We start from the raw sequence: 55,250 nt of genomic DNA, 5'->3' as shown, positions 1-55,250 counted from the left end.
CCCCCCCCCCCCCTAAGAAGAAGAACAGAGTCACCTTATTCATTAAAATATGGGTAAACTCATATTTTTAAGATCATTTTTAAATTAAAACCACCACAAGCCAATATTTTGCCTATGCTTAAAAATACTGTTCTACAGTTATTTAAATTCAAACAAAAAAAATATTTAGGTGAGTACTATGAATAAAGGTAATTTAAATGTCTCCATTACTAATTTAACCGGAGAGACTATATATAACGTCAGTTTTTTACATAATTATAAAGCTGATGCTTATAATGCAGGAAAAACATTACATATAGAACCTGGTGAAACTATTGGTATTGGTGAGGTGACATTTTGGACCCATGAACCTGACGACAAAGCAAATTATTGGTGGGTTCAGTTTGAGCATTTTGAAACATATTATGCCAGTTTATTGGGCGACTTTAATTGTGAACTAGGGAGCCATGATATAGAAAGTGGTGGCGCAGTAAGTGTTAAAGTCACTTTAGATACCATGACAGTTATTCCACCAGCTTCTGAGCCCTGCGCTACAAAAATAATGGCGACTAAACGCTAAATTAAGAGTAAGGCTATTAACTTTGTTAAAAAATAAAAAGCCAATAACATTACTGTTAATGGCTTTTTTAAACTATTATTTTCTGCCCATTACAACCTTAATCAAGATACAAAACCGCTCTATTAGTGATCTTCGTTTACTATATTTAAATTGTATTTTGGTATTTCAACAATTAAGTCTTCATCTGCGATAATTGCCTGACAACCTAAACGTGACTCAGGCTCTAAGCCCCAAGCTTTATCTAGCATATCATCTTCAAGTTCATCGCTTTCCTCCAGCGAATCAAAGCCTTCACGAATCACTAAATGACAAGTAGTACAAGCACATGATTTTTCACATGCATGTGGAATTGATATACCATTTTTGAGTGCTATATTAAGTAATGTTTCACCCGTTTGAGCTTCAATTGCAGCACCTTCAGGGCATAGTTCTTCGTGTGGTAAAAAAACAATTTGTGGCATTTTATTATTAACCTCGTCGATGTAAATCGGCTTTAATACTTTCTAAAATAAATATCGTTAAACTTGATCAACAGATTGGCCTGTCAGGGCCTTTTTAATTGAATCATCCATTCTACGTGCGGCAAAGTCAGAACTTGCATTATCAAGTTCAGTGATAGCTGTTTTAAGTTGCTCTGGTGTTGTCGCTGTTTCACGTAATTGAATTAACTTGTCAATTTCAACTTCAAGGGTTGTCAGCTCAGATTCTGTTAATAAGTTTTTAGCTTCAACTAAAGATGCATTAATCGCTTCTATTACACGTAATGCTTCTACTTGTTGTTCTTTAAGCATACGCGCTTGCATATCTTCTTTGGCAAAGTTCATGGAGTCTTTAAGCATTTGTGAAACTTGATCATCTGATAAACCAAAAGAAGGTTTTACTTGGATTTCAGCTTGAACGCCTGATGATTTTTCCATTGCTGATACACTTAAGAGTCCATCAGCATCGACTTTAAAAGTAACCAATATATGCGCTGCACCTGCTGCCATCGGTGGAATACCTTTTAAACTAAACTTAGCAAGTGCACGACAATCATCAACTAACTCTCGCTCACCTTGTAATACAGAAAGCACCATACCCGTTTGGCCATCTTTAAACGTCGTAAATTCTTGTGCCCGTGCAACTGGAATTGTAGTATTTCGAGGGATAATTTTTTCAACTAAGCCACCCATAGTCTCTAAACCCAAAGATAATGGCAGCACATCAAGTAGCAACATATCTGAATCTGGCTTATTACCCACTAATATATTAGCTTGAATTGCGGCACCGATAGCTACAACTTGGTCAGGATCTATAGATGTTAATGGTCGTTTTTCAAAAAAGAGGCCTACTTGGTCACGCACGATGGGCATACGCGTAGAACCACCAACCATTACAACTTCAAGTACCTCTTCATTTGTTATGCCTGCATCTTTAACTGCTCGGCGACATGCACGTAAAGTTTTTTTAACGAAAGGAGCCGCTAATTCATTAAATAATTCTTTTGTTACTTCTACTGTATGACTTTGATCTGCAAACTCTAAAATCACATTAACTTTTTTATATTCGCTTAATGCTTCTTTACATGCTTTTGCTTTACTCATAAACAAACGTAAACTTGGTGAATCTAACTCGTTTTGTGCTGTTTTTTGTTTAAAATATTCAACTAATAAAGCATCAAAGTCATCTCCGCCTAAGCTTGCATCTCCACCGGTGGCCAGTACTTCAAATACACCTTGAGATAAGCGTAATATAGAGATATCGAAGGTACCACCTCCTAAGTCATAAACAGCAATTATACCTTCTTGACCTGAATCTAAGCCGTACGCCACAGCAGCTGCAGTTGGTTCGTTTAATAATCTAAGTACGTTTAATCCAGCTAGCTCCGCCGCATCTTTTGTACCTTGACGTTGTGCATCATCAAAGTGTGCAGGTACCGTGATCACAGCACCGGTAATATCATCACCACCAAAAGAGTCTTGCGCACGTTTTTTTAAGGTTTTTAATATTTCACTTGATGCTTGAATTGGATTAATTGGCCCTTGACAAGTTTCAATATTAAAAATGCCATTTTGTTCGGATAACTTATAAGGTAATTGTGTATACTCAGACTCAATATCAGCTTTAGATTTACCTAAAAATCGCTTCACCGATACTAAGGTGTTTTCAGCATCTAAGGCTGCATTTTTAAATGCATTTGCACCCACTTCGATACCATTTTGAGTATAGTGAACAACCGAAGGTAACATAACTTGATTATTTTGATCAGCCAAAGTTTTCGCTTCACCACTTAAAACCGTTGCAACTAACGAGTTAGTCGTACCTAAATCTATTCCAATCGCTAACTTATGTTGGTGAGGTGCCGCGCTCTGCCCCGGCTCAGCAATTTGCAATAATGCCATTTAAAATACTGCCATTTTAATGTTATACATATAGTGAAACTTAATCATCCAATAGAGAATCTTCGACCCTTTCAAGTTCATCACGTAATTTATAAATAAATTTTAGTTTACGCACTACATCTGCCGCACGCTCTAGTTGTACTAATTCAGTTTGGTCTATTAAAGCAGTCAATTGCTGATGAAAGTCCTTTTCAAGCATTTGAATTTTTTTCTCAAATGCTTCTATCTCGTCTTCTGGATCACTAGCAGAACTAATGTCTTCAAGCTCTTCTCTGAGTTCCATTTGTTGCATTAAAAACATAGGGTCTTGTAATGTTTGTTGCTCAGCTCGAATATCAACACCACGTTCAGCTAATATATACTCTGCACGTTTTAATGGATGTTTTAAAACATGTAATGCGTCGTTGATCTCTGCAGATTTTTGCACAGCTAATAATTGCTCTTTACTACTTTTATGGGCAAATTTATCTGGATGTACTGTTTTTTGTAATCGTAAATAAGCTTGGTTTAACAAAGCCAAATCAATATTAAAATTGATTGGTAAAGAAAATAGTTCGAAGTACTTCATTTAAAACCTTTAACTCAATTTTAAGCTGTATCATTAAAAACAGCAAAGCCTCAATATTATTTGAGGCTCTAGTAACCAGTGCAATTTCAACTTACATATATGTAACAATGAAAATACGTTAGCCTTGTGATATCACTAAACAGTGAAACTTTCACCACAACCACATTCACCACTTTGATTTGGATTGACAAACTTAAAGCCTTCGTTCAAGCCTTCTTTAACAAAATCCAATTCAGTGCCATCAATATAAACCAAGCTTTTTGCATCAACAATAACGGTTACACCATCATGTTCGAACGTTTCATCGCCTTCAACTAGTTCATCAACAAACTCTAAAACATATGCTAATCCTGAACAACCCGTAGTTTTAATACCAACACGCAGGCCGATTCCTTTTCCACGATTGTCTAAAAATGATTTAACGCGAGCTGCTGCTGCGTCTGTCATAGTGATTGCCATACTTATGCCCTGCATTTAATTTGTTAACTTACTTATTTCGCTTACTTTTATAATCTGTGATTGCTGCTTTAATCGCATCTTCAGCTAAAATCGAACAATGGATTTTAACTGGTGGTAATTCTAATTCAGCAGTAATATCAGTATTTTTGATTTCAGCTGCTTCATTAATTGTTTTACCTTTAACCCATTCAGTTACTAATGATGATGAAGCTATTGCGCTACCACAACCATAAGTTTTGAATTTTGCATCTTCGATAATGCCATCATCAGAGATTTTAAGTTGTAATTTCATTACATCGCCACAAGCTGGTGCCCCCACCATGCCAGTTGCTACACTTGGATCATTTTTATCAAATGCACCAACATTTCTTGGGTTCTCTACGTGATCTAACACTTTATCACTATACGCCATGCTTATTACCTCAATTTCTATTCATTCCATAACCACGATTAATTGCTACAGTTAATCGTGGTTAGCGGGCATTCGCCCTCATATGTTCTTTAAACTTAGTGACCAGCCCACTCAACCGTATCTAAATCGATACCATCTTTAAACATTTCCCATAAAGGAGACATATCACGTAATTTACCGATAGAACTATTTAATAACTTAACTGTGTAATCAATTTCTTCTTCTGTTGTAAAACGACCTATACTAAAACGAATTGAGCTGTGTGCTAACTCATCGTTACGACCTAATGCTCTTAAAACATAAGATGGCTCTAAGCTTGCTGAAGTACATGCCGAACCGGAAGAAACGGCAATATCTTTTACAGCCATTAATAATGACTCACCTTCGACATAGTTAAAGCTGATATTAACAATACCTGGTACTGATTGATCTGGCGTTCCGTTAAAGTAAACTTCTTCAAGTTCACTTAACATACCATCGATTAAGCGTTTACGAAGTTTAGAAATACGAGCATGATCAGAGCCAAATTTTTCTTTTGCGATACGGAATGCTTCACCCATACCCACAATTTGATGTGTTGCTAAGGTACCTGAACGCATACCTCGTTCATGACCACCACCATGCATTTGCGCTTCTAGACGTGCACGTGGTTTACGACGTACATATAATGCACCTATCCCTTTAGGACCATAGATTTTATGTGCTGAGAAAGACATGAAATCAACTTTCAATTCTTTTAAATCTATTGCAACTTTACCCGCACTTTGTGCACCATCTACATGGAACATAATTTTACGATCTCGACACATATCACCAATAGTAACAATATCTTGAATAACACCTAGTTCGTTATTAACATGCATAACACTCACAAGTACCGTGTCATCACGCATAGCATCAGCTAGTTTTTGTAAATCTAAAAGACCGTTATCTTCAACGTCCATATAAGTTACTTCAAAACCTTGACGCTCTAATTCACGACACGTATCAAGTACCGCTTTATGTTCTGTTTTTACAGTAATAATATGTTTACCTTTACTCTTTGAGTAAAAGTTTGCAGCACCTTTAATTGCAAGGTTATTTGATTCAGTTGCACCTGATGTTAATACAATTTCACGAGGGTCAGCATTAATTAAGGCTGCAATATCGTGACGAGCTTGATCAACAGCCTCTTCAGCTTGCCAACCAAAACGATGAGAACGCGATGCAGGGTTACCAAAATTGCCGTCCATAGTTAGGCATTCAATCATTTTTTCTGCAACGCTCGGATCTACCGGTGTAGTTGCTGCGTAATCTAAATAAATTGGTAACTTCATTTTCTCTCTGCTCCGGTCCTGCTTATAATTGATAACTAACTTGAATATTTTCTAATTGTGCAATAGCCTCACTCAAATGAGAGTCTTGGCGCATTGAAACTGCTTGAACATCACCTTGAGTCACTAATTCACCCAAACTAATATTATCTAAAAATTCTTTAATTCTACTGCTTAGTGCTAACCATAGATTATGTGTTAAACACTGAGATCCGCCTTGGCAATTACCTTTGCCTTGACACTTCGTTGCATCCACAGATTCATCAACTGCTTTAATCACATCGCCAACTGAAATTGAAATAGCATCTTTACCTAATAAATACCCACCACCAGGCCCCCTAATAGAGCGAACTAAGCCATGCCTTCTAAGGCGAGCAAACAGCTGCTCTAAGTATGAAAGTGAGATTTCTTGACGTTCTGATATATCAGACAATGATACGGGACCCACTTGGGAATGTAATGCAACATCAAGCATTGCAGTAACTGCATATCTGCCTTTTGATGTTAATTTCATTTGAGCCCCCCAGAGTTAAAACAATTTTGAATCGCGAATTTTAATTACCTAACTAACATAGTCAAGTATTATATTGCCATTATGGCCAAATACCTGAGTAATTAAGTCGGGTATTCTTATATTCTAAATACCTGAGCAAATTAGTCAAGTATTATTCTCATGATTAAATTTCAGGATCAAATTGTTTATGAGTCTCATATCTAGCCAGTTTAGCCTCAAGCTCTGCTTGGCAAAAATCATCAACTTCTATTGTTAGCTTCGGCAACTGAGACTCCGATACATCAGCACCTAATAAAGACAGAGCATGGCTTAACTCTTGAATTTTATTATCAAGTAAATGCATATGATCTAACATTTTACCTATTGAATTTGCAACAGGGTCTGGGTTTTCTTCCGATACAGCATAGGCATCAAAACCATACTTTTTAGCAATTTCATAACGTTTTTTTGTAGCTTCACTATTCTTAGGTGTATTAATTACTCTTCCAGGAATGCCTATAACTGTTACCCCTGATTCTATACTTTTCACCACAACCGAGTTTGAACCAATTTTTGCACCTTTTCCTATATTTATCGGACCTAAAATTTGAGCTCCAGCACCAACAACAACATCATTCTCTAAAGTAGGATGCCGTTTACCAGGCTTCCAGCTTGTCCCGCCTAATGTTACTCCATGATATAAAGTGACATCATCACCAATTATTGCCGTTTCACCAATTACCACACCCATACCATGATCGATAAAACATCGTTTGCCGATATTAGCCCCCGGATGTATTTCTACGCCAGTAAGCCAACGCACTATTGTAGATAAGCATCGAGCTATAAATAATAAATCGTTAATATGTAGGAAATGAGTCACTCTGTGCCACCACAAAGCATGCAATCCCGGAGAGTTAAATAATATTTCGATGAAGGTTCTAGCTGCGGGATCTCTTGAAAATACGCTATTGATATCTTCTTTAATTCTAATAAACATAGCTACACCCCTATAAATTATCTGATTCCCACTACTTTGCATTGAGAACCAAGTAATTTTATTAGTATAGCTTCGCTATTTAAAATAAATAAACCTGAGAAGTAGGTTTATTTTTTTATCGTTTTACCAATAGAAGATAAAATGCCACGTAAAATATTTAATTCAATCTCTTCAGGGCGAGCACGATTAAATAATCGACGTAATTTAGTCATTACAATACCAGGATGCTGTTTAACAATAAAACCAGTTTCATTAAGCGTAGTTTCTAAATGCTCATAAAATAATTCCATTTGTTTTGAACTTGGGTAGATACTTTCATCTACAATAGCAGGATCAATGGAATTTACTGATTTTTGGGATGCTAAATATGACATACGCACTTCATAACATAGTGTTTGAACTGCCATTGCTAAATTAAGAGAGCTATATTCTGGGTTTGCTGGTATACAAACATGATAATGACACAGTTGTAATTCTTCATTTGATAAACCACTATTTTCACGACCAAAAACTAAAGCAACAGGTCCTGATTTTGCGCCTTCAACCATTTTTTCACCACATTCTCTCGGTTCAACCATCGGCCAAGATAATGTACGTGAACGTGCACTTGTTCCAATTACAAGAGAACAATCAGCGATAGCTTCCTGTAAAGTATCAACGACAACGGCGCTACCTAGTACATCTGTAGCGCCTGCAGCTAATGCGGAAGCGTGGCTGTCTATTTCATTAACAGGATCAACTAAGTATAACTTAGACAAACCCATTGTTTTCATTGCTCTCGCTGCTGAGCCAACATTGCCGTTATGTGATGTATTTACTAATACCACTCTTACTTCATTTAAAAGCATGATTTAAGTTATTCCGAACATTTCATTAAATTACGCAAATTCTACCATAATTTATAAAATCGTCAGCCATTAGATTTAGGACTTTAATAAACAGTCTAAATTATTCTTGATTAAATGTTAAACAATGTAATAATTCAAAAATGCTATTTACTTTGATATAAAAATCGCTAAAATAGCGCGGCTAAATCATTGAGTGATTTATTGTTCTTTTACATACATAATCCAAAGGTATACTTATGCATCCTATGTTAAACATTGCGATCCGTGCTGCGCGTAACGCTGGTAAAGTTATTGTTCGTGCTTTCGAAGAGCCAAACAAAATTGAAGTACAACAAAAAGGTAGCAATGACCTTGTAACAAACATAGATAAAGATGCTGAAGCAGTTATTCGCGAATCTATTTTAAGATCATACCCTGACCACAGTATTGTAGGTGAAGAATTAGGTGAGCATAAAGGCAGCAACTCTGATTACCAATGGATTATAGACCCTATTGAAGGTACAGCCAATTTCGTTAAAGGGATTCCACACTTCGCAGTTTCTATTGCGCTAAAAGTTAAAGGTCGTTTAGACCAAGCCGTTATTTATGATCCAATCCGTGGTGAGTTATTCACTGCTTCTCGTGGTCAAGGCGCACAATTGAACAGCAAACGTTTACGTGTATCAAAAGCAAATGAACTTACAGGCACTATTATCGCTACTGGTTTTCCTTGTAAACATAAACACCATTTAGAAGCTTACACAAAAAGCTTCCAAGCATTATTCACACAAGCTGCAGATATGCGAAGCTCTGGTTGTACAGCATTAGATTTAGCCTATGTTGCTGCTGGTCGTATTGATGCATTCTATGCAATTGGTTCAAAACCTTGGGAAACTATCGCTGGTCAACTTATAGTTAAAGAAGCAGGTGGCCTATTAATGGATTTCAATGGTGGTAATAACTACAAAGAAAGCGGTAATTTAATATGTGGTTTCCCTAAGTTATCACAAGCAATCGTTAAAGAAATTCGCCCTCATTTAACTGATACATTACTACGTTAATTTCACTTTAATGTACTCATCAAAAAATAGGAGCCTATGGCTCCTTTTTTTGTTGAGTTAGCAGAAACTTAATTGGTTTTGATAAGGGAAGAACCGTTGTCTGTAACCAACGCTTTGCCTAAAGCGCTTTGAACTCCCGCTGATTAATCACTTTATTAACGGAAATAGTATTAAATATTCTTCCTAAAATAAATAACATCATCGTTAACATCCAATATAAACTACCACCACTACCACTATCAGATTCAGGTTCAGGTGTTACAACTTCTTTTTCCGATACGGTTACTGTTACAATACCTGTTGCTTGTGCGTTAAAAGCATCTTTAATTTTATAACTAATTTTATCTACCCCAGTAAAACCACTATTTGGAATATAGGTTAATGTATTATCAACATTAATTGCCACACTCCCATTTTGTGCAGCTGCAGACATTATATATAAAACATCTCCTTCAGGATCGCTATCATTATCAAGCACTTTAATCACCACTGATTCTCCCTTAAGTGTTGTTGCAACATCATCAACTGCTAACGGGGTTTTATTCGCAACTACATCAATTGCCACTTCAGCAAAGTCAGCCCCTCCTTTACCATCCGACACTGCATAAACGACAGTTTCAGTGCCAACAAAGCCATTGGTGGGTTTATAAGTCAATTGATTTCCAACGATAGAGACATCACCTAGCACTGCATTGGTTGGATTAATAACTAAAGAATCATTATCTCTATCTGAATCATTGTGCAATACATCAATAGAAACAGCTGTATTCACTCTCGTTTGAGCAACGTCATTTACAGCAACGGGTTGATGATTACCATCATAAATGACAGCGACACCACTGGGATCGACAATTGTACCATTAACTAATTGATCAATATCATTAGGGCCACCATCAGATATTTGAACTTGCACACACCAATAACCAGCTACTAATCCTAACTCCCAAACTTGAGCACCTGGAGGTGGACAATATCCATAATCACCTGCTGCTGAAAATACTTTATCTTGACTAGTTAACACAAAGTTTTTCCAATCTCCACTTGCTAGCTGTTTTCGATATAAAGCGTTTGCTGGAATTGGGTTTATTTGAGGAAATACTATTTTATAGCTTTGCTCATTAGGTGATAAACCTTCAATGATAAAATCATACACTCCACCAGTATTTAAAGCATCAATATCATCAACTGCACCATTTTCAACTAAAGCGCCAGTAATATCACCATCAAATGCTTTATCACCTAAACGTAAACATCCAGCTGATTCGCCTTCAATTAAGAAATTATGTGTTGCCCCCAAATCTGAAGGTAAAATATTACATTCATCAATAGCATCTAAATAATCAACAATACCGTCATTATCACTATCAACTAAGCCTTCAATATTATCAGGAATACCATCAGAATCTGTATCTGAACCGCTCAAATCAACTGCATATTGCTCTAATTTAACTGTGATTTGCTTTGTTAAAATAGTTTTTTTTGTATTTGGATCTATTAAGGCTAAATTAAACTGATAGTTTCGAGTATTCAATTGGCTAGGATCAAAACTAAAAGTTAAATCAGAGTTATCTGTATCTGTTAATAATAACTCTGTATTGGTCCAACGATATTGATATTGTTTATTATCATCAGGATGCTCAACTTTAGCACTGACAACAACGATTCCATCCTCTTTATTAATAATTGTGCTTTGTATACTTGATTGCTCAACTATAATATTAACCTGAGGTAAAATATCATCTTCAGTGATAATAACTATATGTGATGATTGCTCACTACGGTTTACACCATTACCTAATGAAATAATAACAGTTTCATCTTCTTCAACTAATTCATCTTCAAAAACATTAAATGATATTTCACCAACAGTACCTGATTCAATGAATAAAGTACCATTAGCTAAATCATGATCAACATAAATTTGCGCAGTACCACTGACCTTATATGGAATTGCTAATGGATAACTAGGTGATAAACCGTTAAGCTTTACCTCAACAGTAACAGCAAAACCTTCAATAGCATATTGCTCTGTAGAAAGTGATATCAAAGGTGCCACATTCACATTTTGACTTGTCACTGCTATTTGATTATTTTCATCAATAGCTTGCCAAAAGACAGTATTAACACCAGATTTAAAGAAAACGTTTTTGTCTTTTAATGAAACTGACAAAGAGTTGCCATTTTTATCAACCGCTGTGGCCGTACCTAACTCAACTTTCGTAAATATTCCAGTTGCATCAGTTTCAATATCATTAGGTTTAGTAATTACTGGGAGTTCATTTTCTGATATATTAATATCAATCAATGCAAGCGCTGAATCCTCACCACCAGCGCCATCTGATATTTGATATTCAATCACGACGCTGCCATTAAAACCTTCTATTGGGGTATAAGTCAAAATACTATCAACCCAAGAGACTGAGCCTGTTTGAGTATTAGCACCTATAATTTTCAGGTTATCGCCATCGATATCAGTATCATTACTCAGAACCATGATATTTATCGGCTGCCAATTATTGCTTGAAACGTTATCATTATTTGCTAGTGGCGCATCATTTACTGGCTCAACTGTGACATCTATTATGATAGGTTCTGATTTATCGATTCCATCTTGCACTTCAAAAGTGAAGCTATCATCACCATTAAAGTCACCATTTGGTGTATAAGCTAAATAAGGAGGCTGACCACTTACAATACCATTGGGTGGGTTTTTAATAATTTTAAAAATTAAATTTTGGCTATCAATATCACTGCCTGTTAATTTAAATGATACTGATTCATCCTCTAAAACTTGTAGAGATTGCTTATCTCCAACAGGAAGATCATTAACAGATTTAACATCAAAATTCGTGGTTATAATATCAGAATCTAATTTTCCATCATGTGCTTTAAAGGTAAAACTATCATCACCAAAGTAGTTTTCAAAAGGTGTGTAGCTTAAATTAGGTATTTCTCCAGCTAAAACCCCTTTCTTAGGCTGTGATACCAGTGTATAACTAATTTCATCACCTTCAATATCAGTTGCCGATACAGTAAAGTTTGTAGTTTGATCTTCTATAGCAAAAATAGTTTCTTCATTACCTATCGGTGCATCATTCACTGCCTGTATATTGATAGAGATAGTCGATTTACTTGAGTCCAACACGCTATCATTTACTTTAAACGTAAAGCTATCAGTGCCAAAAAAATGCTCATCTGGTTGATAAGTTAGATTTGGTGCTTCTCCCGTTAAAGTGCCATGACTTGGTTCCGACATAAGCGTATAATTTAGATTATCTTTATCAACATCAGTACCGTTTAATATAATTGCTAATGTATCATCTTCTTTAGAAGTAAAAGTTTCAGCTATAGCAACTGGAGCATCATTTATATTATTAACTTGGATATAAACTACAGCCGTCGACTTACCATCTTGATCATCGCTTACCTGATAGATAAAAAAATCTTCTCCTGCATAATCAAGTTCGGGAGTGTAAGTTATCTTTCCACTTGAACTTACCTCTGTAGAACCAAATTTTGGAGCTGTTGTAACAATGACAGAATGAAGCACCAATTGACCATCAATATCTTGATCATTATCTAAAACATCCACAACCACCGCTATTTCTTCATCTGTTTGCGCTTCGTCATTATTACTAAGAGGATTATCATTTACGGTTTCAACCGTCAAAAGCACCGTTGCTATATTAGATTCTGCCCCTAAAGCATCTGTTATTTGGTAAGTAAAACTGTCAGTACCAAAAAAGTTTTCTGTTGGCGTGTAAGTAAACTGTAAGGTGGAAGTATCAATAATCACACTACCTTGTGTAGGTGACTCTAATATCTTAATTGATTTTATCGTACCATCTACATCTTCATCATTACCGATCGCATTTATAACAAGAGCCGCATCTTCTTTTAAAACCACGGTATCATTTACCGCTGTTGGTGCATCATTAATACTTGTGACAGTTAGATTAACAGTCGCTTCATTCGATAAAGCGTTTTCAGTATCTTTAACAGTATAAGTAAAAGTATCTAAGCCAAAAAAATCTTTCTTGGGCGTATAAATCAAGCTACCATCAGATTGAATTTCCACGTCACCATTGTTTGGCATTACCACTAAAGCTACACTTGTGATATCAATAGTGCCATCTATATCCTCATCATTATCAAGCACTTTAACTCTTATGCTTGTATCTTCCTCTGTTGTCTCTACATCATCTACAGGTCGAGGAGCGTCATTATTTCCTGAAATATTAATACTCACACTTGCAGTATTAGATACTGCACCATGAACATCGCTTACCGTATATTCAAAAATATCACTACCAAAGTAGTCATCATTCACTTTATATGTGATTAAACCATTATTATTAACTATCGTTGTACCAAAGGCTGGTTGAGTCGTAACAACAACTGTAGTACTACTAATTTCAGCATTATTATCAACATCTATATCATTAGTTAATACAGCAATAACCACTGTATTATCTTCTGTTACGCTTGTTGTATCATTAACCGCTGTAGGCGCATCATTAACACTATTAACCGTAATGGTAACTGGTGTTGCACTTGAAGCTGTTCCCCTTAAATTAGTTACGATATAACTAAGCGTATCTGAGCCAAAATAATTATTATTGGGAGTATATGTAATAATACCATTTACAGTATTAACAGTAGTAGAACCGTTAGTTGGAGAAGTAACCACAGTCACACTGGCAGGGTTTAAATCGTTACCTAAACCATCATCATTACTGAGTACATCGATTAATACTTGATTATCTTCATTAATAGAAACAATATCAGCTTGAGTTTCATTATCATCATCTAAAATAAATACTGTCTGCTGTTGTACGCCGCTTTCAACACCGCCAGTAACACTTGATATATCAATAATGATACTTTCATCAGCTTCTTCATTAGTATCTTGAATGGCAGTTAAATTAGTTGAGCCTGTTGTTTGGCCTTGAGTAATTGTAATTGTAGAATTTGGCGTAATATAATCTAGCCCACTTGTTGCTGTACCTGAATAAGTTAAAGTGATAGTAACATTTTCAAATGTCGCTTGATTTAAAGTTGCCGTAATTTGAGTAAAACCAGTCGCTTCAGCAATCGAAGTTGCATTAACATTTAGACTGACATTCGCCGTTTCATCATCAACTAAAGTAATGGTTTGTTGTTGAACACCATTTTCACTGCCACCCACTACACTGACTATATCAATAATAATTGTCTTATTACCTTCTATAGTTGAATTATCTATTGCAGTAATACCTGTATCAGCATTTGCCGATAATGCACCAGTTTGTACTGTGATAGAACTACTTGGGGTATTATAATCAACAGCACCTGAAGTCGCTGTGCCAGAGTATACTAAATTCACAATAACATCTGCATAAGTTGCATTACTCAAAGTAACCGTGATATTTGAAGATCCATCCGCTTCTGAAACCGAATTAGAAGCAACAGATAAACTTACAACTGGAGCTGATTGTGCATCCGTAATAGTAACCGTCTGTTGATTAGTTGAGCCCACAGTACCCACAGATACACTATCTAAAGTAACAATGACAGTTTCATTAACTGCTGCATCATAAAGGTTATCCACTCGACCAGTAATTGCGATTGATGATGATGAGTTTAATTGAGGGATTAAAATACTATCCAATTTTGTATAATCAATATCAACCGTTGCTGTGCCTGAATATGATAAATTTGCATTAATGGATTCAGGCCACTGATTATTTAAACTGCCACTTAAGGTAGTAACCACATTTGATACACCACTATTTTCTAGAAGAGAGTTAGAAGAGATAGTCAAGTTAACTTCCGGGTAGTTTGCATAAATAGCATCAGCATTTTGGCTTATAGCCGTTATATATTGATTACTTTGAACATTGCCACTATCTTGTAAAATAATATCAACAGGGATATCAGTGCCGCTTGCTCTATCAGTACCACCATCAGCAATGACATAAGAAGCAGAATAGTTATTATTCCCTAAATCAGTAAAGCTAGTTAAAGCAACATTATTAACGGTGCCGGAAACCAAAGTTAAACCAGTTTGATCGGCAAAAATAGTTATATTGACGCTATCACCCACTTTATGAGCTGAGTTAGGTAAAGAAACACCTGCAATCGAAGGTGCAGCACTAGCCGATTGAGAATTAAAACCACATAAAAATGTGATTAGCAAAATCATAAATGACAATATTTTCATAGTTTTCACTTTTTTGAAGTAGATAGTGAGCTTTCGTTATTGATTTTAAAAGATTCAATTTAAATTATAGAAGCTAATGACATAAGACAATATTCAAACTATCACCTCACACTAAAGCTTTCAATCGAAAACGATAAGTTAACAATCATGCAAGAAAAGAACCAATGAAAGTAATTACTTTAAAGTAATGGTTTATCCAATTAATTTTGATTATTTTTGGTGAGGTTAAGCGAGCTTTGATAGCTGCGCTTAAATAGTATGATAATTAAAATATGGCAATTTTTGTGGGGATTTAACTGGTCTTTGCAGTAAATAACCTTGCATTAAATTAATGCCTAAATACTTCAATAACACTAGCTCTTCATCTCTTTCTATGCCTTCAGCAATCACTTGCGTACCAGTCTCTTTTGCTAATTCAATGATCATTTTTAAAAACGTTTTTTTTACAAAACTCTGATCACAATGATCTATAAAATATCTGTCAATCTTCACGATATCAGGCAATAACTCTGACCATTGCTTTAATCCAGAGTAACCTGCACCTAAATCATCTATTGCGATTGCAAAACCTAAATCTCTATAGTGCTGAATCGTTTGCTTAAATAAATCATCATCTGCAACTTTTTCTTGCTCAGTCACTTCTATTATTACACGATTTGCAGCTAAACCATTTTGCGCTAATAGATGTAAAGTTTCACCTTTTGGATGAGATGGATCTAACAAAACATTAGGGCTCACATTTAACAAAAGTTTACCCTCTAAATTTAAATGAGCAAAATTTACAATTGCTTTTTTACGGCATAATAACTCCAACTCAGATATTTTTTCCTCGCTAGAGGCTAGTTTGAATAATACTTCAGGAGATTCTAATGTAGTATCTTTTGGACCTCGACTTAATGCCTCATAGCCTAAAATAGTTTTATTACCAAAATCAAAAACTGGCTGAAACACAGTTGTGATCATTTCTTTTTCAAGTATTTCAGTAAAAAAAACAACATCAGAACCCATAAAATGTACCCAATTTAATTCAGTCACTTATTGTATGAAATTTACATGACAGTTTTATTGCAAAAAAAACGACTCTATTGAGTCGTTTATATCAAGTTGAATTTTTTAAAAACATTTATGGCATTTCATCAAATTCTGCACCTTCTTTTTCAACTACTTCCGGTATCATATCTTCTTTACTTACACCTAATGCAACTGCTACCGCACTTGCAACATAAATAGAAGAGTATGTACCAACAAAAACACCAAATAATAATGCAGTAGCAAAACCATGAATGATTTGCCCCCCCCAAACAAATAAGGCCATTAATACTAATAATGTGGTAATTGAAGTAACCAAAGTACGGTTAAAAGTTTGTGTTAATGAGATATCAATAATTTCTAATGTGTCATCAATACGCACTTTACGGAAGTTTTCACGAATACGATCAGATACAACAATGGTATCATTAAGTGAATAACCTATCACCGCTAAAATCGCAGCCAATACAGTTAAATCAAACTCTAAACCTAATAATGAAAATAAACCTACAGTCAAAATAACATCATGAGCAAGCGCCACAACAGCCCCTAAAGCAAAACGCCATTCAAAACGCATCGCAACATAGATTAAGATACAAATAAGCGCAGTCAGCATAGCTAAGCCACCTTGCTCTTTTAAATCTTCACCAACACTAGGCCCTACAAACTCAATTCGGCGCATTTGGGCCTTTTCATCAACAAGATTCATTGCATCCATCAACTGATTACCAATGACTTCCGCTTTTACATCTTTACCACGTGGTGCCAAACGAATTAATACGTCTGTACTTGAACCAAATAACTGTAATGATGCATCAGGGAAGCCATTTTCAGATAATACTGTACGGATTTTTTTTAGATCTGCTGTTTGTGAAAAACCAACCTCAACAGAAGTACCGCCGGTAAAATCTAATCCTAGCTCTAATCCTTTACCAAAAAACATAGCAGCAGAGGCTATCATCATTAAAATAGAGAACCCCATGGCGATTTTACGTTTCGCCATGAAACTAATCGTGCCTTTAATATTTAATAATTGCATATGTATTCTCTCTTATATCGACAGCGAATCTAGGCGTTTACCACCCCAGATAAAGTTAACAACGGCACGAGTACCTACTATCGCAGTAAACATCGAAGTTAAAATACCTATTGCAAGTGTGATGGCAAAGCCTGCAATTGGACCTGTTCCAACCGAATACAAAATTGCTGCTGCTATTAATGTTGTGATATTAGCATCTAATATTGTACTAAAAGCACTGTTATAACCTTCATGAATCGCTTGTTGTGGGCTGCGACCATCAGCAAGTTCTTCACGGATACGTTCAAATATAAGCACGTTAGCATCTACAGCCATACCAACGGTCAGTACGATACCAGCAATACCAGGTAAAGTTAATGCTGCTCCAGGTATCAGTGACATGACACCAAAAATAAGAACAAGGTTTGCACCCAATGCTAAGTTAGCTACTAAACCAAACTTACGGTAATACATAAACATAAAGGCCAGTACTAGTACAAAGCCTATTACAACAGCTTTCATGCCTTTTTCAATATTTTCTTTACCTAAACTAGGACCTACAGTTCGCTCTTCAACAATTTGAATGGGCGCAACAAGTGCACCAGCACGCAGTAATAAACTTAACGTATGTGCTTCAGCCGGATTGTCTAAACCAGTAATACGGAATGAGCGACCTAAACGGGCTTGAATCGTCGCGACGTTAATCACTTCTTCAACCTTGATAGGTGGCAGTGCCTTACCATTTTTATCTTTTTTACCTGATGGTTTATATTCGATAAAAACAGTTGCCATACGTTTACCTTGGGCTGTTTTAGTAAAGGCTGACATTTTATTTCCGCCTTTACTATCTAACTGAATATTTACCTGTGGACGACCGTTTTCATCATTACCAGACTGCGCGCCAGTAATATGAGAACCACCTAAAATAATACGTTTTTTCAGTAAAACTGGGTAACCTTGGCGATGCATAATAATTTCAGAGCCTGGAGGTACACGACCGGCAGCAGCATCTCGCACATCTGAGTTTTCATCAACTAAGCGGAACTCTAGAATTGCCGTTGCGCCTAAAATTTCTTTTGCACGTGCTGTATCTTGAATACCTGGTAGTTGCACAATAATACGCTCAGCACCTTGACGTTGTACATTTGGTTCAGCGACACCAATTTGATTAACTCGATTACGGATAATTGTTTCATTTTGCTTAATAGCATAAGTGCGAATTTCTTTTATTTTTATGTCGCTTAAATTAACAACAAACGCTAAGTCATTACTTCTATCATCGCTAAAGATATAATCGCGGTATCTATCTTTTAAGAAACGCTCAGCTTTATCTTTGAGCTCAGCTGTACGCATCACAACTTGCACTTTATCTTGACCACTTACACGGCGAATCGTTTTATAACGAATTTTTTCACCACGTAAATCAGCACGGAAATCTTGAACCATAGTTTCCATAGACTTATTAAGTGCTGTAGTCATATCCACTTCCATCGTAAAATGAACACCACCGCTTAAATCTAAACCTAGCTTCATAGGTGAACCACCTAAACTTTCAAGCCACTTAGGTGTATCTGGTACCATGCTAATTGCAGATATATAACCATCACCTAAAACACCTCTTAAAAGATCTTGTGCTTTAAGTTGCGAATCTACATCTTTAAAGCGAATTAAAACTTGATCTTTATCCAGTTCAGACGATTTTAATTCAATATTATTGTCAGCCATTGCTTTAGATACTTTATCTAAAATAGCTAAATCAGCTGTTGCGCCTTTTGCACCTGAGATTTGTATTGCCGGATCACGACCATACAAATTTGGAGATGAGTATATTAAACCTATAATCACTATCGCCAATACCATCAAGTACTTCCATACTGGGTACTTATTCACCTGTTGTATCCTTCTTATTTTTTATAAGTTGGCTATAAATAAAATTTATAGCCTTAGTTAAATCATTGTTTAACACACAAATCATCTTATAAAGATTTCATTGTGCCTTTTGGTAATACAGCAGACACTGCTGATTTTTGCACTGTCACTTGCGTTTGATCATTTAAAGCAATAACAACAAAATCTTTATCATCAGCTACTTTAGAGATTTTACCTACTAAACCACCTTGTGTAAGTACTTCATCACCTTTTCCAAGTGCGCTCATTAATGATTTATGTTCATTAACACGCTTAGCTTGTGGACGGTAAATCAAAAAATAAAAGACTAAACCGAATAGGGCTAGCATAATTAACATTTCGTAACCGCCGCCTGTCGCTGCTGCAGGTGCATCAGCTGCGTATGCATTTGACATAAAAAAACTCATAAAAACCTCTTTAGTATTGCTATTTTGAATATGTTATAGATTGGGTTTGTGCCCATAAATTACAAGACAGCACGTGCCGCCTTGTAGCTAAATTAAGTATTTTCTTTTAGTTCTGGTACTTTTTGGCCGCGAATGGCATAAAAGTTTTCAACAAATTCAGTTAATTTACCTTCACTGATTGCATCTCGTAAACCTTGCATTAAGCGTTGATAATAACGTAAATTGTGAATTGTATTCAATCGTGAACCTAAAATTTCATTACATTTGTCTAAATGATGTAAGTATGCACGAGAATAATTTTTACATGTATGACAATCACACTCAGAGTCAACTGGACCTGTATCCGTTTTATTTACTGCATTACGGATTTTTACGATGCCATCTGTAATGAATAAAAAACCATTTCGCGCATTGCGTGTTGGCATAACGCAATCAAACATGTCGATACCACGTCGAACTGATTCAACGAGATCTTCAGGTTTACCTACGCCCATTAAATAGCGTGGTTTATCTTTAGGCATTTTATAAGCACATTCATCAAGAATATTGATCATGTCTTCTTTAGGTTCGCCAACAGATAAACCACCTAATGCATAACCATCAAAGCCGATTTCTTCTAAACCTTTTTGAGATTGCGCTCTTAGTTCTGGATACATGCCACCTTGAATAATACCGAATAATGCTGACGGTTTTTTACCATCTTCAACATTATTGTGTTCACTTCTCGAGCGTTTTGCCCAACGCTGAGATAACTCCATAGAGTCTTTAGCTTCTTTTTCTGTTGCAGGGTAAGGTGTACATTCATCAAATATCATGACAATATCTGAGCCTAAGTCACGCTGAACTTGCATTGATTTCTCTGGAGTAAGCATGATTTTATCACCATTTACCGGAGAGCTAAACATTACGCCCTCTTCAGTGATTTTTCTCATTTTGCCTAAACTAAAAACTTGGAAGCCACCTGAATCAGTTAAGATTGGCTTATCCCAGTTCATAAAGTCATGTAAATCACCGTGCTGTTTAATGATTTCTGTTCCAGGGCGTAGCATTAAGTGAAAAGTATTACCTAGGCAAATATGTGCGCCAGTTTCTTTTACTTCATCTGGTGTCATGCCTTTTACTGTGCCATAGGTGCCTACAGGCATAAAAGCAGGTGTTTCGACTACACCACGTTCAAAAATCAAGCGACCACGACGGGCTTTGCCATCTGTACGGTCTAATTCAAATTTCATTTCAACCTCGTTTGCCGGAAAAACAGTCCAACTAATTTAGGGATATTACAGCTATAAACGCGCGATTTTACATGGTTTAGGGGGCAAGGTGCAAGTTAGATTCTATAGGCAAATAAGTTAGTAGAGTGACTTGTTAAATGGCGCGTTTAAGTTCACGATAAAATCATAAACTTAAATCGCCATTAAATTGAAGTTATTTTGTTTTTGGCTCTAAAAACATTGCATCACCATATGAGAAAAAGCGATATTTTTCAGCTATTGCCACTTGATAAGCGTGTTTAATATTATCAAAACCAGAAAATGCACTGACGAGCATAATCAGAGTTGATTCTGATAAATGAAAGTTAGTGATCATCGCATCGACTAATTTAAATTCATAACCTGGATTGATAAAAATATCAGTATCACCATAATAAGGTGCAAGCGCTCTTTTAGACTTCATTGCCGCAGACTCTAAAGAACGTACCGAAGTTGTGCCAACAGCAATAATGCGTCCACCACGTTTTTTTGCTGCTTTAATCGCTTCAATGACAGCATCAGGAACTTCTATATACTCTGAATGCATGACATGTTCGTCAATCGTTTCCACTTTAACTGGTTGAAATGTGCCTGCACCAACATGCAGGGTCACAAAAGCCATATCAACGCCTTTGTCTTTTAATTTAGCCATTAGTGTATCATCAAAATGCAAACCAGCAGTAGGCGCTGCAACGGCACCTGGCTTTTCACCGTAGACCGTTTGATAGCGTTTTCTATCTTTTTCAGTATCAGGGCGGTCAATATAAGGTGGTAATGGCATATGACCGATTTTATCTAAAATATCTAAAACACTTTCTTCACCGCTAAATTCAAGTTCAAATAATGAACCTTGACGTTGAACCATAGTCGCTTTAGCTACCCCTTCTAGAATTAATTCGTTACCAGGCTTAGGAGATTTACTTGCGCGTATATGTGCTAAAACTCTATGCTCATCGAGCACACGTTCAACTAAGACTTCTATTTTCCCACCCGATGCTTTTTGTCCGAACATTCTTGCCGGAATTACTTTGGTATTATTAAAAATGAGTAAATCATCATTATTTACAAAGTCTATTATATCACTGAATACATGATGAGCAAGTTCGCCAGTATTACCATCAAGTTTTAATAAACGACTACTACTGCGATCTTCTTTGGGAAATCGAGCGATCAACTCATCGGGTAATTCAAAGCTAAAATCAGCTACACGCATCAGGTTTTACATCCTATCTATTAAAAGCTATTTCTAAAAAATTCCGTTACTAGAAACAATTAGACTAAGTAGATTAAAAATCGCGCCAATTTTAGTGATTAGCGTGCTTTAAAGCAACCTTTCATCATGTTGCTCTTTTAAATTTGTTGCATTAGCATTATGCTAATTATCGAAATTACTTCATATAATTAGAGGCTGCCAAGAATGGCTGTTCAGCTTAAACTATTGATCTTAGATACAAGTTTGAAACAACGAAATACAATAAAACGAGCACTTGCGCACCTCAATGTATTTAAAATATTAGAAGTTAAAAATAGTGAAACAGCATTATCTCTGTTAAAAAAACAAGCTGTCGACCTTATAATTACAGGTTTGAATATTGGGAATATAGATGGCTGGCGCTTTGCACGTATGATCCGTTCCGGCTTATTAAAAACACCTAAAAATACACCAATCGTATTAACTGCATCCAATCATTTTGAACGTATCGCGGATACTACAGCAAGAAGTTATGGTATTGATGCAGTAGTTACCGAACAAAAAATGCAGCAGTTAACGCAAATTTTAGCTAACGTGCTTTCCAGCCATTTAAAAAAAAGCAGCAGATTAAACCTTTTATTAATAGATCCAATTAAGGAACAAGCAGATGAAATTTCTGTATATTTAAAAGATACTTTTATTGTTACTCAAGCCACAAATAGTAAAGATGCAATAGCCCTATTCCAGCAAAATTTATATTCAATTGTATTAATAAACTCAATGGCCCAATTATCACCTAGCGCTAAAGAATTAGTAGCATTATTTTTAAAATTAAAAATGAACCAAGCAATTGTCACCATTATTGATACCGATGATGCTAATGTTGCTGAACAACTATTACTATCTGGAGTAAGTGATTTCATTCGGATCCCGTATAGTCAACCTATATTAAATAAAGTATGTGATCAAGCTGCTCGCCGTGAAGATTTCATGGTGAGTTACGCAGAATTTGCCACTAAAGTAGAGCAACTAAGCCAAAGCCAGCAAAGATATAAAGATTTATTTTCAGCACATCAAAGAATATTACATCATTTAAATACTGTTGTTTTAGAACTTGATGAAAAGGGCACTATTAGATTTATTAACCCAGCTTGGGAGACTTTGTTAGGCTATGACTTTAAGAGCAGTTTAGCAAAAGAGTTTAGCCTATTTTGTATTCCTGAGTTTAAAAATAAATTACAAAATAGTATTACTGCCATTTTAAATAGTCATTTTCAACAACAAACTTTACAACTACAATTACAACATAAACTAGGAAACCCAATTTGGGTTGAGTGTCGATTACAATCAATAAAAAGTGATAAAACACACGCGAGTATCACAGCAAGTATAGATAACATTCATGAGCGTAAACAAACTGAATTTCAATTACAGCATTTAGCTTTGCACGATACACTCACGGGGCTACATAATCGGCATTATTTTGATTTGTCACTCAATCAGTTATGTAAAGATACAAAAGATCTAAAACAACATGCATTACTGTATATTGACTTAGATCACTTTAAAATAATTAATGATACTTTGGGTCATCAACAAGGTGATATTGTACTAAAGAAAGCAGCTAAGTTATTCCAACATGCAATTATCGAAGGCCAAGTTTTATGTCGAATTGGTGGCGATGAATTTGCGGTTCTTTTACAGGATATAGAACTATTAGATGCTTATGCTATTGCTGAAGCCCTATGTCAGTCAATTGAAAAATATCAATTTAAAACCATAGAACGTGATTACTCTATTAGCTGTTCAATTGGCTTAACAATGATTTCTGTGGACAATAAAGATGCCAACGAATGTCTAAAACAATCAGATATTGCATTATATGTCGCTAAAAACAGAGGTAGAAATTTAGTTCATTGCTTTAGCAATGACGATGATAAAAGTGAACAAATGATGGCTAAACTCGCTTGGACACGCCAAGTGAGATTAGCACTAGAGCAAGATCAAATAGAGCTACACTTTCAACCTATTTGGGATTTTAAACAAGAAAAAGTAGCATACTTTGAAACGCTACTTCGGTTAATAATTAATAATGAGCTCATATATCCAAACCAGTTCATTCCCCCTTTAGAGCTTATTTCTGACATGAACTTGTTAGATCACTGTGTTGTTAAAACAGCGATATGCAATGCAGCTCAACATCCTGTACTCAATAAAATTGCAATTAATTTATCAGCTCAAGCATTTTCCGATGAAGGTTTATTACCTTTAATTAAAAATACGCTAAAACAATATAAAGTTGATCCGCAAAGGATTGTTTTTGAAATAACAGAATCTGCAAGCATTAGTAATTTAACTGCTACAATAACGATGATTGAACATTTAAAAATACTTGGCTGTGGGTTTTCTATTGATGATTTTGGTACTGGATTTAGTACTTTTAGTTACTTAAAACAGCTGCCAGCCGATCAAGTGAAAATTGACGGTTCATTTGTTAAAGACATGCTTAATGATCCTATTGACCTTGCTTTGGTAAAAGCAATTAAAGATATTAGCCACTCACTTAATAAAACATGTGTTGCTGAATGTGTAGAAGACTTATCAACTTTCAATGCTTTAAAGGAAATTGGTGTCGATTACGCTCAGGGATACTTAATTTCAAAGCCGCTCAAAGCACAAGATATTTCAGAAAAATTAAAAAAAATAACACTTTAAAGCATCTAATTAACAAAATAAAAACCTTTTTTTCATTTTTAAACTTTCTCAAATTGATACCTAGTCTATAATAAGTTTCAAAAGGATGTGGTTTAATAGTGAGGGGTCAGAAATAACAATGTTTATAGTATTGCTATTGTTAGCTAATGTGTTAATTGCTTATTACTGTTATTTAAATGCTAAGCAAAAAGGATACCCTGTCATAACTTTTGCAGTTTTAGGGTTATTACCCTATTTAAATTTAGTTGTATTAGTTTATTTGCTTTTTTTACCTAAACAAAAAAATCATTCAGATATTGAAAAAATACCATTGTAAGTTTATAGGTTTGCTACGCATTTCTATTTAGGCCTCTTCGAGGTATGCTTTAAAATAAAACTTAAAACTCTTGTGTTTAAATCTTTATTACTTCAAGGTGAAGTGCTGTAGTATCTTGAAGTCGTATTAAAGGAAACTGCCACGCAGTGGCTCTAGCAAAGCTACGTAGCAGATTTATTTAGAAATGATAATTAATAGACTTGGCTAATAACTGCTTCGCATTAATATTGCCTATCACACATGATTTAATATCTTTTTTAGTAAAAATATAAATAATATCACTTTTATCACCTGCGTTTTTCAACACAAAGTTTACGCTTTCACTATTTGGCAAGTTTCTTAATCCAGCACCATAATCACATAAACTTATTGATAGAATATTTTTTATATTTTTTAATGTTAATTTTTTTCTCTCTAGTGCTTTCGTTTTGTTTTTTGTTTTATTTTCACGAATTTCTACTCTTAGCTTTTGCTGCTTAGATTCTAATTGTTTTTTTTGTGTCTTTAATTTTTTCACTTGAACTTCAAGCTTCTGTTTACGTATTTCAAGATCTTTTACATCATCTTTATCTGCATTACGTCGCTCAAAGTTAATATCGCGAGCTTCTCTTTCTATTGAACGTATTTCATGATCAACATCACGCTCTCGTTCCGCCAGCTCACGAATATGTTCACCTGTTTGCGCTATTGCCTCTAAAGCCGAGTTATAAGCCTCTCCTGAGATCGAAAGCACTTGTTCTGTTATTTCTCCCATCTGAGTTTCACCAAAGTAAAAGTCAATAGGTGCTGCATGTACTGGTACTGGTACTGGCGGTAAGATATTCGTCCAACTAAAGCTATTTATATCAAATGACCGCGCATCAAGTTTAAAAGTAATACCTTGAGATATAAGGTATTGCGATTCTATATGGCGTACTCCTAAGTTTTTATCTTGCGCAAACGACGCTTTTAATATGTTGCTCATTATATTGACTTCTCGTTTGATTTTATCTAAATCAACAGAAACCTCCTTTGAATTTACGGGTGCACTAAACAGCGCTAATGCCAAACTAGATAAAATAAACGTTTTCATATTATTGCTCCGATAATGTATTTTGTGCGACTTTTGTCAAATTTTGGTTTTCAACTTGCTCAGCCAAATCATTAAGTTGTAACTTGATCTGGGTTTGGTCTTGATTTCTTTGCTCTTTTAGATAAGTGATTAACGTATTAATATCTTCTCTGCGTTCAATACGTCCGGTATCAATTGCTTGCTGCGCCATTTTCCAAGCTTGCTGCAAATTGTCTTGTTGAATTTGATTTAGTATTTTTTTCAATTCATTAAATCGTATTTTTTGTGTCTCTGCTTGGTTAAAAGTGACCGAAATTCCTTGACTTGAAACATCTAATTGAGCTTGAGTGACAACTAAAATACACAATACAAATGACATTGCTAGCATAACGCCATTAAGCCAATTCCACTTAAATCCGACTTTTTCATTTGAAGGTTTGGTAAACCAAGTCTGTTCTTTATTCCATTTAGGCACTTGCGTTTGTTGATACTCACCGCCTTGCGTTTGCCATTGAATTGCATTTTTATACAATTGACTAAAAACAGGATCTTGTATCAATAGTTTTTTATCTAATTCTGATAACTTTCCTGTATCTAACCAAATATCAAATATTTTATTTAAGTCAGACATTAGCTTACCTCCAAGCGCTGCTTTAATTTATAAAGTGCACTGTATAATCGAGACTTAACCGTATTACTTGACACATCTAACTGATACGCTATTTGCTCAAAGGTATAATATTGAAAAAATTTTAATTCAATCACATTTCTTTGCTCCCAAGGTAGTTGAGACATCGCACTTATCACTTGCTCATTACCTTGCTTCTTAAATAGCGATAATTCAGGGGAATCATAATCAGAGTTACTAATAGGCTCAGGTAAACCATTCAATTGCTGACAAACTTTTCGTTTTCTATAAAATTCAATGCAGCGAAAATGTGCGATGCTAATTGCCCATGTTTTAAAACTACTATCAAAACGAAAACTATCTAAACTTTTATAAATGCTAATAAAAGCCTCTTGTAACATATCTAATGCATCGTCAGGATTACCTAGCATACGTAAGCAGTAATGATAAATTGGCTTTTCAAACTCTTCAACTAACTTAAACCAAGCTTTTTTATCGCCTTGTTTCGCTTTATTAATAAGCTTCTTTTCTGATTGAAAAAACACATAGATCCTAAGTTCTTTTTCTTATTAGTCGATTGGACAATAAAAAAAGTTTGGAAAAAAATAAAAAAATTTTAGATTGCACTAAACTTCTATTTATCAGCATAAACAAAATTACCAGTAAACAAGGAGTCAGTATGTCACTAACACTCGACATGAGCAGAATTGATAGCGCATTAGAGGGATTTACCATACCACCTCGACCTGATATGCTAAAACAAGTTCAACAAGAAGTTGAAAAAAAAGAACCTGATTTAAAAGTAATTTCCCAAGCAATAAACCAAGATATCGGTATTGCAGGATTTACCCTAAAAGTAGTTAATTCACCTTTATTTAGTTTACCTAAAAAAATATCGACTATCGAACATGCATGTATATTCTTAGGTTTAAACCGACTCATTAAATTAGTTAATAGTATTATTTTAAGATTCACTCTCAATGCTGGTAGCGAAGAAATATTCACAGAAAAACTGTGGAATAGCTCAATGAAAATTGGCAACGCAAGTTTGATTTTAGCGCAACATTTTGATTTAGGAAAAGACTTTTCGGATGATTGCTATACTACAGGATTATTTCATAATGCTGGTATGGCACTTGTTTTTTCACAAAGTTCAGATTATCCTAATTTATTACGCCAAGCTTACTTAAATAATGCCATTATTGGCGAATTTGAAGAAGAACATTTTGAAACCTCTCATGAGGTTCTTGGTTTTTTGATTGCACAGTCTTGGGGTCTAAATAGCGAAATTAGCAATGTCATAGCATATCATCATAGTCCCAATATAATGCTAGCAACTGGAGAAGCATCAGAAAAACAAATGTTTGCAATTTTAAAGCTTGCCGAACATATGACTAATTCAACAGAAATCCTTACTGGCGTTAATCCAGATAATGAATGGGAGAAGTTCTCAACTCAAATTCTGGATGTTTTACACTTAGAAGATTTCCAATTATTAGATTTAGGTGAAACCTTATTTAGGGCCGGTATAGACAATATTTATCATATGTAAACGGTCAATATAGCAAAGATTACTCGCACTTACTTTCAATAAATGGTGCAATTTTATCACTGAAAAGCCTAAAGTCACGAATACGACCAGTGGTTTTTCGCCATAATAAACCTATTTCACGATAAGCATCATCTTGGGCTGACATAAAACGCATGTTTTTATGATTTAAAATTCCTGCATTAAGTGCCATTTGAGGTAAAAAGGTTACTCCTAACTTATTCTCAACCATGCTCAATAAAGTATGCACATTACTCGCTTCAAAAGGATTAATACATTGATTTTCACTTAAATGACAAGCACTTAAAGCATGTTCTGTCATACAATGCTCTCTTGCTAATAAAAACACGCTCGATTTAGGTAATAAATTAAAATCGATAATTTCGCTTGATGCATCAAAATCTTGATGCATCACTAAGTTAAATTTATCTTGCGCTAAAATTTTCATATGAAACTTATTGGTATCATAAGGTAACGCTAAAATAGTTAAATCTACCTGCCCTTTTTCTAACTTATCAAGTAAGTTATCGCTAGTATCTTCAATTAAAATCAATTCTAAATTTGGAAATTCAGTCTGACAAAAATGATATAAATCAGCTGCAATAAAACTTGCTATGGTTGGGATTAAACCTAGAGTCAGTTTTCCAGATAAAGGTGTCAAGAAGCTTCTTGTTAACTCTTTAACATTAATCGTATCATCAATGATTTTTTTAGCTCGCTCGACAACTTCTTCGCCTATAGGGGTAAACATCAAACTACGATTTTCTCTCTCTATAAGTTGACAACCTAAGTTTTCTTCCAGATTTTGAATCGCACTGCTTAAAGTTGATTGACCGATAAAACACGCTTGTGCTGCACGTCCAAAATGTTGCTGTTGATGTACAGATAAAAGGTACTGTAATTGTTTGATACTTGGTAAATTATTCAAAAAAAAACCCTTAAAAAGATATCGCTATACCAATGAAAATAATAAGGCCAACATAATGATTATTTAAAAATGCTTTAAAACACAAACTCGGCTCTGTGTTTTTGATGAGCCATTGTTGATAAATAAAGAAACCAATCGCTAATATCAGGCTAAGATAAAATCGTTCAGATAATTTATATTCTAGAGCGATATAGCCCAATAAAAACACACTGACTAACTGTAATAGACCAATAATAACTCTATCAAATTTACCAAATAAAATAGCCGTAGATTTTATGCCTATTTTAATATCATCATTTTTATCAACCATACCGTACATAGTGTCATAGGCAACCGTCCAGCATAAGTTAGCTAAATATAAAATCCAAGCTTGTACTGGTATATGTCCTAATACAGCCATGTAAGCCATAGGAATAGACCAACTAAAAGCTGCCCCTAATATTACTTGTGGCAGATGAGTATAACGTTTCATAAATGGGTAGCAAAAAGCCAATAATAAACCACCAAAAGATAACAACACAGTTTGCCAACTCAATAACAAAACAATTAAAAAAGCACAGAGTATTAAAACGATAAATAACTCAATAGCCTCAATTGAAGTCACGACCCCTGTCGCTAAAGGTCGCATTTTAGTACGTTCAACATGGCCATCAACTTTACGGTCAGCAAAGTCATTAATAACACAACCAGCACTTCGCATAATAAATACGCCAAGACTAAATACAATTAAATGTAGCCAATTAGGTATACCATCACTTGCTAACCATAAAGCCCAGTAAGTTGGCCAAAGTAATAATAAAGAACCTATCGGCTTATCAGTTCTCATCAACTGCTTGTAATATTTCCAGTTATTTAACTGTAAATGCCATTTCATCATGATAAATATATTTTATAATTTAAAGTAAGCTACAAAGCTTTAGTTTCAAGAAAAGAGCCAGGTAAAAAGATCTCACACACTAATAATTTTTTCTGTGCCAAAGATAAAACACTTCGTCTTCCCCAGCTATTTAGTTCTGATAAACCTAACATTTCAGCAACTTTTGCAACCGGATGAGAAACATCAAACTTTGCAATCTCAATATTATCTCGTTCGATAGAAGGATCTTTAAATATTTGCTCACCTAAAGGTTTAGTCCCTAATGACGCTAGGTTATGATTTTGTAATTTCTGTACCTCTAATGGGATCCAACTCTGAGCATATACTTGAGGTTTATCGTCACAATATAAAATCACCTCTCTAAACAATGCAGGCTGCACATCCACCTTTAATATACTTGCTTGAGTCAAAGTTAAATCTTGAACTATTTCACTCAATACTTTCACTTCAAAATATTTGCTATTAAGCTTTAATCTTGCAGTAAGTGAACTTGTTTCAAATAACCAATTAGATTCGGTTTCATTCAATTCATCAGGAACAAAATCAAACCAATTATTATCAAGTGTTAGGGGATAATCGGGCACGACACAACAACCAAAAAAATAAGACATGAGATCATAAAATAATTTTTCCATTTTTGATATGAATAAAATAGGTAAAGCTATGAGATTATTTTTCAGAGTTTGTTATAATTCATAAAAGTTATTGTATTGTAGCTGTTTTATTAATTAAAATTATCAATTTATAGAGAGTACTTAATGCGTCCCTTTGCTTTGCTACTATGTTCTATCACATTTGTTCTAACCAGCTTTACTAGTTCTGCGACCTCAAATTTAGGTTATTATGGATTTGAGCCAGATATCACAACAAACTATATTGGCACCTCTAAGAAAAAATTAGGTTTTGTTCGTGTCACAGTTGAACTTATGCTGCTTGATATGAGTGATCTTGAAATTGTTGAACATCACGCGCCTTTATTAAGAGACGCTCTTGTAGAAATTTTGAGTAAGGAACCTGAAGACAAAATTAAATCTTTAGTCGGCCGTGAAGAAATTAGAAAAAAATGTGCTGAAGCAATAAAAAAACTATTAAAAGTTGAAACAAGGCAAGAAATTATTCGTGATGTACTTTTTACTAAATATATATATAACTAGTAGAATTGTTAGTATAAAAATAATAAACAATTTCACTTTAGAATAACAGCCTACAAAAGTAGGCTAATTACTTCTATGATTATTATTTTGATAGAGATATATTTCATTAAATACAGTTTAAGTGAGAATATCCATAAATTTATAGCCTTATCTGCTGCCTTTAAGTTTAGCCTTTAGCTTTTAGCTTTTACCCTCAAAAAAGCTAAAACCATACCTGTGATCAAACCAAATAAATGTGCCCAATTTGCCATACCAACAAATAGTACATCGGCAAAACCTAAAAACATCCAAATCAACATAAAGCCAACTATTGGTTTTGCAATTACAATTCCAGCACTAGGTTTAAGCCAATGGTAAATCCAACAAAATCCTAATAATGCATAAACAACACCAGATAAACCGCCAAAATTAGGCCCGACTAATAAATATTGCGCCCAGTTACTAACCATTGCACTCAATAAAAAAATCACTAATAAGTTCGACTTTCCTAATGATTTTTCTATTTGATCACCTAATTGCATCCACCACATTAAGTTAAAAATAATATGAATAGCTGAAAAGTGAATAATCGCCGGCGTGATCCAGTTTATAGGATTACTTGGTTGAAATTGTAGTACTGCAAATAAAGTATCAAAACCACCTAATATGAAAGCAATATATATAATAATAGAAGTGACAGTAATACTTTGATTAAACCAGCTAAGGGCATTAAAGCGTTGCTTTATATTAAGTGGTGAACCTGAGTATTGAAAAGGCACACTTGATACACCGGCATCCCAGGATGCTGCTAGGTATTTATCTTGATTGGGATCTCTGTCAAATTCCCCCCATAAGTCATGAGCCTGTGAGTAATTATGCTCTTCAACTAAAATTGCTGCTACTTTCTCTTGCCCTTTCACTAATTGAGCATTGATATTTTGCGTTTTTAAATAATCAATAAAACCTTGAGCAGCTCTTATGTTATCTAATTGGGCTAATAAAATCATAACTCACCTTTTTAAAATCAATTCAATTGTTATTGGGTATTTTTAAGAAAAATCAAGTTGTGTTAATACCGTTCTAACTCAGCTAATTAACACTTTGTTACTTCACTTGGGAACTTTACGGCCCAATCAGTAAAACCACCAACTAAACTATATACATCTTCAAAATCTTGCCCAATTAAATAATTTGCAGCGCCTTGTGAACTAATACCATGATAACAAACCACTATAATCGGCTGTTCGAAGTCACGTTCCATCATAAATTGCGCTATATTGTCATTTGAAACATTAATTGAATTAGGGATATGAGCGTCATTAAAAGAGCTTGCATCTCTAATGTCTGCAATCACTAAATTATCTTCTGATAAACGCGCTTTTAATTGTACTGAATCAATTGCTTTAAATGTCATGATCTACCTTTAACTGTTATATTTACTTTTCAAAAAAAAGCGCGAATAAATTCGCGCCTTCATTTTACACTTATAGCGAACTTAAAACTAATCCCAATTAAGAATTACTTTACCTGATTGCCCTGAAACCATAGTATCAAAGCCTTTTTGGAAGTCATTGATATGAAATTCATGGGTTAAAATTGGATTTAAATCTAAACCAGATTGAATCAAACTTGCCATTTTATACCAAGTTTCAAACATTTCTCGACCATATATACCTTTGATGACTAAACCTTTAAAGATAACTTGGTTCCAATCAACTGCCATATCTGAAGGAGGAATACCTAACATAGCAATTTTACCGCCATGGTTCATATTATTAAGCATAGAATTAAAGGCTGATGGTACACCCGACATTTCAAGACCTACATCAAAACCTTCAGTCATATCTAACTCAGTCATGATCTCTTCAAGTTTTTCAGTAGCAACATTCACAGCGCGTGTTGCACCCATTTTTCGTGCTAACTCAAGTCTGTATTCATTAACGTCTGTGATCACAACGTGTCGAGCACCAACATGCTTAGCAACCGCAGCTGCCATAATGCCGATAGGACCAGCACCTGTGATTAATACATCTTCACCCACTAAATCAAAAGAAAGTGCTGTATGAACTGCATTGCCAAATGGATCAAAAATAGCAGCTAATTCATCTGAAATATTGCTTGGAATTTTAAAAGCATTAAAAGCAGGGATCACTAAATATTCAGCAAAAGCACCTTCACGGTTGACACCAACACCCGTTGTATTACGACATAAATGTACACGACCAGCACGACAGTTACGACAGTGTCCACAAGTGATATGGCCTTCACCCGAAACACGATCACCGACTGTAAAACCTCTTACTTCTTGGCCCATATCAACAACTTCACCAACATACTCATGACCTACAACCATAGGTATTGGGATAGTATTTTGTGACCATTCATCCCACTTATAAATATGTACGTCGGTACCACAAATCGCAGTTTTACGTATTTTAATTAATAAGTCATTATGTCCAACTTCAGGTTTTGGTACGTCAGTCATCCAAATCCCTGGTTCTGCCTTTAATTTTGATAATGCTTTCATGATTAAATCACTCCCATCTCTTTTCCGATACGAGTAAAAGCAGAAATGGCTTTATCAAGCTGTGCTTTAGTATGTGCAGCAGATATTTGAGTACGAATACGCGCCTGACCTTTTGGAACAACAGGGAATGAAAAACCTGTTACGTAAATACCTTCAGCTAATAGCTTATCTGCCATATCTGATGCTAATTTGGCATCACCTAACATAACAGGAATAATTGCGTGATCTTTACCACCACATGTAAACCCTGCAGCTTCCATTTGTTCACGGAAATAAGCAACGTTATCCCATAATGTCGCGCGGAGTTCGCCGCCATCAGCTAGCATATCTAGTACTTTAATTGATGCATTAACAATTGAAGGTGCTAATGAGTTTGAAAATAAGTATGGACGAGAACGTTGACGTAACCATTCTACAATTTCAGCTGTTGCAGCAGTATAACCACCTGAAGCACCACCCAGTGCTTTACCTAAAGTACCTGTAACAATATCAACACGATCCATCACACCACAGTGTTCAGCTGTACCACAGCCATTTTCACCAACAAAGCCAACTGCATGAGAATCATCAACCATTACAAGAGCATCATATTTATCAGCTAAATCACATACTCCAGCTAAATTACAAATAACACCATCCATTGAGAATACGCCATCAGTTGCAATTAATTTTGTTTTTGCACCAGCGGCATCAGCGGCAATTAATTGTTCTTCTAACGCTGCCATATCGTTGTTAGCATAACGGAAACGTTTCGCTTTACATAAACGCACACCATCTATAATAGAAGCATGATTTAATGCATCTGAAATAATTGCATCTCCAGGTCCTAATAAAGTTTCAAATAAACCTGTATTAGCATCAAAACAAGATGAATATAAAATTGTATCTTCAGTTTTTAGGAACTGACTGATTTTTTTCTCAAGCTGCTTATGGATATCTTGCGTGCCACAAATAAAACGTACAGATGCAACACCAAAACCATGATGCTCTAAACCTTGTTGAGCTGCAGCGATTAAATCAGGGTGGTTTGCTAAACCTAAATAGTTATTTGCACAAAAGTTAATAACCTGTTCACCAGAACTTACAGTGATCTCTGCTTGTTGTTGAGAAGTAATAATACGCTCATTTTTATACAAACCATCAAGTTTAACTTGTTCAATTTGTTGCTTTAACTGATCATAAAATGCAGATGCTCTCATCTATTTCTCCAAAATTTGAACGGACAATTAACTACATTGCATACTTTATGCAAAATAACTGTATTTGATAATAAATTCGGTCTAGTTTAAAAGTTTAGTCTTTTAAATGCACTCTCTATTCCCATGAGTAAGTACAATGTAATACATAAAAAATATTAATATCCCTAACGGGTGAATAAAGTTTGCCATATTTCATCTGCAATTACTTTAGCTTCAGCTGTAATAGGCTTTCCTGATTTCACTAATATTTTAGTCTTAATGCCGGCAGCTTGCGCAGCTTGAAGGTCTGATATTTTATCACCTACCATAATGCTCTGAGTGACATCGATATCAAACTTGCTAATTGCTTTATTTAACATGCCTGGCATAGGTTTTCTGCAATCACATTCTTTTAAATATTCGGGTAAGGCTTTCTTAGGGTGATGCGGGCAAAAGTAAACTTCAGTTATAGGGATTTGATGTTTGTTAAATTCTGATTTCATCCAATCGGTTAGCACATTAAAATCTTGCTCTGAATAATAACCTCGACCAATCCCTGATTGGTTTGTCACCACAATAATCATAAAGCCTTGTTTTATAAATTGCTGACAGGCATCAAATACACCATCAATAAATTCAAAGTCTTCTATTTTAGAGACATAGGCATGATCATGGTTTATTACGCCATCCCTATCTAGAAATACCGCCTTATTCATTAAACAGACTCCAAAATTGCTTTATCACTTACGATACGATCAAACATATTCACAACTTCTTCTATTTGAATTTGTGACATTAAATTTTTTCCTTTACAGCGTTTACCCCAAGGTAATTGCGCAGCTGTTTTACCAAACTGTGCTTTTAAATTTTTATGATAAACCTCAACCGCATATTCTTGATATTGATAGGGGCCAGTGCGTTTAGGGTTTGAGTGGGCATATAAACCAATAACAGGCGTATCAACAGTCACTGCCATATGAGCTGGTCCTGTATCAGGAGCGAGCACTAAATCAGCTTGTTTTAAAATACATAGCAATTGCTTTAAGTTTGTTTTACCCACTAAGTTTAATACTTCAAAATCACAATGCGCTTTAATATCATTGGCTAATTGCTTTTCCATATCAACCGGCCCCCCGGTTAATATAACTTTAAAGCCTTTTTTATATGCATGTTGTGCCAAAGCAGCATATCGTTCAGGTAACCAATTTCTTTCTTTTTTACTGGCTGCAGCAGAAATAACAAATATTTTTTTATTTATATCATCAAAATGATTTAATTTTTTATTTGCAAAATCTAAATCAGCTTCACTATACGGCATTTGCCAACTAGGTTCATAATGAGGTACACCTATCGCCTTTGCGAAGCCTTGAAAGCCCTCTAAAACATGTGGTTCAGATTGCGAGGCTATGCGTTTATTTGTAAAAATAGCATGGCCCTCTTTACAACGAGACCAATCAAAGCCCACTTTAACTTTTGCAGGAATATAAGCTGCTGCAATATTTGCTCTTAATGCGACTTGCATATGCAATAACACATCAAATTTTTTACCTTTGAATTCTGCTTTTAGTTTTTTATATGCCACTTTACCTTGCTTTTTATCAAAAATAACAAACTTTATGCCAGGCAAGTCCGCTAATAACATGGCTTCTACTTTACCTAAAACCCAAGTGATTTTTGCTTTTGGGTGATGTCGTTGAATTGCTTGAACAGCCGATACTGCATGACATACATCGCCAATAGCAGATAACCGAAGAATACATATATCTTGATACTGATTGGTTTGAACCACAATTCACCTTTAAATTATAAACACAGCAAAAAATACGAATAGAAAGATTTTAAATGACTTAAAGCAACAAACCAAGTTTCCATCTAGCTGCAACAACGGTAAACTAATAATACTTTACATTTCATGCCTTTTTAAATGAATACCCAAATACGACAAAATAACAATCAGTATTTACTCAGTTGGCAATTAAACACGAGCGATTTATCACATGACTGGTTTAAGCCCGAGTATTGGCACGAGAAAAATAAAATCTATGCGCAAAAAAAAGGGCGCGCAAGTGTTTGGTTTTTTAGTCATCACAATATAAAAGGTGTGTTAAGGCATTACTGGCGCGGAGGTTTAATTGGTAAATTTTTACAAGATCAGTACCTCTATTTAGGGTTAGAAAAAACAAGAGTTTTTCAAGAATTTGAGTTATTAACGCAACTGAAACAAAAAGGGCTCAACGTACCTGACCCCATTGCAGCCCATATCACAAAAATAGGCCTCATTTATCGTGGCGATATTATCACATCAGCAATAGAAGGGGCTCAAAGCCTGCTAGATATTTTGAAACAGCGAAAACTCACCGAAAATGAAATAAAACAGGTTTCACAGTGTATCGCTACATTCCATAAAGCTGGTGTTTATCATGCTGATCTTAATATCAATAATATTTTATTTGATGATCAAGGTAAGGTTTTTTTAATTGATTTTGATCGCGGAGAATTAAAAAAACCTAACTCAAGTTGGCAACAAAGTAATATTTCACGATTACAACGCTCTTTTGAAAAAGAAAATAGCAGAAATCCTCAGTTTTTTTTGCAAAAAAATGATTGGAACGCATTATATGATACATATAAAAAGTACATGACTTAATTAAAATGATTAAACATAAGTCATGTATTTTGTTAAATTAATTTTGCAAGCGATACTTTAAAACTGTTGAATTTTCTTAATTACATTTGATGTTGAACAACCGTTTAGAAACTCAAGCACTTCAACTTTACCACCATTTTTTAATACAAAATCAGCCCCTGCGATTTGATCAATGGTGTAATCTCCCCCTTTGATCAAAATATCAGGTTTAATTTCTTCAATAAGCTTCGCTGGCGTATCGTTATTTTCTTGCTTACCAAATGGGATCACCCAATCAACTGAACCTAATGCTGAAATCACCATGGCACGTTCTTCTAATGGATTTATCGGACGCTCTGAACCTTTTAATCTAGAAATTGATTCATCATTATTTAAACCAACAACTAAACGATCGCCCTTTGCTTTAGCTTGTGCTAAATAACGTACATGACCTGCATGTAAAATATCAAAACAACCATTAGTGAATACAATCGTTTCACCATTTTGACGTGCAAATTCAATATGCTGTAATACATCATCAAAAGGTGTTTGATAATGCTCACCCGTTTGTACTAAATATTGGCTTAATTTACGGCTTAATTCTTCTGGCGAAACTGTGGCTGCACCTAATTTACCAACAACAATACCCGCAGCTAAGTTAGCAACTTCAACCGCATCTTTAGCTGACATTCCAGCTGCTAACATAACAGCTAAGGTTGCGATTACTGTATCACCAGCTCCTGTTACATCAGAAACTTCTAGGACTTGCGCTGCAAAGTCATGCTTTTTGTTTTCGGTAATTAAAGACATGCCCTGTTCTGATCGCGTAAGCAACATAGTACCGATTTTTGCAGACTTCATTATTTCTCGAGCAGAGTTTGCGATAATTTCTTCAGAACCAACTAGTCCACCAGCAGCAGCATACTCAGTTAAGTTAGGTGTAATATAATCAGCTCCCGCATATTGGCTTAAATCTTTAGACTTAGGATCGACTAACACTGTTTTACCAGCAGATTTAGCTACCACTATCATCTCTTTGATTAAGCTCAGGGAGCCTTTGTTATAATCTGAAAATACAATAAAGTCATATTTTTCTATAATATTATCTAATTTATCAAGTAATAACTGACTATGCTTTTGTGTAAAATTTTCTTCTAAATCAAGTCTAACCACTTGTTGATGACGACTTATAATGCGCATTTTAGCAATAGTAGGATGCTCTTTTTGTATCACTAATTGAGATTCTATTTTTTCATCAGTAAGTAGTTTTTTTAATGTACGACCATATTCATCATCACCAATAATACCCAATAAACTCACTTGACCATCTAAGTGCGCAATATTTTTTGCAACGTTGGCAGCCCCACCTGCTTTATCTTCTAGTTTATTGACTTTTACAACTGGTACTGGCGCTTCTGGGGAGATACGTCCTGTATCACCATGCCAATACCTATCAACCATTACATCGCCAACAACCAATACTTTAGCCTGTGATAAATTCTTTAAAAAAGATAAATCCATTAAGTATTACTCTTAGTTAATTCATCATAAATCAAATCAAGTGCTTCACATAACCAGTGTCCGATAAACATATGTGCTTCTTGAATGCGTGCTGTTTCATCATTTTTTATAATAATAGGCAGTTTTGCGATATCTTTAACTTTTCCACCATCACGACCCGTTAACGCAACTGTAAATGCACCAATTTCATTAGCAGCTGCAAGTGCTAAATTTATATTATTACTTGTGCCTGAAGTCGTAAGCCCTATAACCAAATCATCACTTTGACATAAGCCTAAAATTTGTCGTTCAAATACAGAGTCAAAGTGATAATCGTTAGAATGCGCCGTTAAAATAGACGTGTCTGTTGTTAAAGCGATAGAAGCCAGTGGCGCTCGTTCTTTTTTATAGCGCACCATAAACTCTGCCGCTAAATGTTGTGAATCTGCTGCACTACCACCATTACCAAACCAAATAACCTTACCACCATTAATTAAGGTTTTTTTACATTGTGCCAACAATTGTAAAGCTTGCTCTTGATAAGCTTCCATAGTGTTGAATGCTTTACGATGTCGCTCTAGGCTTTTTAAATAGCTATTCGAAACACAATTTTGAGAGCTCATAGGAGTATCCTTTATTTTTTCATATGAAACCATGATATTTGATGTTTATTATCCATAATTTTGAATTGTATTTCGAGTAACTAATAATAATTAATTGAAAACAACATAAAAACGAACTCAAAATAGGATTTTTTTTCCCATCAATGATATCTTTACACTTTAAATTAAACTCTGAATTACAAAGGTACAATTCACTTGTCCCAACTCATTTCCAAAGCACAATTAAAACAAGCTAACCGTATTTTATATATGACACATTTAGCTATCGGGGACTTTGTATATCAAGGAGCGTTTTTAAAAGAATTTAAAGAACAAAATCCACATGTTGAATTAGATATTTGGATTGATGATAGCAGAACTAAACCAAAAGCATGGCATGCAGACAGAAATACAACTTTATGCCAATGGCTCAATGATGAAAGCTACATTAATCAAGTTTACCCAATAGTTAAAACAAATAGTGAGCGTAATCATTTCATAAAAAAAGCACACAATAAGAATTATGATCTGATTTTTTTCATAGCAACAACACGCTCTGAAAGTTACGCTAAAATTGCTAGGAAAATTTCATGCACAGCGACAATAACAGGTATTAAAAGCGCACCATTAAAAAGCCCATTAAAAAGTTGGTGGCATTTTAGAGCGCTTGATAGCTTTTATTTTGAAAACTCAAAACAACTACAAAATCATAATCACATCACTAATTTATACCAAGCTCGCTTTAAAAAGCTTATTGGTTTAGAGGTTGCTGAAAATAAAAGGGCTTTAAAGATATTGCCAGAGAAAAAATATCTGCTTTCAGCACAATACATTCTAAGTGAACTTAAGAATAAATATGATTTAGTAGATACTAAAACCATTTTTATAAATCATTTATCAACAACAATTAAACGTGATTATCAATGGATTCAAGTAAAAGAGTTACTAATAAAACTATCTTCAATAAATAATAAGCTAAGCTTTATAATCAATAGTCCTCCTTCTCTACTTGAAAATATTGAAAAACAAATAAATGATGATGAACAACTCAATAAACTACCAATTAAAACATTTAGTGCCATGGCTCATTTTTTTGAATTACCAGCAATGATCAAATGCTGTGATTATGTTATTTCAGTTGAAACAGCCATTATGCATTTAGCATCGAGTGTTGGCACTCCCCAGATTGCATTGATCCGAGAGTCAGCTCGTCATTGGCGCCCTTTAGGTAAAAGTACCGTTTTATTTGGTAAAGGCCGAGTTGATATGATTAGTCCAAATCAAATAACTGATGCTTTTGAAGAGCTGACTCAGAAAGAAGTTTTTAATGAGCCAAGCATTTAATATAAATCACTACCAAAAATAAGAAACTGATAAGTAACTATATTTTTCATCATAAACATCTTTACCATAAGTTAGCTGAGTTTCCACTCTTTTACCTTGCCAATTACGACTATTTAAAATTTGAATTTCCATACCTTTAACATATTTATCTGCATCTTCACTTTCATTATCAATTATTACAAACTTTGTTTGCCATAAGGATTGTGTATCTGCAAAATAATCTATGCTAATAGCATGTACTTGTGCAGGAACACCATCACCGTCATCTCTTTGATCTGCGGCAAAGTGACCATATACATTGCCATTATTATTGTTACCAAATTTATAAAGATGGTTGATATACCAAGCAGTTTTCCAATCATTAAATTCATAACGTAATGCAATATTATGAGTCAATTTAGGTAAGTAAATTCCAATAGAGTAAACCTGATTACCAAAACTATAGTTACTACCGCCTTGAGTATCTTCTCCACCAAACTCAAAATAAAGCTCGGTCGGCATGCCCAAGTTGAAATTAAATAAGCTTGTAACAGAAGCTAGCTGATCACCGAGTTCATCATCTTTACCTAACTGATTACTAGTATTATCATTACTAGCAGGATCAAAATATGCTTTCATTATATCACTAAAGCCGACTTCTCTCGGTCCCCCACCAAAATGCATCAAACGGTTAAAGCCTAACTTCCAACCATCCATAGGCTCTATACTAATATGCGTACCAGCAAGTTTAGGGCGACCATCATGCCATTCATCTTGATAAAGTATGCCTTCTTCAACTTTTTCTAATTGCGAATAATACAATTCAAAATCAAAGTTCCACCAATTTTTTAACGGCTCTGCAAAACTTAAAGAAATTGAAGGCGAAGACTCAGCATTGGTTGAAATTAACTGTGATGACATTTTAAAAGGGGAAAACCAATGCTCTTTATAACCCATATCTAACTGCAAATTATCGCCAGCTATACTGAAAAAAGTATTGTAGTTTACTATTTCCCCACTATCGATTCGATAATCTAAACCTACTTGCAATAAAGTTGAATCATTTGGTCGCCATATGCCTTCAAAAAACCCTTGGCCCCATTCATCAGAAGTTACACCTCTTTGATTTGCAATAGACATTTCTTTGTCATTACTTAAAGTAAATTTCACACCTGTACGACTTATATCATCACTGCCACGGTATCGTTTTAATTTTATGCGTACTGAATCATATAACCTGTTATCAATTCTTTTTACTTGTCTTAACGCATTATCTATTTCACGTAACGCATAAGGTTTACTCATAGGCGAGCCTGTGGTTAAAGCAAACATACGATCAATTTGCTGTTCTAATTGGGCATCCATAGCAATAGGTAAATATGCCGTGGGTTTTGCTTGTGTACTGAAAGCACATAAAGCAAAAATTAAAGAAGATAAGGTTTTTAGTTTCATAATATCGATTAATTTTTAGTGAATAAAATTGACGAGTAAATACTAACAGAAGTTAAAAAACCTTAATAGCAACTAGCTGTGTAAAAATGTAAGTAAAAGTGGTTTTGCTATATGCAAGTTCGCGCTAAAATAACCTTTCACCTAAAACCTTTAATTTAAGACTCTATCTATGGCACGTTTTTTTTACTCTGTTATCTTATATTTATTAAGTCCACTCATTTTACTTCACTTATGGTTACGAGGTAACAAAGCACCAGAATATCGTAAACGTTGGCATGAAAGGTTTGGCTTTATTGCATCGAACAACATTAAAAAAAATGCGATTATTTTTCACTGTGCTTCTGTTGGGGAAGTTGTTGCTGCTACACCTTTAATTAAAAAGGTGCAATTAACATATCCAAATAGTCCAATTATAATTACCTGTAATAGCCCTACGGGAACTGAACAAATTAAACGTAGCTTCTCAGGTACAGTTGAACATGTATATTTACCACTAGACTTTCCATGTGCCACTCGTCGATTTATAAAAAACCTTAAGCCTAAAATGATATGTATTTTAGAAACGGAGCTTTGGCCTAACTTAATTGCACAGAGTAAAAAACAAAACATTCCAGTGATCCTATTAAATGCTCGCTTATCAGAAAAATCTTTGGCTGGTTATAAAAAAATAGCACCATTGAGTCAATCAATGATGCAAGGTATAACGCAATTAGCTGCTCATGATCAAAATGATGCGGCACGTTTTATTGAGCTTGGATTAGATAAACATAAAGTTGTCACTACTGGTTCTATCAAATTTGATATAAAAATAAGCCAAAACATCTCAGAAAAAGTCTCAAGAATTAAACAGCAACTAATTCAAAAACATCCAATTTGGATTGCAGGTTCTACTCACCCCGGTGAAAATGAATTATTATTAAAAACACATCAGGCACTATTAAAATCCTATCCAAATGCACTATTAATATTAGTGCCAAGGCATCCAGAACAGTTTGATAAAGTTGCAGATTTAATCTCTAGTGCTAACTTATCTTTTCAGCGAAAATCATCTTTATCAGACTCATGTACTTCTCAAGTATTACTTAGTGATACTATGGGTGAGTTGGGTATTTTATATGGGGCAGCGCAATGTGCTTTTATCGGAGGGAGTTTAATAGAACGAGGCGGACATAATCCTTTAGAAGCATCAGCTTATGGCATTCCGGTAATTACCGGGCCACATATTTTAAATTTTTTACATGTTTACCCCGAGTTGCTGAAAGCGCAAGGATGCTTAAAAGTCGATTCTAGTGAGCAAATCATCACACTTTTACAGCAAATATTTAGTGATGAATCCTATGGTGAAAATTTAGGTCGAAAAGGTGCATTATTTGTTCAAAAAAACCAAGGCGCGATCAAAAAAACGATTGAAGTAATCGCACGCCATTTAAAATAATTTCTGAGAATATCTATGTCACACATTAATTGTCCAATTACACAAATGAAATCTTGGGTAGCCAATATCATTGTAAAATACAACTTCTGTCCATTTGCACGCAAAGAAGTCGAAAATAATAGTATTCATTATCATGTTAGCAATACATTAAATATTGAAAATGCTGTACTAGAAATGATAGATCAATGTATTTTTCTAAATGAAAATCAAGATATTGAGACCACCTTATTAATTTTAGACCAAGGTTTTTCCGATTTTAATGATTTTTTAGATTTGGTTGATTTAGCCAATGCCCTATTAATAGCACAAGGTTTTGAAGGACAATATCAAATTGCCACTTTCCACCCTGATTATGTTTTTGCTGATTCAGAGGAAAGTGATGCAGCCAATTACACCAATAGAGCGCCATTTCCCACTCTACACATCATTAGAGAAGCAAGCATGGCTGAAGCATTAAAAAGCTATGATGATCCGGATTCAATACCTGAAAATAATATTCAGTTAACACGTCGTAAAGGAATTGATTTTTGGCAGAAATTATTAGAAAACTGCCATAAAAGCTAGTTTATACCCATGCTACATAGAAATGTACGATTTCTGCAAGTCAATAAGCGTAACAAATGCTAGGCAGAAGATGTGTCGTTAAGTCATTCTCAATAATAACGCAGTTGGCCGCATATCGTCTTGCCCTACGGGAGTTTCAATTTTATCTCAGAGCTAACTATCAAAGCCCGATATTTAGCTTGTAATGCTTCTATTTTGGCGCGACCGTCAACGGTACTATATGGCTTGAATAAAAACAAAACTTTTAAAACACCGGTATAAATATCAGATAAAACCAGTTTACCTTCAGGTCTTTGTGTTTCTACATAAGGCGTCCAAAAACTGACTGTTATTTTAACTATATGCGCTAAATCAATAATATCTTCGTCATCTATATCTATGATATTAGAATGCTTTAACCCAGTAATAACACTCTGAGCCTGAAACAGTAATTTATCTTGTAATGCTAAATAATCTACTTTTAGCACTTCGTCACGGGATAGAATATCAGCGAGATTGTCATAAAAGAAATGATATTGCCACATCAGTTCAAAAATTGAATCTAAATAATTAACCAGTTGAGATACAATATCTTCGTCTGCATTTAAAGTTGGAAAATTTGTTTCTAAATGTTGTCGATAGAGGGCAAAGATATGTCGTAATATATCTTCTTTATTTTTAAAATGATAATACAAATTACCAGGACTTATGCCCAATTCTGCAGCGATATGATTTGTACTAATTGCACGTTCACCGTGTTCATTAAACAAAGCAATGCTCGTTTGTATTATTTTATTTTTAGTACTCATTTAGCTTTCCAGACATCCATTTATAATAAAAGTATATAACAAAACAGGGTAATCTTTAAAGGCTGATATTCATGATAATTACTGATAAACTAGCAAACAATTACCAATGTACTCAAACTTAAAGGATTTGAGTAAAAATATTTTTGCATAAGGTTACTTAAATCGACATGAAAGTTAAAGCTATTTACCCAGGCACCTTTGATCCAATAACAAATGGTCATACAGATTTAGTTGAACGCGCCGCAAAAATGTTTGATAAAGTGATTGTTGCCATCGCCTTTAATCCAAATAAAAAACCTTTTTTTGAATTAGATCTTAGAGTTAAATTAACAAAAAATATTCTATCTCATTTAGATAATGTAAGAGTCATTGGCTTTTCAGGTTTATTAGCTGATTTAGCCGTACAGCAAGATGCCAACATTTTAGTACGAGGCTTGCGCGCAGTATCAGATTTTGAGTATGAATTTCAATTAGCAAATATGAACCGCCGATTAAATCCAGATCTAGAAAGTGTATTTTTAACACCGTCAGAAGAAAATTCTTTCATTTCTTCAACACTAGTTAAGGAAGTTGCTATTCACAAAGGCGATGTTTCTCAATTTGTACACCCACTTGTTGCTCAAGCCCTACAGGATAAATTGCAAGGATGAACCTAACAAAAGTAAGCCTAATTATTTTAGGTGTACTAGGGTGCAATCAGTTCGTAAAAGCGGAACCTTGGATTGGAACTGATGACGTATACCTTAGAAATGCAATTGAGTTATTGGTAAGCCAAGGATTAATTAATCGTCCAGTCAATGCCTACCCTCTTATGTGGCAAGGTCTCGCTCAAGACATTAATAAATTAGACATATCTGAAGTGCATAACAACGCTTTATTTGCATTTACCCACGTTCAATATGCTTTAAAATTTGCAAAAAAACAGGCACTTTCCGGTATAAAAATAAAAAAAAATAGCGAATCAAATACATTACAAAGCTTTGGTCAACGTTATCAAGAAAAATCTGCGATTCAAGGTTACAGTATTTTAATGGGTAAAAAAGTTACCGCTAAAGTCAGTATTCAATATGCAACCGGTGCTAACAATGAGAAAAAATTAAGTTACGATGATAGTTATTTAGCTATTTTATTAAATAACTGGAGCATCAGTGCTGAACAAGTAACACATTGGTGGGGGCCTGCAAATGATAATGCATTATTATTATCTAATAACGCAACGCCTATGCCAGGGCTTAGAGTTTCAAGATTAAATACAAATTATTATGGACCAAGTTGGTTATCATTTATTGGTCCTTGGAATATTACCACGTTAATTTCACAACAAAAGCATCCTAATAAGTTAGAAAAGCCAGCAAGTGACAACCATTTTTATGGTATGCGATTTAGCGCTATGCCTTTAAAAGGATTAGAAGTTGCACTGAGCCAAAAGGCACAATTTAATGGCTCTAATATGGATGATTTATCAAATATCATTTTAGGTCACAATAAAATTAATAAACAAACTGGCATAAATGAATATAACCAATTAACCAGTATTGATTTCAAATATAGCCATTCAGCTTTAGGGCAAAACTTTGCTTTTTATGGTGAAATAGCTGGCAATAAAAAAAGCAGCCTACTTCCAGAAGATAAAATGTTTACAACTGGCCTGGAAGCGTATTTAGGTTTAACCAATAAGGTCATTAAAACTTATTTAGAATATTCAGATACGGTGTCTAGTTGTAATCAAAAAGATGCTATAGATAATGAAACCTCATTACATTGCAGCTATGAGCATTTAAGTTTTGATACTGGATACCAACATTACAATCAAAACATTGGCGCAAGCATTGGTACACAAGCTAAGGGTTATACTCTAGGCGTAAACTTCCACCAGACAAGTGGCACAGCTGCTTTTGCTAAGTTACGTCATATCAAACAAACAACTCAGCCAACAGATGCAATTCAAGAACAATTAACACAATTACAACTTGATCTTGGATATCAGCAGGGTTTGTTTAATGGCTTATTAAAAATTTCAGGCTCAGTATTTAAACTAGATGAAAAAGTTGCTAATTACCAAGATATTAAAACATCTTTTCAAGCTAGCTGGGAATATCGTTTTTAGGCCTTTTGAATAATAAGTAAACAAATACAATCTCTTTATCATAATAAAAATTTAGAGCAATTAATTGAAATAGCTAAACCATATAGAGGAAAAACAGAATTTGTAGAATATATTGATTACACAATAGAAAATGACCTATATATTTTTAGTACTTGGTACCATTTAAAACGAGGAAAGTGCTGTGGGAATGGGTGTAGACATTGTCCATATATACCCAAGCTACTTGGAAATGCATGATTTCAGCGGGAGTTTAAATGGTCAAATACAAGACATTTATTGCAGGTAATGGTTATTCCCTTATCAACATAAATAACGCGGTAGTTGACCATTTAAAATCCGCCCGTAGGGAATTTATCAGGTAAGTAATCACTACGTTACATCAGTTTGAAAGGCAATATTCCTAAAATGATGTGCCTTGTGCTAACTCACCTGATAAATTCTGAAACAAGCATTATCAATTGGCTTGGGTATATACCAATCACGCTTCAATTGGTAAAGAAAGATTAACGCCCCACTCGCTCCAAGAGCCATCATAAACAGCTAAGTTTTCATAACCTAAAATATATGCACCTAATGCCAAAATACACGCTGTAACACCAGAGCCACAGCTAAAAATAAGGCTATCAGCTTTATCAGTTAGTCTTTTATTAAATTCAGTTTGTAAAGCACCCGCATCAAGCATAAAACCATTTTTTACAATATCTACAAAAGGTAAACTTTGTGCATTGGGAATATGACCTGCTCTCATACCCGCCCGAGGCTCCGCACCTTCACCTAAAAAGCGAGCTTTACCTCTGGCATCTAAAACAAGTGAAGATTTATTATCAAGCTGCGCTAGTACTTCATTTTGATTAACAAAAGTATTGGGGTTATAACGGGCTTTAAAATCACCTAATTTTTGAGTTTTAACATAAGATGTACTTACTGGATAATCTTCATTTAGCCAAGCTGGAAAACCACCATTAAGCACTGCTACATTATTAAATCCCATAGCTTTAAACATCCACCACGCTCGTGCACAGCTATATATGCCTTTTTCATCATAAACAACAATGTAGCTATCATTATTAACACCAAATTCGCGCATCAAACGCTGAAATTTTTGCTCACTTGGCATAGTATGAGAGATAGGTGAATCTAAATCGCAAATCACTTTACTAAAATCAAAGCGTTGAGCGCCTTGTATTATTTTATCTGCTTTATATTCTGTTTTGGAGCCAACTTGTGCCATGCTGGCATCAAAAATAACAAGTTGATCGTTATTAATATTTTGCTGTAACCAATCTACCGTTACTAAAGGACCTGATAGTTGCATACTAAAATCTTTTTTATCTTTTAATTAACTCAAGTAAGATGGGTTCCCCCCCTCTCACAGAACCGTAGGTACAGAGCTCGTTACAGCTCATGTATTCTTCACATATCCCCAATATACTTTCTGAAAGCTGACATAGCAAACTACCCTGTATACCCATGTTACTTAAAAATGCATGTTTCAGAGCTATCTGAGCGAGCTCAATTCAAGGCGTGTTGATGGCACCTTTCAAACCAACACAACGATGAAGTGGGCTTGCTCAGAAGCTCCGTCTCGGCGAGTTTTGAGGTATCATGGGTATATTACCTTCTTCTATTGAATATAAATCAAGCTCTTCAAACTATTTGACTGGTTATCGATATTGCGTAGTTTGCAGCTCAAGTTGCAGTTGTTTTAAGTTTCTATGCCAAGCTTCTGTAAGTCTATCAGGTTTTCCAACTTAGCTAGGCAAATAAAAAACATCCATTCGAATACTTTTTTAATTTATAATTTAATTAAAAGTGCTTTTATTTCTTTTTTAGCGCCTAAAATATGCTGTTTTAAAAGTTGACAAGCACTTTTGACATTACCTGATTTACAATAGTCGATGAGCTGTCTATGCTCAGAGCCCGCTTTTTTAATACCGCCAGCCAATAATAAATGCATTCTAATATATCGATCTGAATTTTTGTTTAAGGTATTTACAATATCAAGGGTTTTTGGACGATCGCTGCCTTTGTATAAATACGCATGAAAATGAGTATTTAAATCAGCCCAGATATTAGCACTATCTTCATGTTGTAATGCATCCTCCAACTCAACTAGAATCTTTTCAGCTTGCGCAAAATCTTCTTGAGTTAAATTTGGGATAGAGCGTGCTAATAAATCAGATTCAAGCATTGCTCTTAATTCAAATAACTCATCAACATGTTCGGCATTTAATTCAGTTACAATAGCGCCTTTATGGGCTTGAAACTTAACTAAACCTTCTGCTTCTAATTGTAATAGTGCTTCCCTTACAGGAATTCGGCTGACATCAAGATCTTCAGCTAAAGCAGCTTGACGCAATGGTTGACCAGCTTTCACTTCACCTTTTAGTATTTTTTCTCGAATTGCATCTACAACAAATTCGGTTCGTGTTTTATATGCCAGAGCCATATCAATTTATTTCGTTATTTTTAATAATTATTTCTCTAGTTTAACGTCTTGAAAAAAAAAGGCCACTCTATGAGCAGCCTTTTTAGTTACATTGGTGAATTTTGATAACAAATAGGTCTCAAAAAACGGTTAATCGCTTGAGAACCAACAGAGGTACTTCGCACATCAGTTGAAGATGGGAAAGGCCCACCATGCATCATGGCATCACTGACTTCAACACCCGTTGGCATTTGATTAAAGATTAAACGCCCAACCTTATATGATAATGCTTCAACAAGATCTTTATTTTCATTAATGACATCTGTAGTACCATGAACCGAAGCAGTTAATTGACCACCTAAAATATCGATCAATTTCGCAGCTTGTGCTAAATCTTTATAAGTTACGATTAAAGATGCGGGACCAAATACTTCATCATGTAATTTGTCATTACTCATAAAAGCATCTGCAGAAGTAACAAACAAATATGTTGTCGCTTTTTTATCTTGCGCTTGACCTTGTGCTACCACAGTTGCTTGTTTGGCAATGTTATCACAACCTGCTTGATAAGCTGTTAACATAGTCGGTGTTAACATCACTTGAGCTGGGCATGAATTAATTTTATCTGCTAAAACAGTTTCAAATTGAGCTTGTTCTGACTCATTTACTAACCATAAACCTGGGTTAGTACAAAATTGTCCACAACCCATATTCATAGAAGCAACAAACTCTTGTGCCAAGTCATTTGCTTTGTCAGTGATCAAACCTGGTAATAAAAGCTGAGGGTTTACAGCGCCTAATTCTCCATAAAAAGGTATCGGTTCTTTACGTTGGTATATACTTTTTTGTAAAGTCATGCCAACACGATAAGATCCCGTAAAGCCAACAGCTTTAATGGCAGGGTTTTTAACCAAAACATGACTAATGTCATAAGCTTTACTATGAATTAATGCAAATACCCCTTTTGGCATATCACAGTTATTAATCGCAATCTCAATTGCTTTGGCAACAATTTCACACGTACCAGGGTGAGCAGAGTGAGATTTAAAAATTACCGGACAACCCGCAGCCAATGCTGATGCTGTATCACCGCCAGCGGTACTAAAAGCGAGTGGAAAATTACTGGCGCCGAACACTGCAACTGGACCTAATGGCAATTGTGATAACTTCATATCAGGACGTGGTATAGGAGCCCGATCAGGAATAGCTGTATCATGAGCTATCTCTAGTGTATCTTTAATAATATTATTTGCAAACAATCTTAACTGATTAACAGTGCGACCAAGTTCACCTTGAATTCTCGCTTCAGGTAACCCCGTTTCAAGTGGCGTACGTGCAACAAGTAAAGGCTCTACTTTAACCAGCTGTTCAGCTATTTCATTTATAAAATCCGCCCGCTGTTGCACTGTTTTCTTGCGATACATTACAAAAGCTTGCTCAGCTAATAAGCAAGCTTGATCCAACTGTTCATTACTACAGTTTGTGAAATTAGGTGCTAATTTAGTATGCTTTGCAGCATTAATTGCATTAAAAGTTACTTCGGTATCAGCTTGCCATTTACCGCCAATAAAACATAAACCAGATAACATATTTATCTCCTAAACTAATTGAAAACCAAAGGCATAAGGATCGTCATCATCAATTGTAATTTGATTATGTCCCGTTACTTGTGCCCATCCTTGAATTGAAGGCATGATTGCCGTAATGCCCTCTATCTCTGTCACACTCTCCACTTTTCCGACAAATTGGCTGCCAATAATGCTTTCATGCACAAAATCTTGCCCTTGTTTTAATAAACCTTTTGTATATAACTGAGCCATTCTTGCTGATGTACCTGTACCACAGGGCGAGCGATCGATGGCTTTATCACCATAAAAAACGGCATTTGCAGCACTGGAGTTTGCATTTTGTGGTTCTCCAGTCCATAAAACATGTGAAAGTCCATTAACACTCGAATCTTGAGGATGAACACATTCTATAGCTTTACCTGCTATTTCGCGGATCAGTGGACTGAATTTTAAAATTTGATTTGGTGTGAAATTACCTAAACCTGGGTAATTTTCTTGAGGCTCTACAATTGCATAAAAATTACCACCATAGGCAATATCAAGTTTGATCTTACCAAGTTCAGGTACTTCTATTTCTATGTCCTGATGAGCTAAATATGATGCGATATTATAAATTTTAACCCAGTCGACTTTTTTACCCGTCATCTGGTAGTCCACGTTTATTTGCCCCGCAGGTACATCAATAATTAATTTTCCTGACACTTTACTTGTCAATAATCCACCTTCTAGACCTGCAGTAATAGTACCGATAGTACCGTGACCACACATAGGTAAACAGCCGGATGTTTCGATAAATAAAATAGAAGCATCGGCCTCATCAGAGCAAGGTGGGTAAATAAAAGCACCAGACATCATATCGTGTCCACGAGGCTCAAACATTAAACCTTGACGGATCCAATCATATTCTTTTAGAAAATGAATTCGTTTTTCACTCATTGTTTCACCCTTTAAATTAGGATGACCCGAAATAACTAACCGAACAGGATTACCACACGTATGTGCATCAATACAAAAAAATGTTCCTTTATTCATTAGTGCTATTACCTTTTACGAAACAAATATTATTAAGTAAACATCTCAGTTGTTTAGCTAATAAAATTAAAATGCCAGCTTAACCAGTAAGTTGGCTAGGGTCATTCAGGGATGACAAATCCACAACAAATTAAAGACCGAACTTAGATAGATCGATACGGTTTTCCATTGCTTCAGTATACAGTGTTTCAACTTGCTCACGAGCAGCGCCTTTGAGCTGCATACGTGGAGCACGTGTTCTTTCTGAACCACGCCCTGCTAATTGCTCTGCTAATTTAATACACTGAACAAGTGTTGGAATAGTGTCTAAACGTAATAGAGGTAAGAACCATGACCAAATTTCACGAGCTTCTTCATAGCGCCCTTCTTTAGCAAGATTATAAATTGCAACAGATTCTCGAGGGAATACATTCGTAAGACCAGAGATCCAACCTGTAGCACCCAGCATCAAACTTTCTAGTGCAATATCATCTACACCACCAAAGATAATAAAACGATCACCAAATGCGCGTTGTAGCTCAGTAATACGACGCGTATCTTCCGTTGCTTCTTTAACAGAAACTATATTCGCTTCTTCAGCTAATATTTTCATACCTTCTATAGAAACATCTACACCATAAGTTACTGGGTTGTTGTAAATCATAATAGGAAGCGCAGTACCACGAGCAACTTGCTGATAATGATGAATCGCTTCATCTTCAGTTGACCGATACACCATACCAGGTAGAACCATTAAACCATCAATACCAATCTCTTCAGCATCTTTCGCATATTGAACAGCAGCTGCAGTTGTTGTTTCAGCAACACCAGAAATTACAGGTACTCGCCCATTAACTACCTCAATAACTGATTTCATTACTTGGCGCTTTTCTTCCGGAGATAAAGAACAGTTTTCGCCAATCGTACCGTTTACAATAATACCGTGAACACCTTCTTTTATTAGGTTTTCACACATGGCTGCATTTTCAGTAAAATCGATAGAGAAATCTTCTTTAAATTGATTTGATACGGCTGGGTATACGCCTGTCCAGTTTGGTTTCATTGCATTTTCCTAACAAATAATTAATTATAGTACATTGTATACAACACAAATTACTGTATATTGTATACAATTACAATGTTTATTTGATATAATTATGAAACAACAAAATTCAAAGTCAGAAACAATTGCCATTATAGGTGCTGGTATCATAGGTGTAACCGCTGCTTTTAGATTAAAACAAGCTGGGTTTCAAGTTACCTTATTTGATAAAGAGGATATTGCGCAAGGTTGCTCAAAAGGAAATGCTGGGCACTTTGCTACTGAGCAAGTTTTCCCATTAGCTCAAAAATCGCTTTTACCTCAAGTCCCTAAGATGCTTTTAGATCCATTGGGCCCCTTTAGTATTTCACCTAGTTATTTTCATAAAGCAATACCTTGGTTTTTTAAATTCATTAATAACATGCGACCTAAATTATTTAATGCGAATAAAGAAGCGTTGAAATCATTTAATAAAATTGCCATGAACTCCTGGGATGCATTAATATCTGAAACTAATCTGGGCTCTTTGTTTCATAAACAAGGAAGTTTATTAACATTTGAATCAGTTTCAGACAATGAAGCGATTAAAGTTCAAAGAGAATATCAAGCTGAAGGTATTGCAGTTGAGCTATTAAACAAGAAACAAGTAAACAACCTTGAACCTGGAATTTCCAACAAAGTGACATGGGCACTGTTATTTAGAGATGTGGCGCATACTTGCTGTCCAGAAACACTTACAAAAGAAATTTACAAAAAAGCAGAAAAATTAGGTGTTGAATTTGAAAAATGTGAAATATCAACCATCGAATCCGATAATAAGCTTGTTACCATCACCTCAAAAAATAAAATATATCAAACAGACCGAGTCTTATTAGCAACAGGGGCCCATAGTAAACTACTCTGCAAACAACTAGGGTTCACAGTACCACTTGAAACGGAGCGAGGCTACCATTATATGGTTAAATCAGCTAATCAACCAAACCGTCCAATTGTTTCTTATGAAAGAAAATTTATTATGACCCCTATGAAAAATGGGCTTCGTCTAGCGGGTACAGTTGAATTTGCTGGTTTAGACAAAGAAATGAATACACGACGAGTCGATGCTTTACTACTCTCTGGTAAGTCTATATGGCCACAAATAGAAGATACCAAGGAAGGAAATTATCGCTGGATGGGTTTTCGTCCTAGCTTACCTGATTCAAAACCAGTTGTAGGAAAATCACCAAAGCATAATAATATATATTTTGCATTTGGTCATCAACATTTAGGCTTAACGCTAGCCGCAATAAATGCAGAAGTTATAACTGATTGTATATTGGATAAAAAACCAAGTATCTCATTAAAACCTTATTCAATTGATAGATTTTAAAGTTTTCACCGTGCCGGTGATTCATGTTTTTATACCAATTCTCTTAATTAAGTGATCTAATATGAATTAGGATAAATTTTCAATAGCAAGGCGCTTGATTGAGCAATAGCAGGCTATTGGGATTGAAAGCAACGTATCTATTGTAATATCAATTCCGATAATTAACTGATCAATATTGCCCAATCTCTTTTACATAGTGATATCACTCTATCGACATCAGTTTTAAAGTTATTCCAAGCGGTTGTGCATTTACCAACAATGTTGTCATAATCTTTAAATGTTCTATTTTCTATTTCATTTTGCCTTAACCATAACTAAACTTGCTCTATTGATATATGGTTCCAAGATGAAGCACGCTTTGGCTAGCAGAATACAACCACAAAGCTCTGGGCAGAAAAAAGAACCCGACCAAGAGCAGTAAGACAACAATAATTTGAATACGGCTATATTTTTA

General features: G+C 35.0%; 49 protein-coding genes and 2 pseudogenes. 13 read left to right on the top strand and 38 right to left on the bottom strand.

Going from position 1 to position 55,250, the window contains the following annotated elements; genetic code table 11:
• Window positions 1–178: 178 nt before the first annotated feature.
• The gene (locus tag CJF42_RS11480; protein WP_095366821.1) at window positions 179–559 is read left to right on the top strand and encodes a hypothetical protein; all 381 of its coding nucleotides are present in this window, start codon (window positions 179–181) and stop codon (window positions 557–559) included.
• A gap of 122 nt (window positions 560–681) precedes the next feature.
• Here CJF42_RS11480 and fdx read toward each other — a convergent pair whose 3' ends face one another.
• The 9 genes from fdx to trmJ form a co-directional block, all read right to left on the bottom strand.
• Entirely contained in the window at window positions 682–1,020 is a 339-nt protein-coding gene (gene fdx / locus CJF42_RS11475; protein WP_095366820.1) for an ISC system 2Fe-2S type ferredoxin, read from the bottom strand.
• A 57-nt stretch (window positions 1,021–1,077) separates the two neighbouring features.
• A complete protein-coding gene (hscA, locus tag CJF42_RS11470; RefSeq protein ID WP_095366819.1) occupies window positions 1,078–2,940 on the bottom strand; it encodes a Fe-S protein assembly chaperone HscA in 1,863 nt (620 codons plus the stop codon).
• Window positions 2,941–2,980: 40 nt separating this feature from the next.
• Complete coding sequence (gene hscB / locus CJF42_RS11465) at window positions 2,981–3,508, bottom strand: co-chaperone HscB (RefSeq protein ID WP_095366818.1); 528 nt, start codon at window positions 3,506–3,508, stop codon at window positions 2,981–2,983.
• Window positions 3,509–3,643: 135 nt separating this feature from the next.
• A complete protein-coding gene (gene iscA / locus CJF42_RS11460) occupies window positions 3,644–3,967 on the bottom strand; it encodes an iron-sulfur cluster assembly protein IscA (protein WP_095366817.1) in 324 nt (107 codons plus the stop codon).
• Between the two features lie 28 nt (window positions 3,968–3,995).
• The gene (gene iscU, locus CJF42_RS11455) at window positions 3,996–4,379 is read right to left on the bottom strand and encodes a Fe-S cluster assembly scaffold IscU (protein ID WP_095366816.1); all 384 of its coding nucleotides are present in this window, start codon (window positions 4,377–4,379) and stop codon (window positions 3,996–3,998) included.
• Window positions 4,380–4,474: 95 nt separating this feature from the next.
• The gene (locus CJF42_RS11450; RefSeq protein ID WP_095366815.1) at window positions 4,475–5,695 is read right to left on the bottom strand and encodes an IscS subfamily cysteine desulfurase; all 1,221 of its coding nucleotides are present in this window, start codon (window positions 5,693–5,695) and stop codon (window positions 4,475–4,477) included.
• A 22-nt stretch (window positions 5,696–5,717) separates the two neighbouring features.
• Window positions 5,718–6,206, bottom strand: a complete 489-nt coding sequence (iscR, locus tag CJF42_RS11445) for a Fe-S cluster assembly transcriptional regulator IscR (RefSeq protein ID WP_095366814.1) — start codon at window positions 6,204–6,206, stop codon at window positions 5,718–5,720.
• A gap of 163 nt (window positions 6,207–6,369) precedes the next feature.
• Window positions 6,370–7,185 carry a serine O-acetyltransferase gene (gene cysE, locus CJF42_RS11440; protein WP_095366813.1) on the bottom strand — a complete coding sequence of 272 codons (816 nt, stop codon included), beginning with the start codon at window positions 7,183–7,185 and terminating at the stop codon, window positions 6,370–6,372.
• 107 nt (window positions 7,186–7,292) lie between these two features.
• Complete coding sequence (trmJ, locus tag CJF42_RS11435) at window positions 7,293–8,033, bottom strand: tRNA (cytosine(32)/uridine(32)-2'-O)-methyltransferase TrmJ (RefSeq protein WP_095366812.1); 741 nt, start codon at window positions 8,031–8,033, stop codon at window positions 7,293–7,295.
• Between the two features lie 236 nt (window positions 8,034–8,269).
• Here trmJ and suhB point away from each other — a divergent pair, with 236 nt between their 5' ends.
• Entirely contained in the window at window positions 8,270–9,073 is an 804-nt protein-coding gene (gene suhB / locus CJF42_RS11430) for an inositol-1-monophosphatase (RefSeq protein ID WP_095366811.1), read from the top strand.
• Window positions 9,074–9,191: 118 nt separating this feature from the next.
• Here suhB and CJF42_RS11425 read toward each other — a convergent pair whose 3' ends face one another.
• The 7 genes and pseudogenes from CJF42_RS11425 to queA form a co-directional block, all read right to left on the bottom strand.
• Window positions 9,192–15,275: an Ig-like domain-containing protein gene (locus CJF42_RS11425; RefSeq protein WP_095366810.1), complete on the bottom strand. Its 6,084-nt coding sequence runs from the start codon at window positions 15,273–15,275 to the stop codon at window positions 9,192–9,194.
• A 285-nt stretch (window positions 15,276–15,560) separates the two neighbouring features.
• Window positions 15,561–16,283, bottom strand: a pseudogene (locus CJF42_RS11420) (EAL domain-containing protein); the annotation flags it as partial.
• A gap of 115 nt (window positions 16,284–16,398) precedes the next feature.
• On the bottom strand, window positions 16,399–17,343 hold the full coding sequence (gene secF, locus CJF42_RS11415; RefSeq protein ID WP_095366808.1) for a protein translocase subunit SecF: 945 nt from the start codon (window positions 17,341–17,343) through the stop codon (window positions 16,399–16,401).
• Window positions 17,344–17,355: 12 nt separating this feature from the next.
• Window positions 17,356–19,212 carry a protein translocase subunit SecD gene (secD, locus tag CJF42_RS11410; RefSeq protein WP_286203493.1) on the bottom strand — a complete coding sequence of 619 codons (1,857 nt, stop codon included), beginning with the start codon at window positions 19,210–19,212 and terminating at the stop codon, window positions 17,356–17,358.
• 86 nt (window positions 19,213–19,298) lie between these two features.
• Entirely contained in the window at window positions 19,299–19,637 is a 339-nt protein-coding gene (yajC, locus tag CJF42_RS11405) for a preprotein translocase subunit YajC (protein WP_095366806.1), read from the bottom strand.
• A gap of 92 nt (window positions 19,638–19,729) precedes the next feature.
• A complete protein-coding gene (gene tgt / locus CJF42_RS11400; RefSeq protein ID WP_095366805.1) occupies window positions 19,730–20,869 on the bottom strand; it encodes a tRNA guanosine(34) transglycosylase Tgt in 1,140 nt (379 codons plus the stop codon).
• A gap of 193 nt (window positions 20,870–21,062) precedes the next feature.
• Window positions 21,063–22,100 carry a tRNA preQ1(34) S-adenosylmethionine ribosyltransferase-isomerase QueA gene (gene queA, locus CJF42_RS11395; protein ID WP_095366804.1) on the bottom strand — a complete coding sequence of 346 codons (1,038 nt, stop codon included), beginning with the start codon at window positions 22,098–22,100 and terminating at the stop codon, window positions 21,063–21,065.
• A gap of 204 nt (window positions 22,101–22,304) precedes the next feature.
• Between queA and CJF42_RS11390 the strand changes: the two genes are divergently transcribed.
• Window positions 22,305–24,794: an EAL domain-containing protein gene (locus CJF42_RS11390; protein ID WP_095366803.1), complete on the top strand. Its 2,490-nt coding sequence runs from the start codon at window positions 22,305–22,307 to the stop codon at window positions 24,792–24,794.
• 494 nt (window positions 24,795–25,288) lie between these two features.
• Here the strand turns inward: CJF42_RS11390 and CJF42_RS11380 are convergent, their stop codons facing one another.
• From CJF42_RS11380 to CJF42_RS11370, 3 genes are read right to left on the bottom strand one after another with little or no spacing between them, the layout of a single operon-like run.
• A complete protein-coding gene (locus CJF42_RS11380) occupies window positions 25,289–26,182 on the bottom strand; it encodes a hypothetical protein (RefSeq protein WP_095366802.1) in 894 nt (297 codons plus the stop codon).
• A gap of 1 nt (window position 26,183) precedes the next feature.
• Complete coding sequence (locus tag CJF42_RS11375; RefSeq protein ID WP_095366801.1) at window positions 26,184–26,792, bottom strand: hypothetical protein; 609 nt, start codon at window positions 26,790–26,792, stop codon at window positions 26,184–26,186.
• A complete protein-coding gene (locus CJF42_RS11370) occupies window positions 26,792–27,334 on the bottom strand; it encodes an RNA polymerase sigma factor (RefSeq protein ID WP_095366800.1) in 543 nt (180 codons plus the stop codon). Before CJF42_RS11370 ends, CJF42_RS11375 begins: the two co-directional genes overlap by 1 nt.
• A 134-nt stretch (window positions 27,335–27,468) precedes the next feature.
• On the opposite strand from CJF42_RS11370, the gene CJF42_RS11365 reads away from it, so the two are divergent.
• A complete protein-coding gene (locus tag CJF42_RS11365) occupies window positions 27,469–28,341 on the top strand; it encodes an HDOD domain-containing protein (protein WP_095366799.1) in 873 nt (290 codons plus the stop codon).
• Between the two features lie 19 nt (window positions 28,342–28,360).
• On the opposite strand, the gene CJF42_RS11360 is transcribed toward CJF42_RS11365, so the two are convergent.
• Genes CJF42_RS11360 through CJF42_RS11350 form a run of 3 tightly spaced genes read right to left on the bottom strand, consistent with a single transcriptional unit; the run spans window position 28,361 to window position 30,778 of the window.
• Window positions 28,361–29,266, bottom strand: a complete 906-nt coding sequence (locus CJF42_RS11360) for a hydrogen peroxide-inducible genes activator (RefSeq protein WP_095366798.1) — start codon at window positions 29,264–29,266, stop codon at window positions 28,361–28,363.
• Window positions 29,267–29,276: 10 nt separating this feature from the next.
• Complete coding sequence (gene ubiA / locus CJF42_RS11355; protein ID WP_095366797.1) at window positions 29,277–30,143, bottom strand: 4-hydroxybenzoate octaprenyltransferase; 867 nt, start codon at window positions 30,141–30,143, stop codon at window positions 29,277–29,279.
• A 29-nt stretch (window positions 30,144–30,172) separates the two neighbouring features.
• The gene (locus CJF42_RS11350; protein WP_095366796.1) at window positions 30,173–30,778 is read right to left on the bottom strand and encodes a chorismate--pyruvate lyase family protein; all 606 of its coding nucleotides are present in this window, start codon (window positions 30,776–30,778) and stop codon (window positions 30,173–30,175) included.
• A 123-nt stretch (window positions 30,779–30,901) separates the two neighbouring features.
• Between CJF42_RS11350 and CJF42_RS11345 the strand changes: the two genes are divergently transcribed.
• Window positions 30,902–31,297, top strand: coding sequence for a flagellar basal body-associated protein FliL (locus tag CJF42_RS11345; protein WP_095366795.1), 396 nt, complete (start codon window positions 30,902–30,904; stop codon window positions 31,295–31,297).
• A gap of 173 nt (window positions 31,298–31,470) precedes the next feature.
• Here CJF42_RS11345 and glpG read toward each other — a convergent pair whose 3' ends face one another.
• The 6 genes from glpG to CJF42_RS11315 all read right to left on the bottom strand — a co-directional run bounded on the left by glpG (window position 31,471) and on the right by CJF42_RS11315 (window position 36,770).
• Window positions 31,471–32,283 (bottom strand): rhomboid family intramembrane serine protease GlpG, encoded by an 813-nt coding sequence (gene glpG, locus CJF42_RS11340; RefSeq protein ID WP_095366794.1) that lies wholly within the window; start codon window positions 32,281–32,283, stop codon window positions 31,471–31,473.
• Window positions 32,284–32,369: 86 nt separating this feature from the next.
• Window positions 32,370–32,690: a thiosulfate sulfurtransferase GlpE gene (glpE, locus tag CJF42_RS11335; protein WP_095366793.1), complete on the bottom strand. Its 321-nt coding sequence runs from the start codon at window positions 32,688–32,690 to the stop codon at window positions 32,370–32,372.
• Window positions 32,691–32,777: 87 nt separating this feature from the next.
• Complete coding sequence (gene tdh, locus CJF42_RS11330; RefSeq protein WP_095366792.1) at window positions 32,778–33,803, bottom strand: L-threonine 3-dehydrogenase; 1,026 nt, start codon at window positions 33,801–33,803, stop codon at window positions 32,778–32,780.
• A 2-nt stretch (window positions 33,804–33,805) separates the two neighbouring features.
• The gene (locus CJF42_RS11325; RefSeq protein ID WP_095366791.1) at window positions 33,806–35,002 is read right to left on the bottom strand and encodes a glycine C-acetyltransferase; all 1,197 of its coding nucleotides are present in this window, start codon (window positions 35,000–35,002) and stop codon (window positions 33,806–33,808) included.
• A gap of 164 nt (window positions 35,003–35,166) precedes the next feature.
• Entirely contained in the window at window positions 35,167–35,697 is a 531-nt protein-coding gene (gene gmhB / locus CJF42_RS11320) for a D-glycero-beta-D-manno-heptose 1,7-bisphosphate 7-phosphatase (protein ID WP_095366790.1), read from the bottom strand.
• Window positions 35,697–36,770 carry a glycosyltransferase family 9 protein gene (locus CJF42_RS11315; protein ID WP_095366789.1) on the bottom strand — a complete coding sequence of 358 codons (1,074 nt, stop codon included), beginning with the start codon at window positions 36,768–36,770 and terminating at the stop codon, window positions 35,697–35,699. Before CJF42_RS11315 ends, gmhB begins: the two co-directional genes overlap by 1 nt.
• Before the next feature lie 135 nt (window positions 36,771–36,905).
• On the opposite strand from CJF42_RS11315, the gene CJF42_RS11310 reads away from it, so the two are divergent.
• Window positions 36,906–37,628: a 3-deoxy-D-manno-octulosonic acid kinase gene (locus CJF42_RS11310; protein ID WP_095366788.1), complete on the top strand. Its 723-nt coding sequence runs from the start codon at window positions 36,906–36,908 to the stop codon at window positions 37,626–37,628.
• Between the two features lie 57 nt (window positions 37,629–37,685).
• Here CJF42_RS11310 and hldE read toward each other — a convergent pair whose 3' ends face one another.
• Window positions 37,686–39,128: a bifunctional D-glycero-beta-D-manno-heptose-7-phosphate kinase/D-glycero-beta-D-manno-heptose 1-phosphate adenylyltransferase HldE gene (hldE, locus tag CJF42_RS11305; RefSeq protein ID WP_095366787.1), complete on the bottom strand. Its 1,443-nt coding sequence runs from the start codon at window positions 39,126–39,128 to the stop codon at window positions 37,686–37,688.
• The gene (locus CJF42_RS11300) at window positions 39,128–39,730 is read right to left on the bottom strand and encodes a D-sedoheptulose-7-phosphate isomerase (RefSeq protein ID WP_095366786.1); all 603 of its coding nucleotides are present in this window, start codon (window positions 39,728–39,730) and stop codon (window positions 39,128–39,130) included. Before CJF42_RS11300 ends, hldE begins: the two co-directional genes overlap by 1 nt.
• Window positions 39,731–39,925: 195 nt before the next feature.
• Between CJF42_RS11300 and CJF42_RS11295 the strand changes: the two genes are divergently transcribed.
• Window positions 39,926–41,053, top strand: a complete 1,128-nt coding sequence (locus CJF42_RS11295) for a glycosyltransferase family 9 protein (protein WP_095366785.1) — start codon at window positions 39,926–39,928, stop codon at window positions 41,051–41,053.
• Window positions 41,054–41,062: 9 nt separating this feature from the next.
• Here CJF42_RS11295 and CJF42_RS11290 read toward each other — a convergent pair whose 3' ends face one another.
• Window positions 41,063–42,484 (bottom strand): capsule assembly Wzi family protein, encoded by a 1,422-nt coding sequence (locus tag CJF42_RS11290; protein WP_095366784.1) that lies wholly within the window; start codon window positions 42,482–42,484, stop codon window positions 41,063–41,065.
• Window positions 42,485–42,653: 169 nt separating this feature from the next.
• Here CJF42_RS11290 and waaA point away from each other — a divergent pair, with 169 nt between their 5' ends.
• Together waaA and CJF42_RS11280 are read left to right on the top strand one after the other, a co-directional pair.
• Window positions 42,654–43,919: a lipid IV(A) 3-deoxy-D-manno-octulosonic acid transferase gene (gene waaA, locus CJF42_RS11285; RefSeq protein WP_095366783.1), complete on the top strand. Its 1,266-nt coding sequence runs from the start codon at window positions 42,654–42,656 to the stop codon at window positions 43,917–43,919.
• A gap of 15 nt (window positions 43,920–43,934) precedes the next feature.
• Entirely contained in the window at window positions 43,935–44,483 is a 549-nt protein-coding gene (locus CJF42_RS11280) for a DUF1415 domain-containing protein (protein ID WP_095366782.1), read from the top strand.
• Window positions 44,484–44,608: 125 nt separating this feature from the next.
• Here CJF42_RS11280 and CJF42_RS11275 read toward each other — a convergent pair whose 3' ends face one another.
• Complete coding sequence (locus CJF42_RS11275; protein ID WP_095366781.1) at window positions 44,609–45,271, bottom strand: TetR/AcrR family transcriptional regulator; 663 nt, start codon at window positions 45,269–45,271, stop codon at window positions 44,609–44,611.
• Between the two features lie 167 nt (window positions 45,272–45,438).
• Between CJF42_RS11275 and coaD the strand changes: the two genes are divergently transcribed.
• From coaD to CJF42_RS29300, 3 genes are read left to right on the top strand one after another with little or no spacing between them, the layout of a single operon-like run.
• A complete protein-coding gene (gene coaD, locus CJF42_RS11270; protein WP_095366780.1) occupies window positions 45,439–45,921 on the top strand; it encodes a pantetheine-phosphate adenylyltransferase in 483 nt (160 codons plus the stop codon).
• Complete coding sequence (locus CJF42_RS11265; protein WP_095366779.1) at window positions 45,918–47,378, top strand: capsule assembly Wzi family protein; 1,461 nt, start codon at window positions 45,918–45,920, stop codon at window positions 47,376–47,378. Before coaD ends, CJF42_RS11265 begins: the two co-directional genes overlap by 4 nt.
• Before the next feature lie 9 nt (window positions 47,379–47,387).
• Window positions 47,388–47,615 (top strand): DUF5522 domain-containing protein, encoded by a 228-nt coding sequence (locus tag CJF42_RS29300; protein WP_170940580.1) that lies wholly within the window; start codon window positions 47,388–47,390, stop codon window positions 47,613–47,615.
• A 241-nt stretch (window positions 47,616–47,856) separates the two neighbouring features.
• On the opposite strand, the gene CJF42_RS11260 is transcribed toward CJF42_RS29300, so the two are convergent.
• The 5 genes from CJF42_RS11260 to CJF42_RS11240 form a co-directional block, all read right to left on the bottom strand.
• A complete protein-coding gene (locus CJF42_RS11260; RefSeq protein ID WP_095366778.1) occupies window positions 47,857–48,693 on the bottom strand; it encodes a sulfurtransferase in 837 nt (278 codons plus the stop codon).
• A 480-nt stretch (window positions 48,694–49,173) separates the two neighbouring features.
• Window positions 49,174–49,827 carry a GntR family transcriptional regulator gene (locus tag CJF42_RS11255; protein WP_095366777.1) on the bottom strand — a complete coding sequence of 218 codons (654 nt, stop codon included), beginning with the start codon at window positions 49,825–49,827 and terminating at the stop codon, window positions 49,174–49,176.
• Between the two features lie 86 nt (window positions 49,828–49,913).
• Window positions 49,914–51,395, bottom strand: a complete 1,482-nt coding sequence (locus tag CJF42_RS11250; protein WP_095366776.1) for an aldehyde dehydrogenase (NADP(+)) — start codon at window positions 51,393–51,395, stop codon at window positions 49,914–49,916.
• A gap of 9 nt (window positions 51,396–51,404) precedes the next feature.
• On the bottom strand, window positions 51,405–52,406 hold the full coding sequence (locus CJF42_RS11245) for a 4-hydroxyproline epimerase (protein WP_095366775.1): 1,002 nt from the start codon (window positions 52,404–52,406) through the stop codon (window positions 51,405–51,407).
• Between the two features lie 130 nt (window positions 52,407–52,536).
• The gene (locus tag CJF42_RS11240; RefSeq protein WP_095366774.1) at window positions 52,537–53,448 is read right to left on the bottom strand and encodes a dihydrodipicolinate synthase family protein; all 912 of its coding nucleotides are present in this window, start codon (window positions 53,446–53,448) and stop codon (window positions 52,537–52,539) included.
• A 94-nt stretch (window positions 53,449–53,542) separates the two neighbouring features.
• Between CJF42_RS11240 and CJF42_RS11235 the strand changes: the two genes are divergently transcribed.
• Entirely contained in the window at window positions 53,543–54,796 is a 1,254-nt protein-coding gene (locus CJF42_RS11235) for an NAD(P)/FAD-dependent oxidoreductase (protein WP_095366773.1), read from the top strand.
• Between the two features lie 224 nt (window positions 54,797–55,020).
• Here CJF42_RS11235 and CJF42_RS28580 read toward each other — a convergent pair.
• A pseudogene (locus tag CJF42_RS28580) lies at window positions 55,021–55,125 on the bottom strand (IS630 family transposase); the annotation flags it as partial.
• Window positions 55,126–55,250: the final 125 nt, after the last annotated feature.

Origin of the sequence: Pseudoalteromonas sp. NBT06-2, from assembly GCF_002276045.1 — a bacterium.
Taxonomy (GTDB): Bacteria; Pseudomonadota; Gammaproteobacteria; order Enterobacterales; family Alteromonadaceae; genus Pseudoalteromonas.
Note: the sequence above shows the minus strand (reverse complement) of the source record. Positions and strands in the feature narration are given on the sequence as shown.

Excerpts from the sequence above, each read along its gene's own strand:
- CJF42_RS11480 (WP_095366821.1), top strand. The coding sequence starts at position 179 with ATGAATAAAGGTAATTTAAATGTCTCCATTACTAATTTAACCGGAGAG.
- fdx (WP_095366820.1), bottom strand. The coding sequence starts at position 1,020 with ATGCCACAAATTGTTTTTTTACCACACGAAGAACTATGCCCTGAAGGT.
- hscA (WP_095366819.1), bottom strand. The coding sequence starts at position 2,940 with ATGGCATTATTGCAAATTGCTGAGCCGGGGCAGAGCGCGGCACCTCAC.
- hscB (WP_095366818.1), bottom strand. The coding sequence starts at position 3,508 with ATGAAGTACTTCGAACTATTTTCTTTACCAATCAATTTTAATATTGAT.
- iscA (WP_095366817.1), bottom strand. The coding sequence starts at position 3,967 with ATGGCAATCACTATGACAGACGCAGCAGCAGCTCGCGTTAAATCATTT.
- iscU (WP_095366816.1), bottom strand. The coding sequence starts at position 4,379 with ATGGCGTATAGTGATAAAGTGTTAGATCACGTAGAGAACCCAAGAAAT.
- CJF42_RS11450 (WP_095366815.1), bottom strand. The coding sequence starts at position 5,695 with ATGAAGTTACCAATTTATTTAGATTACGCAGCAACTACACCGGTAGAT.
- iscR (WP_095366814.1), bottom strand. The coding sequence starts at position 6,206 with ATGAAATTAACATCAAAAGGCAGATATGCAGTTACTGCAATGCTTGAT.
- cysE (WP_095366813.1), bottom strand. The coding sequence starts at position 7,185 with ATGTTTATTAGAATTAAAGAAGATATCAATAGCGTATTTTCAAGAGAT.
- trmJ (WP_095366812.1), bottom strand. The coding sequence starts at position 8,033 with ATGCTTTTAAATGAAGTAAGAGTGGTATTAGTAAATACATCACATAAC.
- suhB (WP_095366811.1), top strand. The coding sequence starts at position 8,270 with ATGCATCCTATGTTAAACATTGCGATCCGTGCTGCGCGTAACGCTGGT.
- CJF42_RS11425 (WP_095366810.1), bottom strand. The coding sequence starts at position 15,275 with ATGAAAATATTGTCATTTATGATTTTGCTAATCACATTTTTATGTGGT.
- secF (WP_095366808.1), bottom strand. The coding sequence starts at position 17,343 with ATGCAATTATTAAATATTAAAGGCACGATTAGTTTCATGGCGAAACGT.
- yajC (WP_095366806.1), bottom strand. The coding sequence starts at position 19,637 with ATGAGTTTTTTTATGTCAAATGCATACGCAGCTGATGCACCTGCAGCA.
- tgt (WP_095366805.1), bottom strand. The coding sequence starts at position 20,869 with ATGAAATTTGAATTAGACCGTACAGATGGCAAAGCCCGTCGTGGTCGC.
- queA (WP_095366804.1), bottom strand. The coding sequence starts at position 22,100 with ATGCGTGTAGCTGATTTTAGCTTTGAATTACCCGATGAGTTGATCGCT.
- CJF42_RS11390 (WP_095366803.1), top strand. The coding sequence starts at position 22,305 with ATGGCTGTTCAGCTTAAACTATTGATCTTAGATACAAGTTTGAAACAA.
- CJF42_RS11380 (WP_095366802.1), bottom strand. The coding sequence starts at position 26,182 with ATGAAAACGTTTATTTTATCTAGTTTGGCATTAGCGCTGTTTAGTGCA.
- CJF42_RS11375 (WP_095366801.1), bottom strand. The coding sequence starts at position 26,792 with ATGTCTGACTTAAATAAAATATTTGATATTTGGTTAGATACAGGAAAG.
- CJF42_RS11365 (WP_095366799.1), top strand. The coding sequence starts at position 27,469 with ATGTCACTAACACTCGACATGAGCAGAATTGATAGCGCATTAGAGGGA.
- ubiA (WP_095366797.1), bottom strand. The coding sequence starts at position 30,143 with ATGATGAAATGGCATTTACAGTTAAATAACTGGAAATATTACAAGCAG.
- CJF42_RS11350 (WP_095366796.1), bottom strand. The coding sequence starts at position 30,778 with ATGGAAAAATTATTTTATGATCTCATGTCTTATTTTTTTGGTTGTTGT.
- CJF42_RS11345 (WP_095366795.1), top strand. The coding sequence starts at position 30,902 with ATGCGTCCCTTTGCTTTGCTACTATGTTCTATCACATTTGTTCTAACC.
- glpG (WP_095366794.1), bottom strand. The coding sequence starts at position 32,283 with ATGATTTTATTAGCCCAATTAGATAACATAAGAGCTGCTCAAGGTTTT.
- glpE (WP_095366793.1), bottom strand. The coding sequence starts at position 32,690 with ATGACATTTAAAGCAATTGATTCAGTACAATTAAAAGCGCGTTTATCA.
- tdh (WP_095366792.1), bottom strand. The coding sequence starts at position 33,803 with ATGAAAGCATTATCAAAATTAAAGGCAGAACCAGGGATTTGGATGACT.
- CJF42_RS11325 (WP_095366791.1), bottom strand. The coding sequence starts at position 35,002 with ATGAGAGCATCTGCATTTTATGATCAGTTAAAGCAACAAATTGAACAA.
- gmhB (WP_095366790.1), bottom strand. The coding sequence starts at position 35,697 with ATGAATAAGGCGGTATTTCTAGATAGGGATGGCGTAATAAACCATGAT.
- CJF42_RS11310 (WP_095366788.1), top strand. The coding sequence starts at position 36,906 with ATGAATACCCAAATACGACAAAATAACAATCAGTATTTACTCAGTTGG.
- hldE (WP_095366787.1), bottom strand. The coding sequence starts at position 39,128 with ATGGATTTATCTTTTTTAAAGAATTTATCACAGGCTAAAGTATTGGTT.
- CJF42_RS11300 (WP_095366786.1), bottom strand. The coding sequence starts at position 39,730 with ATGAGCTCTCAAAATTGTGTTTCGAATAGCTATTTAAAAAGCCTAGAG.
- CJF42_RS11290 (WP_095366784.1), bottom strand. The coding sequence starts at position 42,484 with ATGAAACTAAAAACCTTATCTTCTTTAATTTTTGCTTTATGTGCTTTC.
- waaA (WP_095366783.1), top strand. The coding sequence starts at position 42,654 with ATGGCACGTTTTTTTTACTCTGTTATCTTATATTTATTAAGTCCACTC.
- CJF42_RS11280 (WP_095366782.1), top strand. The coding sequence starts at position 43,935 with ATGTCACACATTAATTGTCCAATTACACAAATGAAATCTTGGGTAGCC.
- CJF42_RS11275 (WP_095366781.1), bottom strand. The coding sequence starts at position 45,271 with ATGAGTACTAAAAATAAAATAATACAAACGAGCATTGCTTTGTTTAAT.
- coaD (WP_095366780.1), top strand. The coding sequence starts at position 45,439 with ATGAAAGTTAAAGCTATTTACCCAGGCACCTTTGATCCAATAACAAAT.
- CJF42_RS11265 (WP_095366779.1), top strand. The coding sequence starts at position 45,918 with ATGAACCTAACAAAAGTAAGCCTAATTATTTTAGGTGTACTAGGGTGC.
- CJF42_RS11260 (WP_095366778.1), bottom strand. The coding sequence starts at position 48,693 with ATGCAACTATCAGGTCCTTTAGTAACGGTAGATTGGTTACAGCAAAAT.
- CJF42_RS11255 (WP_095366777.1), bottom strand. The coding sequence starts at position 49,827 with ATGGCTCTGGCATATAAAACACGAACCGAATTTGTTGTAGATGCAATT.
- CJF42_RS11250 (WP_095366776.1), bottom strand. The coding sequence starts at position 51,395 with ATGTTATCTGGTTTATGTTTTATTGGCGGTAAATGGCAAGCTGATACC.
- CJF42_RS11245 (WP_095366775.1), bottom strand. The coding sequence starts at position 52,406 with ATGAATAAAGGAACATTTTTTTGTATTGATGCACATACGTGTGGTAAT.
- CJF42_RS11240 (WP_095366774.1), bottom strand. The coding sequence starts at position 53,448 with ATGAAACCAAACTGGACAGGCGTATACCCAGCCGTATCAAATCAATTT.
- CJF42_RS11235 (WP_095366773.1), top strand. The coding sequence starts at position 53,543 with ATGAAACAACAAAATTCAAAGTCAGAAACAATTGCCATTATAGGTGCT.